This is a genomic window from Streptomyces sp. NPDC005728, assembly GCF_040630895.1.
GTDB lineage: Bacteria > Actinomycetota > Actinomycetes > Streptomycetales > Streptomycetaceae > Streptomyces.
In genome coordinates this window covers 1-57,671 of record NZ_JBEXYL010000027.1, presented here as the reverse complement: position 1 = coordinate 57,671, position 57,671 = coordinate 1, and the positions used below count along the sequence as shown (strand labels likewise).

48 protein-coding genes and 1 pseudogene (1 of these 49 running past the window's edge) are annotated in these 57,671 nt (G+C 72.3%); 20 read left to right on the top strand and 29 right to left on the bottom strand.

Annotated features, from left to right (window positions below; all coding sequences use genetic code 11):
- On the top strand, positions 1-62 hold the 3' end of the coding sequence (locus tag ABZ471_RS19985) for an MFS transporter (protein WP_359068101.1). The gene continues 1,432 nt to the left of window position 1, outside the view; 62 of the gene's 1,494 nt are visible here — the last part of the coding sequence; the start codon falls outside the window, past its left edge; the stop codon is at positions 60-62.
- Positions 59-664: a TetR family transcriptional regulator gene (locus ABZ471_RS19980; protein WP_359068100.1), complete on the top strand. Its 606-nt coding sequence runs from the start codon at positions 59-61 to the stop codon at positions 662-664. Before ABZ471_RS19985 ends, ABZ471_RS19980 begins: the two co-directional genes overlap by 4 nt.
- 1 nt (position 665) lies before the next feature.
- On the opposite strand, the gene ABZ471_RS19975 is transcribed toward ABZ471_RS19980, so the two are convergent.
- The gene (locus ABZ471_RS19975; protein ID WP_359068099.1) at positions 666-1,565 is read right to left on the bottom strand and encodes a LysR family transcriptional regulator; all 900 of its coding nucleotides are present in this window, start codon (positions 1,563-1,565) and stop codon (positions 666-668) included.
- Positions 1,566-1,733: 168 nt separating this feature from the next.
- Here ABZ471_RS19975 and ABZ471_RS19970 point away from each other — a divergent pair, with 168 nt between their 5' ends.
- Entirely contained in the window at positions 1,734-2,621 is an 888-nt protein-coding gene (locus ABZ471_RS19970; protein WP_359068098.1) for an SDR family oxidoreductase, read from the top strand.
- Here the strand turns inward: ABZ471_RS19970 and ABZ471_RS19965 are convergent, their stop codons facing one another.
- Complete coding sequence (locus tag ABZ471_RS19965; RefSeq protein ID WP_359068097.1) at positions 2,622-4,355, bottom strand: cholesterol oxidase substrate-binding domain-containing protein; 1,734 nt, start codon at positions 4,353-4,355, stop codon at positions 2,622-2,624. It lies immediately after the preceding gene.
- Between the two features lie 134 nt (positions 4,356-4,489).
- Here ABZ471_RS19965 and ABZ471_RS19960 point away from each other — a divergent pair, with 134 nt between their 5' ends.
- Both ABZ471_RS19960 and ABZ471_RS19955 read left to right on the top strand, forming a co-directional pair.
- A complete protein-coding gene (locus ABZ471_RS19960; protein WP_359068096.1) occupies positions 4,490-5,473 on the top strand; it encodes an aldo/keto reductase in 984 nt (327 codons plus the stop codon).
- Between the two features lie 49 nt (positions 5,474-5,522).
- Positions 5,523-6,017 carry a DUF6328 family protein gene (locus ABZ471_RS19955; protein ID WP_359068095.1) on the top strand — a complete coding sequence of 165 codons (495 nt, stop codon included), beginning with the start codon at positions 5,523-5,525 and terminating at the stop codon, positions 6,015-6,017.
- Here the strand turns inward: ABZ471_RS19955 and ABZ471_RS19950 are convergent.
- From ABZ471_RS19950 to ABZ471_RS19910, 9 genes are all read right to left on the bottom strand, one after another.
- Entirely contained in the window at positions 6,014-6,667 is a 654-nt protein-coding gene (locus ABZ471_RS19950; RefSeq protein WP_359068094.1) for a DUF2238 domain-containing protein, read from the bottom strand. The genes ABZ471_RS19955 and ABZ471_RS19950 overlap by 4 nt on opposite strands.
- Positions 6,668-6,765: 98 nt before the next feature.
- The gene (locus ABZ471_RS19945; RefSeq protein ID WP_359068093.1) at positions 6,766-7,806 is read right to left on the bottom strand and encodes a hypothetical protein; all 1,041 of its coding nucleotides are present in this window, start codon (positions 7,804-7,806) and stop codon (positions 6,766-6,768) included.
- Positions 7,807-7,939: 133 nt separating this feature from the next.
- Complete coding sequence (locus ABZ471_RS19940) at positions 7,940-9,517, bottom strand: protein kinase (RefSeq protein ID WP_359068092.1); 1,578 nt, start codon at positions 9,515-9,517, stop codon at positions 7,940-7,942.
- Between the two features lie 198 nt (positions 9,518-9,715).
- Positions 9,716-10,675, bottom strand: coding sequence for a threonine/serine dehydratase (locus ABZ471_RS19935; protein WP_359068091.1), 960 nt, complete (start codon positions 10,673-10,675; stop codon positions 9,716-9,718).
- Between the two features lie 82 nt (positions 10,676-10,757).
- A complete protein-coding gene (locus ABZ471_RS19930; protein WP_359068090.1) occupies positions 10,758-11,789 on the bottom strand; it encodes a polyprenyl synthetase family protein in 1,032 nt (343 codons plus the stop codon).
- Positions 11,786-12,826 (bottom strand): tetratricopeptide repeat protein, encoded by a 1,041-nt coding sequence (locus ABZ471_RS19925; protein WP_359068089.1) that lies wholly within the window; start codon positions 12,824-12,826, stop codon positions 11,786-11,788. Before ABZ471_RS19925 ends, ABZ471_RS19930 begins: the two co-directional genes overlap by 4 nt.
- 153 nt (positions 12,827-12,979) lie before the next feature.
- Positions 12,980-13,657: an AIM24 family protein gene (locus tag ABZ471_RS19920; RefSeq protein WP_359068088.1), complete on the bottom strand. Its 678-nt coding sequence runs from the start codon at positions 13,655-13,657 to the stop codon at positions 12,980-12,982.
- 56 nt (positions 13,658-13,713) lie between these two features.
- A complete protein-coding gene (locus ABZ471_RS19915) occupies positions 13,714-14,985 on the bottom strand; it encodes a CAP domain-containing protein (protein ID WP_359068087.1) in 1,272 nt (423 codons plus the stop codon).
- A 64-nt stretch (positions 14,986-15,049) separates the two neighbouring features.
- The gene (locus ABZ471_RS19910; RefSeq protein ID WP_359068086.1) at positions 15,050-16,243 is read right to left on the bottom strand and encodes a serine hydrolase domain-containing protein; all 1,194 of its coding nucleotides are present in this window, start codon (positions 16,241-16,243) and stop codon (positions 15,050-15,052) included.
- Between the two features lie 332 nt (positions 16,244-16,575).
- Here ABZ471_RS19910 and ABZ471_RS19905 point away from each other — a divergent pair, with 332 nt between their 5' ends.
- The 5 genes from ABZ471_RS19905 (at position 16,576) to ABZ471_RS19885 (ending at position 25,150) form a co-directional block, all read left to right on the top strand.
- Positions 16,576-18,354: a M4 family metallopeptidase gene (locus tag ABZ471_RS19905; protein WP_359068085.1), complete on the top strand. Its 1,779-nt coding sequence runs from the start codon at positions 16,576-16,578 to the stop codon at positions 18,352-18,354.
- A 189-nt stretch (positions 18,355-18,543) separates the two neighbouring features.
- Positions 18,544-19,731, top strand: a complete 1,188-nt coding sequence (locus tag ABZ471_RS19900) for an ROK family transcriptional regulator (protein ID WP_359068084.1) — start codon at positions 18,544-18,546, stop codon at positions 19,729-19,731.
- A 36-nt stretch (positions 19,732-19,767) separates the two neighbouring features.
- A complete protein-coding gene (locus ABZ471_RS19895) occupies positions 19,768-21,570 on the top strand; it encodes a carbohydrate-binding protein (protein WP_359068083.1) in 1,803 nt (600 codons plus the stop codon).
- Between the two features lie 11 nt (positions 21,571-21,581).
- On the top strand, positions 21,582-23,933 hold the full coding sequence (locus ABZ471_RS19890) for a glycoside hydrolase N-terminal domain-containing protein (protein ID WP_359068082.1): 2,352 nt from the start codon (positions 21,582-21,584) through the stop codon (positions 23,931-23,933).
- Positions 23,930-25,150, top strand: a complete 1,221-nt coding sequence (locus tag ABZ471_RS19885; protein WP_359068081.1) for an SGNH/GDSL hydrolase family protein — start codon at positions 23,930-23,932, stop codon at positions 25,148-25,150. Before ABZ471_RS19890 ends, ABZ471_RS19885 begins: the two co-directional genes overlap by 4 nt.
- A gap of 48 nt (positions 25,151-25,198) precedes the next feature.
- On the opposite strand, the gene ABZ471_RS19880 is transcribed toward ABZ471_RS19885, so the two are convergent.
- From ABZ471_RS19880 to ABZ471_RS19870, 3 genes are read right to left on the bottom strand one after another with little or no spacing between them, the layout of a single operon-like run.
- Positions 25,199-25,549 carry a UBP-type zinc finger domain-containing protein gene (locus tag ABZ471_RS19880; protein WP_359068080.1) on the bottom strand — a complete coding sequence of 117 codons (351 nt, stop codon included), beginning with the start codon at positions 25,547-25,549 and terminating at the stop codon, positions 25,199-25,201.
- The gene (locus tag ABZ471_RS19875; RefSeq protein ID WP_359068079.1) at positions 25,546-27,021 is read right to left on the bottom strand and encodes an ATP-binding protein; all 1,476 of its coding nucleotides are present in this window, start codon (positions 27,019-27,021) and stop codon (positions 25,546-25,548) included. The genes ABZ471_RS19880 and ABZ471_RS19875 overlap by 4 nt, the downstream gene beginning before the upstream one ends.
- Positions 27,018-28,694, bottom strand: a complete 1,677-nt coding sequence (locus ABZ471_RS19870) for an FAD-dependent oxidoreductase (RefSeq protein WP_359068078.1) — start codon at positions 28,692-28,694, stop codon at positions 27,018-27,020. The genes ABZ471_RS19875 and ABZ471_RS19870 overlap by 4 nt, the downstream gene beginning before the upstream one ends.
- 189 nt (positions 28,695-28,883) lie before the next feature.
- Between ABZ471_RS19870 and ABZ471_RS19865 the strand changes: the two genes are divergently transcribed.
- On the top strand, positions 28,884-29,750 hold the full coding sequence (locus ABZ471_RS19865; protein ID WP_359068077.1) for a universal stress protein: 867 nt from the start codon (positions 28,884-28,886) through the stop codon (positions 29,748-29,750).
- On the opposite strand, the gene ABZ471_RS19860 is transcribed toward ABZ471_RS19865, so the two are convergent.
- Positions 29,751-30,986 (bottom strand): DUF4032 domain-containing protein, encoded by a 1,236-nt coding sequence (locus ABZ471_RS19860; protein ID WP_359068076.1) that lies wholly within the window; start codon positions 30,984-30,986, stop codon positions 29,751-29,753.
- Positions 30,987-31,055: 69 nt separating this feature from the next.
- Complete coding sequence (locus tag ABZ471_RS19855) at positions 31,056-31,685, bottom strand: alpha-ketoglutarate-dependent dioxygenase AlkB (protein WP_359068075.1); 630 nt, start codon at positions 31,683-31,685, stop codon at positions 31,056-31,058.
- A 125-nt stretch (positions 31,686-31,810) separates the two neighbouring features.
- Here ABZ471_RS19855 and ABZ471_RS19850 point away from each other — a divergent pair, with 125 nt between their 5' ends.
- Positions 31,811-32,440: a helix-turn-helix domain-containing protein gene (locus tag ABZ471_RS19850; protein WP_359068074.1), complete on the top strand. Its 630-nt coding sequence runs from the start codon at positions 31,811-31,813 to the stop codon at positions 32,438-32,440.
- 19 nt (positions 32,441-32,459) lie between these two features.
- Entirely contained in the window at positions 32,460-34,133 is a 1,674-nt protein-coding gene (locus ABZ471_RS19845; protein ID WP_359068073.1) for an FAD-binding dehydrogenase, read from the top strand.
- 78 nt (positions 34,134-34,211) lie between these two features.
- On the opposite strand, the gene ABZ471_RS19840 is transcribed toward ABZ471_RS19845, so the two are convergent.
- Positions 34,212-34,562, bottom strand: coding sequence for a DUF488 family protein (locus ABZ471_RS19840; RefSeq protein ID WP_359068072.1), 351 nt, complete (start codon positions 34,560-34,562; stop codon positions 34,212-34,214).
- A 167-nt stretch (positions 34,563-34,729) separates the two neighbouring features.
- Between ABZ471_RS19840 and ABZ471_RS19835 the strand changes: the two genes are divergently transcribed.
- Genes ABZ471_RS19835 through ABZ471_RS19820 form a run of 4 tightly spaced genes read left to right on the top strand, consistent with a single transcriptional unit; the run spans position 34,730 to position 39,502 of the window.
- A complete protein-coding gene (locus ABZ471_RS19835; RefSeq protein ID WP_359068071.1) occupies positions 34,730-36,157 on the top strand; it encodes a M1 family metallopeptidase in 1,428 nt (475 codons plus the stop codon).
- A gap of 41 nt (positions 36,158-36,198) precedes the next feature.
- Positions 36,199-36,960 (top strand): L,D-transpeptidase family protein, encoded by a 762-nt coding sequence (locus ABZ471_RS19830; protein WP_359068070.1) that lies wholly within the window; start codon positions 36,199-36,201, stop codon positions 36,958-36,960.
- A gap of 11 nt (positions 36,961-36,971) precedes the next feature.
- On the top strand, positions 36,972-37,679 hold the full coding sequence (locus ABZ471_RS19825) for a response regulator transcription factor (protein WP_359068069.1): 708 nt from the start codon (positions 36,972-36,974) through the stop codon (positions 37,677-37,679).
- Entirely contained in the window at positions 37,676-39,502 is a 1,827-nt protein-coding gene (locus tag ABZ471_RS19820) for a HAMP domain-containing sensor histidine kinase (RefSeq protein WP_359068068.1), read from the top strand. The genes ABZ471_RS19825 and ABZ471_RS19820 overlap by 4 nt, the downstream gene beginning before the upstream one ends.
- Positions 39,503-39,524: 22 nt before the next feature.
- Here ABZ471_RS19820 and ABZ471_RS19815 read toward each other — a convergent pair whose 3' ends face one another.
- Positions 39,525-39,776, bottom strand: a complete 252-nt coding sequence (locus ABZ471_RS19815) for a WhiB family transcriptional regulator (RefSeq protein WP_359068067.1) — start codon at positions 39,774-39,776, stop codon at positions 39,525-39,527.
- A gap of 125 nt (positions 39,777-39,901) precedes the next feature.
- Positions 39,902-41,122: a saccharopine dehydrogenase C-terminal domain-containing protein gene (locus ABZ471_RS19810; protein WP_359068066.1), complete on the bottom strand. Its 1,221-nt coding sequence runs from the start codon at positions 41,120-41,122 to the stop codon at positions 39,902-39,904.
- Between the two features lie 125 nt (positions 41,123-41,247).
- Between ABZ471_RS19810 and ABZ471_RS19805 the strand changes: the two genes are divergently transcribed.
- The gene (locus ABZ471_RS19805; protein WP_359068065.1) at positions 41,248-41,955 is read left to right on the top strand and encodes a TetR/AcrR family transcriptional regulator C-terminal domain-containing protein; all 708 of its coding nucleotides are present in this window, start codon (positions 41,248-41,250) and stop codon (positions 41,953-41,955) included.
- A gap of 3 nt (positions 41,956-41,958) precedes the next feature.
- Here the strand turns inward: ABZ471_RS19805 and ABZ471_RS19800 are convergent, their stop codons facing one another.
- Positions 41,959-42,843, bottom strand: a complete 885-nt coding sequence (locus ABZ471_RS19800; protein ID WP_359068064.1) for a LysR family transcriptional regulator ArgP — start codon at positions 42,841-42,843, stop codon at positions 41,959-41,961.
- A gap of 66 nt (positions 42,844-42,909) precedes the next feature.
- On the opposite strand from ABZ471_RS19800, the gene ABZ471_RS19795 reads away from it, so the two are divergent.
- The gene (locus ABZ471_RS19795; protein ID WP_359068063.1) at positions 42,910-43,524 is read left to right on the top strand and encodes a LysE/ArgO family amino acid transporter; all 615 of its coding nucleotides are present in this window, start codon (positions 42,910-42,912) and stop codon (positions 43,522-43,524) included.
- 95 nt (positions 43,525-43,619) lie between these two features.
- Positions 43,620-44,918, top strand: a complete 1,299-nt coding sequence (locus ABZ471_RS19790) for an MFS transporter (RefSeq protein ID WP_359068062.1) — start codon at positions 43,620-43,622, stop codon at positions 44,916-44,918.
- Positions 44,919-44,999: 81 nt separating this feature from the next.
- Here ABZ471_RS19790 and ABZ471_RS19785 read toward each other — a convergent pair whose 3' ends face one another.
- The 9 genes and pseudogenes from ABZ471_RS19785 to ABZ471_RS19745 all read right to left on the bottom strand — a co-directional run.
- Positions 45,000-45,455 carry a cyclic nucleotide-binding domain-containing protein gene (locus ABZ471_RS19785; RefSeq protein WP_359068061.1) on the bottom strand — a complete coding sequence of 152 codons (456 nt, stop codon included), beginning with the start codon at positions 45,453-45,455 and terminating at the stop codon, positions 45,000-45,002.
- 258 nt (positions 45,456-45,713) lie between these two features.
- Positions 45,714-47,994: pseudogene (locus ABZ471_RS19780) on the bottom strand (FUSC family protein).
- 115 nt (positions 47,995-48,109) lie between these two features.
- Complete coding sequence (locus ABZ471_RS19775; RefSeq protein ID WP_359068060.1) at positions 48,110-49,486, bottom strand: NAD(P)/FAD-dependent oxidoreductase; 1,377 nt, start codon at positions 49,484-49,486, stop codon at positions 48,110-48,112.
- A 217-nt stretch (positions 49,487-49,703) separates the two neighbouring features.
- Entirely contained in the window at positions 49,704-50,138 is a 435-nt protein-coding gene (locus ABZ471_RS19770; RefSeq protein ID WP_359068059.1) for an ATP-binding protein, read from the bottom strand.
- 144 nt (positions 50,139-50,282) lie between these two features.
- Positions 50,283-52,187, bottom strand: coding sequence for an AMP-dependent synthetase/ligase (locus tag ABZ471_RS19765; protein WP_359068058.1), 1,905 nt, complete (start codon positions 52,185-52,187; stop codon positions 50,283-50,285).
- A gap of 191 nt (positions 52,188-52,378) precedes the next feature.
- Positions 52,379-53,467, bottom strand: coding sequence for a glutamate--cysteine ligase (locus tag ABZ471_RS19760; protein ID WP_359068057.1), 1,089 nt, complete (start codon positions 53,465-53,467; stop codon positions 52,379-52,381).
- A gap of 92 nt (positions 53,468-53,559) precedes the next feature.
- The gene (glgB, locus tag ABZ471_RS19755; RefSeq protein ID WP_359068056.1) at positions 53,560-55,929 is read right to left on the bottom strand and encodes a 1,4-alpha-glucan branching enzyme; all 2,370 of its coding nucleotides are present in this window, start codon (positions 55,927-55,929) and stop codon (positions 53,560-53,562) included.
- Positions 55,926-57,341, bottom strand: coding sequence for a maltokinase (locus ABZ471_RS19750; RefSeq protein WP_359068055.1), 1,416 nt, complete (start codon positions 57,339-57,341; stop codon positions 55,926-55,928). The genes glgB and ABZ471_RS19750 overlap by 4 nt, the downstream gene beginning before the upstream one ends.
- Positions 57,342-57,434: 93 nt before the next feature.
- The coding region (locus ABZ471_RS19745) for an alpha-glucosidase C-terminal domain-containing protein (RefSeq protein WP_359068054.1) at positions 57,435-57,671 on the bottom strand (237 nt) is incomplete at its 5' end.

Below are 57,671 nucleotides of genomic sequence, written 5' to 3'. Positions count from 1 at the left end.
GCACCCGGCGCGCCCGCGGGGCCACCCGGGGCGCCCGCGACGGGGCGATGGAGGGAGCATGAGTGCCGTGAGCACTCCATCCCACCCGCGGGCAGCCGCCCCCGACGCCCCTGCACGCCGCGACGCCGAGGCCACCAAGGCGGCCATCCTCAAGGCCGCCCGCTCGCTGCTGGCCCGGCACGCGCACGCCGACATCACCCTCAAGGCCGTCGCCGAGCGGGCCGGCGTCAGCCCGCCGTTGATCCTGAAGTACTTCGGCAACAAGGACACCCTCTTCGCCCGGGTGATGTCCTTCGACACCGACGCGGACGACCTGCTCGACGCGCCCCTGGCGGACCTGGGCCGCCACATGGTCCGCCATGTACTGGCCAGCCAGCGCGAGCGCGGCGCCGACCCGCTGCTGCGCATCGCCTTCGCACCCCTGCACGGCGACCACGGCGAGACCCTGCGCGCCAACTTCCGGGCCCAGGTGACCGACCGCCTCGCCGGCCGGCTCACCGGCCCCGACGCGGGCCTGCGTGCCGAACTGGCCGTCGCCGGTCTCCTCGGACTCGGCGTCATGTACGGCATCGCGCGCGGCCCGCACCTGCGCGAGACCGACATCGACGCCATCGCCGACCGCTACGGGCCCGTCGTACAGGAACAGCTGACGCCCGGCACCTGAGTCACTCGACGGCCTGCGGGCCGGTCAGCAGCGCCTCCGCGCACCTGCGGAACGCCGCGAGCAGGCGGCCGTTGTCGCCCGCGCGGGTCGCCAGCGCGACATGGCTCGGTTCGACGCCGTGCAGCGCGATCGAGGTGAGACCGGGGCGGATGCGAATGCCGGGGATGCCCGCCGCGATCGCCACCGCCTGTCCGGAGGCGACGAGTTCGAACTTGTCCTCGATGTCGTCGATGTACGGACCGTCGGGGGCCGGGCTGCCGTCGGGCCGGGGGTCGATGCGCCAGAACGCGTCCCAGAGCCGGTCGGGGACCCGGGGGAGCGGCTCGTCGGCGATGTCGTCGACGGTGACCGACTCCTTGCCCGCCAGCCGGTGGTCGAGCGGGACGACCAGGACGCGCGGTTCGTCGTAGAGGACTGTCACCCGCAGGCCCTCGGTGACGAACGGCAGCCGGGCCACGAGCGCGTCCACGCGGTGGTCGAGCAGCGCGTCCCGCGCCTCGTTCCAGCGCAGATGTGCGGTCCGCACGTCGGCGTCCGGGAACCTGCGCCGCAGGTCGCGCACGGCCGGGGTGACGAAGACGCCGGTGGTGTAGCCGACGGTGATCCGGGTGGGCTCGGCGGCGGCCCGGGCGACGGCCGCAGCCTGGGCGGCGGCACGCAACAGCGCCTTGGCACGCGGCAGGAAGGCCTCCCCGGCCTCGGTGAGCCGGGTGCCCTGCGGGGTGCGGTCGAACAGCCGCGCCCCCAACTGCTGCTCCAGACGCCGCACTTGGCGGCTCAGGGACGGCTGGGCGATGTGCAGGGCGGTCGCGGCACGGCCGAAGTGCCGGTGCTCGGCCACGACCGTGAAGTACCGCACCAGCCGAAGGTCGAGGTCCACGGGGGCGGCCGAGTCGGTCATGCCCCAAGAGTACTGCCGCACGAGGTCCGATTGGACGCTCATAGCGGCGCTGAACTGCGGTGATGCCTGATGTGCATTGCTCCATGCGAAACAGGCTTTGGACCTGGACCCGGCCCCGGGCCAACGATGAAGTCATTCCCACCCAGCATCCGAGGAGCTAGATCAACCATGCGTGTTTTCGTCACCGGTGCCACGGGGTTCGTCGGATCCGCCGTGGTTCCCGAACTCGTCGCCGCCGGACACGACGTCGTCGGCCTCGCCCGCTCCGACGAGGCCGAGGCCTCGCTGAAGTCGGCCGGAGCCGAGGCGCACCGCGGCAGTCTGGACGACCCCGGGGGCCTGGCCCGCGCCGCGGCCGCGGCCGACGGCGTGATCCACCTGGCCTTCGTCCACGACTTCACCGACATCTACGCCGCGGGCGCCACCGACCTGCGCGCCATCGAGGCGATCGGCGCCGCCCTGGCCGGCTCCGGCAAGCCCTTCCTGGTCACCTCCGGCACCGGGATCGCCCGGGCGGACGGTGTGGTCACCGAGGAGGACGGGCCCGCCCCGGGCGGACACCGGACCGCGTCCGAGGAGGCCACGCTCGCGCTGGCCGAGCGCGGGGTGCGGGCCTGCCTGGTCCGGCTCGCACCCTCCGTGCACGGCCGGGGCGACCACGCCTTCGTGCCGCGCCTGATCGAGATCGCCCGGGCGAAGGGTGTGTCGGCCTACGTCGGCGACGGCGCCAACCGCTGGACGGGCGTGCACCGTTCGGACGCGGCCCGCCTGTACCGGCTGGCCCTGGAGTCCGCGCCGGCCGGCACCCGGCTGCACGCGACCGACGAGGAAGGGGTGCCCTTCCGGGACATCGCCGCGGTCATCGGCCGGCATCTGGACCTGCCCGTCGTCGGCGTGGCCGCCGAACAGGCCGAGGACCACTTCGGCTGGCTCGGCCGGTTCGCCGCCGCCGACTGTCCGTCGTCGAGCGCGCTGACCCGCAGGCTCCTCGGCTGGGAGCCGCAGGGGCCCGGCCTCCTCGCGGACCTCGACGAGGGCCACTACTTCCAGGCGTAGTCAGCGCAGGAGACGGTCGAGGAAGCCGTTCGAGAACACCCGGTGCGGGTCCAGGCGGTCGAGGATCCCGACCGCCTGCTTCCACACACCCGCCTCGAACGAGCCCGGCACCGTGGTGCCCAGCACCTCCGCGTCGCTCCAGACGGCGTCCTCGGTGTACGCCCAGCCCTTGGACCACTCCGCGCGCGCGAGGGCGTACCCGCCGTCGTAGGTGCCGAGCAGGAACTGTTCCAGCTCGCGCAGGAAGGCCTCCGCGTCCGGTGTGCCCGGCAGGGTCAGCACGTCCAGCCAGACCGCCGTGTCCCAGTCGGGCCGGGCCCCGCTCGGCCGCAGGGCGGACAGCAGCGGGGCGCGGGCGCCGTCCACGCCGGTGTCGGCGGGGTCGTCGAGGCCGGTGACCCGGATCTCCACCGAGCCGTTGACCGGGAAGCGGCCCTGCGCCGCGTACGCGTCGAGCCGCTCGCGGTAGTGGCGGGTGAACTCGTGCACCACCCGCTGTACGCCGGCCCGCGAGGTGAGGACCGCGTACCCGTTCGCGGTCACTCGCAGCGTGGTCGGCCTGAGATACAGAAGGGTGTTCTTCGACGGCCCCCACAGGTCGGCGGAGAGCGTGGCCACCAGCCCCAGGTCGGCCACGTCGAGCTGCGCGTTGCCCAGCACCGGCGCCAGGTACCAGGCCGCGTCCGCGACGATCCGCCCCACCAGGTCGGCGACGACGGTCGGCACGCTGTCGGAGAAGGGGTAGTTGTACGGCGAGGTGACGTGCCGTGAGGTCAGCGGCTTGACCGGCGCGACGCTCCACTCCTTCAGCCACGGGAATTCGGTGAAGGCGAACCAGATCGCCTCCACCCGGCCCGAGCGCCGCAGGAAGGTCTCCAGGGTGCGCCCGCCGGAGCCCGGGGCAGCGAACAGCTCAGGCGCCGGGATGTCGGTACGGCTGACACAGCGCAGACTGCGCTCCGGCCCGACCCGCAGCACCACCTCCGTCACGAAGGACCGCCCGAGATGGGCGAGCAGCGCGGCACAGTCCGCCTCCGTACGGCGGAACGTCCGGAGGACATAGTCTCCTTCGCCCTCGTCCCACACCACCGCGGTCAGCTCCAGCACCCGGTTGCTCAGCGAGCCGTACGTCGTGCCGGCCGGCGGGCGTTCGCCGACGGCCGGCACGGCCGTGCCGTGCGCGTCGATCGCCAGGGCGCCGCCGAGCGACAGATCGCCGGGCGCGGGCGTCGCGGTGAGGCCGAGACCGTGCTCCTCCAGGAAGGTGAGCAGGGTTTCGAGGGTCACCCCCGTGCCGGCGCGCACCGCCGACGCAGACTCCAGCGCCAGACCGGTCAGATGGGTCACGGTGTCGACCAGCAGCACCTTGGTGTCCGCCGTGGTCCCCTCCGAGACCGTCAGCGGCGACCAGCCGTGCGAGCAGCCCCGTGCCCGGACCCGCCACCCGCTGCGCCACGCCCAGTTGACGACGGCGAGCACCTGCTCCGGGCCGGTCGGGGCACAGGCCCACAGCCCGTCCACGGAGATCTCGCCCACCCAGTTGCGATACGCCGAGCGGTGCAGTGCCACCTCGGCCGGAAACCCGGGCAGTTCGGCCGCGGCGAGGGCGGGATCGGCCGCCACCAGCACCGGTACGGCGGCAAGCGCGGCGGCGGCGCGCAGGAGCCCGCGACGGCTGATGGGCGCCGAACCATCGCTCCTCGAAAGGAAGTTGTCAACTGAGCGATCAAACACGGATTCACGCTAAGGGGCTGCTTGACGGCAACCGCCCCTCTGTCGAGACCTGTCACCCGGGCGGGTGAAAAAGCGCGACCGGCCGCGGAGCCACCCGTTCCGCGGGATGCGGGACCGGATGACACACTGACGCCATGGACGAACGCGTGATCGGCAGGTCGGGTCAGTGGGCATCGGTCGTCGGACTCGGCACATGGCAGCTGGGCGCCGACTGGGGCGACGTGGACGACAAGGAGGCCCTGTCCGTGCTGGAGGCGGCCGCCGAGTCGGGGGTCACCTTCTTCGACACGGCCGACGTGTACGGGGACGGGCGCAGCGAGTCGACCATCGCAGCCTTCCTGAGCGGCCGGCCCGACCTGCACGTGCTGGTGGCGACCAAGATGGGCCGCCGGGTCGAGCAGATCCCCGAGAACTACGTCCTGGACAACTTCCGCGCCTGGAACGACCGGTCCCGCCGCAACCTCGGCGTCGACCGCCTCGACCTGGTGCAGCTGCACTGCCCGCCCACCCCCGTCTACTCCTCGGACGAGGTGTTCGACGCACTCGACACCCTGGTGGCCGAGGAACGGATCGCCGCGTACGGCGTGAGCGTGGAGACCTGTGCCGAGGCGCTGACCGCGATCGCCCGGCCGAACGTGGCGAGCGTGCAGATCATCCTCAACCCGTTCCGTATGAAGCCCCTGTACGAGGTGCTCCCGGCGGCACGGGAGGCGGGTGTCGGCATCATCGCGCGCGTGCCGCTCGCCTCCGGCCTGCTGTCGGGGAAGTACACCGAGGACACGGTCTTCGCCGCCAACGACCACCGCACCTACAACCGGCACGGCGAGGCTTTCGACCAGGGCGAGACCTTCTCCGGTGTCGACTACGCGACCGGAGTCGAGGCGGCTGCCGCGTTCGCCGCGCTCGCTCCCGAGGGGTACACCCCGGCCCAGCTGGCCCTGCGCTGGATCACCGAGCAGCCCGGCGTGACCACCGTCATTCCCGGCGCCCGCAACCCGGAGCAGGCCCGCGCCAACGCGGCCGCCGCCAAGCTGCCGCCGCTGCCCGAGGAGACGTCCGCCGCGACCCGCGACCTGTACGAGCGCCGGATCAAGGAGCAGGTCGAGAACCGCTGGTAGCACCCGGGCGGCCCGTTTCAACGAACGTCCGGGCGGTTACCCGCACGGCATGACGCAGGCGGTACCGAGAAGGGGGCGAAACGAGACCGAGGAGGAGCGGGCCGACCGGATGTGGGGCGACCTGATCCAGGAGGTCCGGGTGGCCCAGACGGGCGTGCAGATCCTGTTCGGCTTCCTGCTGACCGTCGTCTTCCAGCCGAAGTTCGCGCGACTGTCCGACACCGACCAGCACATCTACATCGTGACCGTCGTCCTGGGCGCCTGCGCGACCGGCGCCCTCATCGGGCCGGTCTCCCTGCACCGTCTGGTCGCCGGCCGCCGGGTCAAGCCCCGGGCGGTTCGGCTGGCCTCCCGGATGACGAACGTCGGCCTGGTCCTGCTGCTCGCCACCATGACCTCGTCCCTGCTGCTGATCCTTCGGGTGGCCACGCAGGACGGCTATGTGCCCTGGCTGGTCGCGGTCGTCGTCGCCTGGTACCTGGTGTGCTGGTACGGACTGCCGCTGTGGGCACGCAGCCGGCACACCAGCCGGCCGGACGACTAGGCGGCCGTTCGGGCCTCCAGGGCGGCCAGCTGGCGGTCGTGGGCCCTGCTGAGCAGCAGCAGCGACAGCACGGCGCCGATCAGGGCGCAGAACATGTCCCACTGGGTGTCCCACACATCGCCCTGGGTGGCGAGGAAGGCGTCCGCGCTGTGCCCGCCGATCTCGGCGGCCGCCCACTCCAGCAGTTCGAAGCAGGCGCTGAACGCGAGGCAGGCGCACACGGTCAGCGGGGCCAGCCAGCGGCTGCCGCGCAGCGGCGAGGTGCGGCCGAGCAGTTCGCGTACGAGAACGGCCGGTACGAAGCCCTGCATCAGGTGCCCGAACCGGTCGTACGGGTTGCGGGACAGACCGAAGGTGTCCCGCACCCGGTCGCCCAGCGGCACCTGCGCGTACGTGTAGTGGCCGCCCACCGCGAGGACCAGGGCGTGCACGGCCAGCAGCCCGCACAGCAGCCCGGTCAGCGGGAACCGCCGCCAGACCAGCACCACCAAGGGCAGCCCGACCAGCGCCCAGACCGTCTCCAGAAGCCACGTCGTGCGGTCCCGCACGTCCCACGCCGACACGCCGAGGCCCACGGCCACGACGCCCGCGAACAGGACGGGCGGCACGCGGCGCGGCACGGTACGCGGGACGGGGTGCACTGCGGTCATGGCGGGGCTCCTTGCCGTGGGAGTCGAAGGAGCCCCATCGTGGCGCCGGCCGGCGGGCGCGGGCATGAGTACCGCTACTCACCCCGTGGTGGGGATGCTCACCCCTGCGACGGATTCCCGTGGGCTCCGCGCAGCGCGGACAGGCAGGTGCCGATGGCCTGCTGGAGTTCCTCCAGGCGCTGGACCATGTCGTCCTCGTAGAAGTCCTGGGCGTCGTCGAAGGTCAGCTCCTCGAACGCCCGGGTCGCCTTCTGCAGGCTGCTGTAGAACTTCGTCCGCTGCTCCTGGACGCGCAGGTCGGGGTCGGCCTCGACCGTCTCGGCGACGAGGGTCTTCATGGTGTCGTAGGCCTCGGTGGCCCACTCGCCGGTGTCCTCGCCGTCCTCCAGCTCGTCGATCAGCGACAGGTGCCGCTCGGCCTCCTCGCGCAGCCCGGCGGGCGCGTCCACGGTCTGTCCGGCCGGAGTCCGGATCTGGCCGGACTCGGCGATCTGCCGGACGTAGCCGATCCGGTCGGCTGCCCGGCTCTCGCTCGCCACGGCCTTCTTCAGGTCGTCGGTGCGTACCACGTCCCGCGCCAGCTCGGCCTGGAGGTCCGGGTCCTCCTTGAGCCGGTCCAGCAAGGCGGAGCGGGCGGCGCGGGCGGTGGAGGGGTCGGCGAGGATCGCGGCGCGCAGCGCGGTGGGGTTCTCGGCGACCTCCAGGGCCTTGGTGGGGCGGATGCCCTCGGCCTCGGCGGCCTCGGCGATGGCGGTGCCGCGCTCGGAGGTGGCGCTGTTGCGGGAGACGTAGTAGCTCAGCCACACGTCGGCGTCCGGGAGTTCGACGTCCTGGCCCGGCTGAAGGGCCTCGAAGTGCGGGACGAGACCGTCGTCGGCCGCACGGTCCCAGGTCTTGTAGTAGCGCATGACCCGCTCGGGCGAGCAGCCGGCCAGCTCGGCGAACTCCTTCGCGGACACCTTGGGCGTCTCACCGGCCGCCTGCCCGCCCGGCCGTACGCTGCGCGCCACCATCAGCGCGAAGGCCCAGCCGCCGGTGCGTGCGTAGACGCCGAACTCGCGTGCGTCCCGCGCCACGAGGTCGGACAGGGGCGCCGCGGCCGGGGCGGACGTCTCGGACGGGTCGATCGCAAGGGTCACGGATGACTCTCCTGGAGGCAGGTCGGGGCGGGACCGCACTCGGTGCTTGAGTGCAGTCAGGAAGCCTATATGGACCCATTGGCTCTGCTTTGACGGCCCCGGCCCCCGGTCCCGTGGCGCCGAGGGGCGTCGGTCAGCTCTTCGGTTCGCGGAAGGTCTGCAGGAAGGTCTTCAGCGCGAGCCGGTTGACGGAGTCGTCCCACGCCCCGGCCGGTGTGGTGAAGCGCAGGGAGAAGCTGCGCCCGCCGCCGAGCAGGAATCCGCGCCCGAAGGTGTGCCCCCGTGTGTCGCCGGACCCGGACAGCCACTCCAGGTCGGCGGCCTTGTGACCCTGGTAGGTGGTGGCCGCGACGGTGCCGATCCGGTGGTAGCCGGGGAGCCGTTCCAGATCCGGTTCGACGTCGTCGCGCCACACGGCGACCGGGTCCGTGCCGGCGCGCTCGCTGTAGGTGACGGCGAGGGTCGGGGAGGCGCCGTCGATGCCGAAGGTGATGCGGTAGGCGTCGGCCGCGCGTGCGGTGGTCAGCCGCTTCCAGCCGTCCGGCAGGGCCACGGAGAAGCCCTCCGGGGCGGTGTAGCGGTGGTATCCGGCAGGCAGGGACGGGGAGGCGGAGGCGGTCGGGCTCGCGCTGGGGCTGGCGCTCGGACCGGGGGTGTTGTTCTCCGTGCGGCCGGCCGGGGGGGTGGCCGTGGCGGTCGGCCGGGAGGGCGCGGCGGTCGAGGTGCCGGACGACTGGTGCGTCGCGGCCAGGACGGCGGCCGTGACGGTGACCGCGGCCAGCGCGGTCCCGGCCGCCATCATCCGTCTGCTCCGTCCAGGGCCGGCGTGGAGCACGGCCGCATAGGCGCTGCGCAGCCGGGGCACGGGCGCGGGGTACCGGTCCGCTTCGGCGTCCTCGTCGAGGGCCCGGGTCAGGGCCTCGCGGATCACCGGCCGGGTCAGCCGCTCCCGGGAGTTCTTGCGCAGCAGCCCCTGGACGGTCTGGGTGAGCGGGCCGGTGCGCAGCGGGGCGCGCAGGGGCAGGCGGTCCACGGCCTTCAGGGTGGCGTCGGGACGACCCCGGTCGCGGAACGGCGGGCGTCCCTCGGCCATCGTGTAGAGGATCGCGCCCAGTGCCCACAGGTCGGCGGCCGGTCCGATGCGCTCGTCGCGAGCCTGTTCCGGCGAGGCGTACGACGGTGCCGTGAGCCTCGGGGCCAGGGTCGCGCCCGCCAGCCCGAAGCCGGCCACCACGACCGGGCCCGCCTCGCGGACGAAGACCTGGCCGGGGCTCAGCTCGCCGTGGGTGATGCCCTCGTCGTGGGCGGCCTCGAGCACCGCGAGGAGTTCGAGGCCGATCCGTGCCGCCCGCACCGGGTGGAACGGGCCTTCGCGGTCGAGGAGTTCCCCGAGGGGGGTGCCCTCGATCCAGTCCGTGACCGTCCACAGGGTGCCCGCCTCCACGACGGCGTCGACGACGGTGGCGACCTGGCCCGGACAGAGAAGCCGCATGATCTCGGACGTCCGGACGACCCGGGCCGTGGCGCGGCGCACGGTGTCCGGGTCGGAGGTCTCCGGCAGGGCGGTCTGTGCCACCAGGCGGGGCTGGTTCGCCGTCACGTCCTCGGCGTACCACCACAGGCGGTTCGTCTCGCGGGAGAAGACCTCAAGGAGCCGGTACCGGCCGGCGACCAACTGGTGTGCGGAGACGTGCGCCTTGACCATTGTCATCCCTCGCTGAAACCCCTGCCTCGTCTTGCCCAGAGGTACGCGGGAGGCTCGGGGGTGCGTTCAAAGAATCCAAAACTCCTCCCCCTTCCTGCCTTTTATTCAACTCTTCGAAAGGGCTTGCTAGTTTGGGAAAACATCGCGTGGCCGGGCATCGACCTGCGGGTAACCGACGGTAAATGCCCGGCCGCGCCGCTGCGTTCAGAGCAGTCCGAAGCGGTCCGCCCATCCGATGAGATCCCCCGGAGTCGCATTCCCCCCGCACACCACGAGCCCCAGGCGGGCGCCGTCACCGACGCGGGCCAGCACCTGCCGGGCCGCCGGCAGCAGACAGCCCGCGGCCGGCTCGGTCCACACCTTGGCGCGGTCGGCGAGGTCCAGGCAGCCCTGCACGGCCTCCCGGTCCGGGACCACCAGGACCTCCTCGACCAGCGCGGACACATGGTCGTACGTCAACTGCGACACGGACGGCGCGCTGAGCGTGGTGACGATCGAGGACACCGGTACCGGCAGCGGGCCGCCCGCCTTGAGCGCGGCGGACATGGCCTCGGCGCCCTCCGTCTCCACGCCCCACACCCGCACGTCCGGACGCAGGGCGCGCAGCGCGGCCGCCACCCCCGCGATCAGGCCTCCGCCGCCGATGCTGACGATCACGTCCGTCAGCTCCGCGCCGTCCTCGGCGAACTCCAGTCCCACGGTGCCCTGTCCGGCGATCACGACCGGATCGTCGAACGGGTGGACCAGGGTCAGCCCCTCGTCCCGCAGCCGGAGCACCAGCTCGAAGGCGCTGTCCATGCCGTCGGTCAGCCGCACCGACGCCCCGGCCTTCCCGGCCAGCTCGATGGAGCGCGCCGGCGCGGTGCGCGGCATGACCACGGTCGCCTTCACGTCCAGGGCCGCCGCCATCACCGCGAGGGCGATCCCGTGGTTGCCGCCGCTGACCGCGACCACACCGGCCGCCCGCTCGGCCTCGCTCAGCGACAGCAGCTTGGCCGTCGCCCCGCGTGCCTTGAACGAACCGGTGCGCTGGAGCAGTTCGAGCTTGGCCGTGACCGGGGCGCCGAGCAGCTCCGTGAGGCCGGGGCTCGGCACGGTCGGCGTCCGTACGACGTGTCCGGCGATCCGTTGTGCGGCGGCTTCGATGTCCGAGATGCCGATCAAGGTGGTTCACCTTCCCGGCGCGGGGCTGGAGACCGCGCCGCTGGCACCCTGACCCGCGCGGCCGCACAGGGTCAACACGGTTTCAGAGCTCGCGGCCCACCAGGAAGTCCAGCAGGCGGCGCAGCTCGTCGGCGGCACCGGCGGCCGGTGGCAGCTGGGCGAGCAGCTCCCGTGCTGCCGCTGTCTGCGCGCGGGCCTCGGCCAGCGCCGCCGTACGGCCGCCCGCCTCCTCGACCAGCGCGGCCGCCTCCGCGGTCCGGCCGGGGGAGTCCAGGAGTGCGGGCAGGTGACGGCCCGCGGGAGAGCCGAGCGCGGCCAGGACCGGGAAGGTCTTCTTCCGCTCCCGCAGATCGCCGCCCGCCGGCTTGCCGGTGACCGCCGGGTCGCCCCAGATGCCCAGCACGTCGTCCACCAGCTGGAAGGCGATGCCCAGATGCCGTCCGGCACGGTCCAGCGCGGCCACGGCCGGCTCGGGCGCCCCGCCGAGCCGCGCCCCCAGCGCTGCGGCGCAGCCCAGCAGCGCACCCGTCTTGTGCTCCGCCATCGCCCGGTACTCCTCGGGCGTCACCCGCTGCGGCCCGCTGAACGGGCGCGTGGCGAACAGCAGGTCGTCGGCCTGCCCGCGCACCAGATCGGCCAGGGCGGCGGAGAGCATCCGCACGGCACCGGTACCGCCCGGCGCGGCGGCCAGGGTCTCCACGGCCAGCGCGAACAGGGCGTCCCCGGCGAGGACCGCGGGACCCGTGCCGTACGCCTTCCACACCGCGGGGCGGCGGCGCCGGGTCGCATCGCCGTCCATGATGTCGTCGTGCAGCAGGGAGAAGGCGTGCACCAGCTCCACCGCGACCGCCGCCGGGACCCCGGCCCGCCCGTCGGCACCCGCCGTCTCCGCACCGAGCACCGCCAGCGCCTGCCGTACGCCCTTGCCGCCCGGCGCGGCGGCGGGCGCGCCGCCGACCTCGCACCAGCCGAAGGAGTACGCGGCCATCTCGGCCACCCACGGATGCAGCCGTCCCACCGCCTCCGCCAGCGCGGGGCGCACCAACTGCCGGCAGCGGTCGAGGACGTCGGGGGCCGAGGGCGGCGCCTGCACCGCCGAGGAGAGCGCGGTCACCGTACGACCTCCGCGGTCAGGCCGAACTCGCGCTGCGCCCGGGACACCATCTCCCGCGCGTGCCTGAGCCCGCTCCGCTCCAGCACCCGGGCCAGGTCGGTGAGTTCGGCCGCCGTCTCGGCACGGTCATGGCCGAGGCGGGCCAGCGACTTGGCGAGGCCCAGCCGGGCCAGCGCCTCGCCGCGCGGCTCGCTCATCGCGCGGAACTCCGCGAGCGCCTGCTGGTACAGGTCCCGGGCCTCGGAGTAGCGCCCGGCGCGGTAGAAGACGTTGCCGCGCATCTTGTGGTTGTAGGCGAGCGCGCTGGACAGGTTCATCGCCCGGCAGGTGGCCTCCGCCCGCGACAGCAGCTCCAGCGCCCGCTCCGTGTTCCCGTCGCGGACCGAGAGGACGTCGGCGAGTCCGCGCAGCGCCCAGGCGTGGCCGCGGTGGTCCTCGGCCCGCTCGGCTATCTCCGCCGCCTCTTCGAAGAGCGTGTACGCCCGGTCGTGGTCCCCGGTGTTGCGGTGGATCTGCGCGATGCCCTCCAGCGCCCACACCGTGTGCCGGGCCTCGCCGCGCCTGCGAGCCTCGGCCAGCAGCTGCTCGTGCAGCCTTCCGACCGCCTCGTAGTCGCCCTGGATGCGGCCGGTCTCCGCGAGGCCTGCCAGTGAGTAGCCGCGGACAACGATGTCGCCGCCCTGCTCGCCGAGTTCGGCCGCGAGTCCCAGCAGCCGCCATGCCAGCGGGAACGCGCCGCGCTGCCGGGCGAGGGTGCCGCCGCTCCACAGCGCCCACGCCATCGCGGCCGTGTCCCCGGCCGCCCGGGCGGCCCGGTAGCTCGCCTTCCAGGCCCGGTCGGCATCCCGCACCTGGCCGAGCCTCCGGTGCGCCTCGGCGACGGCGAGCCCGCAGCGGGCCACCTCGTCCAGGTGGCCGGACCGCTCGGCCTCACGCAGCCGCTCGGTGCCCTCGGTCAGGACGTCGACCAGCGAGGAGTTCACGGACAGGGTGGTCAGGGCGCCCTGGTACTCCGGGGCGAAAGCCTTGCCGTACATGCATGCCTTTCTATGCACGACGTGTATACATGATGTGTATAGTGCGCCGAAAACATGCCCTGACCCAGGGGGCCAGGGCTTGGTCTGTTGTCGGTCAAGACGCCGGTACGGCGCAGGGGGTTGCCTGTGAGGCGTAGATCACCTCACCGGGCGTCAGTGCTGCTGTGCCTTCTGCGGAGTCGCCTCGCTCGGCCGCACCACCACGAACCCCTCGCCCTGGAGCATCAGCTGCACGGCCTCTCCGGAACCGCCGCGCAGCATCGAGCCGATGGACTGGGAGCGGTGCAGGGAGGTCTGCAGATGCGCGGTCCAGCCGACCACCGCGTCCGTGTCCACGTACACCGGCTGCTGGGCCGAGACCGGTATGACCAGCGGGTTGCCCTCGCAGACCAGGCCGAGCCGGCCCTGTCCGGTGAACACGCTGTTGAACAGGCCGCCGCCCGCGATGCCCGAGCCCTTCACGGTCTTGATCTCGTACGACAGTGAGGCGTCGAAGCACAGCACGTTGCGGCCGTTGACGGTGAACTGGTCGCCCGGCTCCACCTCGACGATGAAACAGTTCTGCGCCTCGTGCGCGAACCACACCTCGCCCTGCCCGCGCACCGCCATCAGTGGCAGTCCCTCGCCCGTGACCGCACGCTTGAGCATGCCGCCCACGCCCTGGCCCTTGCGCTCGAACTGGAGGCCGCCGCGGTAGGCGATCATCGCGCCCTGGCGGGCGTACATCTCGCCGCTCACCGCGTACTTGATGCACTTGGCGTTCTCGACGGACATGCCCGGCTCTACGGCCGGCTGCACCACGTGCTGACTGGAAAAGAGGTCACCCTTCATGCGGGGCATGGTGTCCCGGAAGGTGTCGTTCCGCCAAGATCGCGGAACGTAGCCGTTCAGCCACCGAACAGCTGGGCCCAGTAGGTGCCCGCCCGGCCGCCGCCCGTGAAGCCGACGCCGATGTGGGTGAACTCCGGTTTGAGGATGTTGGCGCGGTGCCCCGGGCTGTTCATCCAGCCGTCCACCACCTCGGCGGGGGAGCGCTGTCCGCAGGCGATGTTCTCGCCGATGGTGCGCCGGCGTGAGCCCGCGGCGGCGGCCCGGTCCCAGGGCCGGCTGCCGTCCGGTGAGGTGTGTGCGTAGAAGTCGCGGGCCACCATGTCCGCGCAGTGCGCCTGTGCGGCCCGGGTGAGCGGCGGGTCGGCCGCCAGGGGCGGCAGTCCGGCCCGCGCCCGCTCGGCGTTGGTCAGCGCGACGACCTCGGCAGCCGTCCCGGACAGGTCGCCCGGTGAGAGAGGCCTGGCCCACAGCGCGGTCCAGTACCGGTCGCCCGCGTCGGTGCGGGCCAGGCCGACATGGGTGAAGGCCGGGCCGAGGAGCGTGTGCCTGGCCTCGCCGGTGCGCAGGCAGTAGGCGACGAACTCGGCCGGGGTACGCGGTCCGGAGACGAGGTGCTCGCCGACGGTGACGTACGCGTATCCGGCGGTACTGATGCGCTGATGGACCGACACGCCGTCCAGCCCCTCCGCCGCGAGCCGCCCCATGGCCGCCATCGCCGAGACGTGGGCGCGGGCGGCGGAGGCGAGGCGAGCGTCGAGTGACACCGGAGGCGAACCGGCCTGCGTGCGGGCGGAGTTGACCAGTCCGAGGAATCCGTCGGAATCCGGGGCAGGGGCCGGCTGCGGAGCGTCGTCGACGAGGTTCACCCCGAAGTCCCGGGCGAGCCCCGCCAGCCCGTCGGCGTACCCCTGCCCGATCGCCCGCAGCTTCCAGCCGGAACCCCGCTGATACAGCTCCGCGAGCAGCAGGACGGTCTCCTGCTCGGGGCGCGGCGGGGCGAATCGGGCCACCGGGCGGCCGGAGCGGTCGGTGACGTCCAGCCGGGGCGCGGGCAGTCGGCCGAGCGGCGTCCCCGGCTCGGCCGCGCTGACCACCACCGTGACCCGGGTGGCGCCGGGCCGCAGCCGTACCGGATCGACGGCGAGGGTGTCCTCGCGCAGTCGCACACCGGGCGCCTCCGGCTGGTTGTAGAACACGAAGTCGCCGTCGCCCCCGACCTTTCCGCCCCCGTCGGTGACGAGGGCGGACACATCGAAGGGCCCGGAGACCCGCAGCCGCAGCGCGCCGCCCGGCAGGGCCAGATTGCCCCCGGGAACCAGCTCGCTCATCACAGACCGGGAAACGCGCGACGGGGGCGGGGGAGTTCCCGGTCCGGAGCGGAGGAACCTCTCCCTACTCCTCCGTGTCCCGCACCACGACCGCCGGGCCGCGCAGTGCCTCCTTCTTGCCGCAGAACGCGGACTCCAGCGCACCGGCGAGCGTGCCGAGCACCTTCCCGTTGTTGGACGTGTTGGCGACAGCCGTGAGACTGCGCTTGCCGTCCTTCGTGGCGAAGGCATAGGTGTAGTACCCCTGCACCGTCCCCGTGTGGCCGTACACGGAGATCCCGCAGGACAGGTCACGGCGCCGGAGCCCGAGCCCGTACCACGTCGTGCTGTCGACCCGCGTGAACCGCTGCATCTCGGCGAGCTGTGCCTGGGACAGCAGCTTCCCGCCGAGCAGCGCCGAGTAGAAGGTGTTCAGGTCCCCGGCGCTGGAGATGACGGCGCCCGCGCTCTGCGCCCACGACACCGTCTGGGCCGTCGCGTCGACCAGCCCGGCACCGGGCGCGTCCGGGGTGAGGTAGCCGCGGGCGAACCGGCCCGGGATCGCGGTGTCGGGGTGGACGTAGAAGGTGTCCCTCAGCTTCAGCGGTTCGACGATGCGGTTCTCGTACGCGGTCTTCACGGAGTGCCCGGTGAGCTTCTCGATGAGCAGGCCCGCGACGACGAAGTTCGTGTTGGAGTAGGAGTAGGCGGCGCCGGGCACGTTGGTGCGGGGCTTGTCCAGGGAGAGCTTCACCAACTGCCGGTAGGTGAAGACCTTGTTCCGCACCGCCTCGAAGCCGGACACGGTGTCGGCGAACATGTCGTCGGTGTAGTCGTACAGGCCGCTGCGGTGGCTCAGCACGTGCCGTACCGTGATGCGGTCGTCGGGCAGCAGCCCGGGCAGATAGCGGTTGACCGGCGCGTCCAGGTCCAGCCGGTGCTCGTCGGCCAGTTGCAGCAGGACGACGGTCGAGAAGGATTTGGTGACGCTGCCGACGCGGAAGCGGTCGTCGGTGCTGATGCCCTGCCGCGTGGTGCGGTCGGCGACGCCCCGGGTCACCCGGTACGTCCTGCCGTTGTCGTCGACGCGGGCCAGCGCGCCGGGCGCGCCCTGTGCCACCGCGGAGCGAAGCACCGCGTCCAGGCCCGTCGTGTCGGGCGCCGGCAGTGCCGCCGGCGCGGGATCCGCCGCTCCCGTCGCTGCCTGCGCCGGTACCGCGATCAGCGACAGCACGATCGCCCCGAGGACCGCACCCCTGCTCACCGTTGCTGAGACCATCCGGCTCTCACTCCCGTCCCTGCCGTTTGATGCGACATCGATCACATTCCGGCCTGGAACCTAGGGGATTGAGGCAACGTCTCCACAGTCGACACACAGTTGGTCATTCAGTGATCACTCTGTGGCGCACATTCGTAAAGGATTGTCATAGAAAACCGCGAAATGGATCATTCCGTCTTTACGTGCGCATGACTCGTCCGCGAAGGTTGGCCCTCGGGGCCCGACCAGCCCCCATGGCGCCCAACGGGGCCATGTATCAAGGCGGTTGGTGATCCCGGCCGCCTTCGAACGAAGGAACCCTGATCAGATTGCGTAGACCGCACATACGCAGCGTGGCGGTCGCCGTCGCGGTGACGACGGCTGCCACGGGCCTGGCCGGTACGGCCTTCGCGGGTCCCTCCACGGGGGTGGAGCGGTCCGCCGCTTCCACCGCCTCGACGGCCACGGTGGTGGTGGAGGCGGCGCGCACCGCGGCCTTCGCCCACACCGCGGCGACGGGCGTCTCGCAGGGCGACGAACTCCACGCCCAAGACGTGATGATCGACCCCGAGGGTGCGCGTCACGTCCGATTCGTCCGCACCCACAACGGAATGCCGGTGCTCGGTGGCGACCTCATCGTCCACCTGAACCGGCAGCTGGCCTACGCGGGTGTGACCCGTGCGGCCGACCACTCCGTCAAGCCCGCCGCCACCGAGGCCAAGCTGACTGCCGACCAGGCCGCGGCGAAGGCCGCCCAGGCCGCCAAGGGCGACGCGGGTGACGCCGAGCTGGTGGTGGACGCCCGCGGCGGTGCCTCCGCCCTCGCCTACCAGGTGTCGGTGACCGACAGCAGCTCCGCCGACGGCGGTTCCCGCACGGTCGTCATCGACGCCGTCACCGGCAAGGTGCGCAGCAACACGCCCGACGCGGACCAGTTCCTGTCGCCGAAGCTGCGCGACACGCTGGAGAAGCGCGGCGAGACCGCCGCCCCGGCCACCGGCATCGGCTCCGGCTCCGACGCCTCCGCCGGCCTGCTCGGCTCGGGCGTCTCCGGCGTGACGCGCTACCCGGCGCCCGCGAAGGGCACCGGCAAGACCCTCTTCGTGGGCAACGTCGGCCTCAGCACCACGGCGACCTCGCGCGGCCACTACCAGCTCAAAGACCCGTACCGGTACGGCACCGAGACGCGGGACGCCAAGGGCTCGGACACGGAGAAGTTCAGCGCGGGCGCGAAGTTCACCAACACCACCAACGTGTGGGGCAACGGCAAGACCACCAGCCGTGCCAGTGCCGCCGCGGACGCCCAGTACGGCATCACCAAGACGCTGGACTTCTACAAGAGCGCCTTCGGCCGCAAGGGCATAGCCAACAACAGCAAGGCCGCCCAGGCCATGGTCCACTGGGGCAAGAAGGTCGGCAACGCCTTCTGGGACCCGACCTGCAACTGCATGCTGTACGGCGACGGCGACGGCCAGGTCTTCAAGAAGCCGCTCGTCGTCCTCGACGTCACCGGTCACGAACTGACCCACGGCGTGGTGGAGGCGACCGCGAAGCTGGAGCCGACCTTCGTCGACACCCGCGGCAACCAGTACGGCGAGCCCGGCTCGCTGAACGAGTCGCTCGCGGACATCTTCGGCTCCAACGTGGAGTTCTACGCCAAGAACACCAAGGACACCGCGGACTACCTGATCGGCGAGAAGCTGGGCCTGGACCAGAAGTTCCTGCGCCGCCTCGACCACCCCTCGCTCGACAAGCTCGAGGGCACGATCGACTACTGGTCGCCGGACACGTACTACACCGAGGTGCACGCCGGGTCCGGTGTCTCCTCGCACGCCTACTACCTCCTCGCGGAGGGCAGCGGCAAGAAGAAGATCGGCACGGTCACCTACGACTCGCCGACCTACAACGGTGCCACGGTCAAGGGCATCGGCCGCACCAAGGCCACGGCCATCTTCTACCGTGCGCTGACCCGCTACATGGTCTCCACCACCGACTTCCACGACGCGCGCGTCGCGACGCTGAAGGCGGCCAAGGACCTGTACGGCGCGAACAGCACCGAGTACAAGACGGTGGACAAGGCGTGGGCCGCGGTCAATGTGACCGCCGCCAACACGCCGGCCGCCCGTCACTGACGGTCGGCAGCGCACACCAGCACCACCGGATGCCCCGCCTCGCGCGGGGCATCCGCATGTCCGGCTCCGGCCCCCGGGGCCGGAACGGCAGATCGCCTCCGGGCGGGAACCGCAGGTCGGCAACTGCCCCCGCAGCAACCGCTGTTTCTTTTATTGACAGCGGAAAATAATGGCCATAGGTTCCCGGCCATGCGCTCGACCCCCGCCGCCGAGACGTTCCCGGCCCACACGCCGGCCGCCTCGCAGGTCTTCACGACGGTCCTCTCCCACGGCCCGCTCACCCGCCTCGACGCGGGCCGCCGGGCCGGACTGTCCCCGGCCGCCGTCACCAAGGCCGTCCGCCCCCTGCTGGAGGCCGGCTACCTGGTGGAGGGCGCCGACGAGGAGGCCCGCCCCGCCCTCGGCCGGCCCGCCAACCTGGTCCGGGTCAACGGTGAACGGGCGCTGTTCATCGGCGTGAAGGCGACCGGCGGCGAGCTGATCGCCGTCCTGACCGACCTGTGCTGCCGCATCCGCCTCGCCCGGCGCGTCCCCCTGCCGGACCGGTCGCCCCACAAGGTGCTGGCCTCGACCGCCGTGCTCGTGCAGGAACTCCTCGGCCACGCCGCAGAGTCGGGCGCCCCCGTCCTCGGCCTCGGCATCGCCGTCTCCGGCGACGTCGACCGCGCCGAGGGCGTGGTGCGCTACTCGCCCTTCCTGGAGTGGCGGGACGTACCGCTCGCCGAACTCGCCGCATCGGCCTGCGGGTTGCCGGCGATCGTCGACAATGACGTGCGCGCGCTGACCGTCGCCGAGCAGTGGTTCGGCGCCGGAGCCGGCCTCAACGACTTCGCCGTGGTGACCGTGGGCGCCGGCATCGGCTGCGGACTCGTGGTCCACGGGCAGGTGGTCGCCGGCGCACACGGCGTGGCGGGCGAGATCGGCCATGTCGTCGTCGACCCGGCAGGACCGCCCTGCCACTGCGGCAACCGCGGCTGTGTCGAGGCGATCGCCGGGGACGCCGCGATCGTCGCCCGCCTCCGCGAGGTGACCGGCCGTCACATCACCGGCAGCGTCGAGGCGGTGGACCTCGCCCACCGGGGCGTCCCCGGGGCCCGCGAGGTCTACGCACGGGCGGGGGAGGCCATCGGCCGGGGCATCGCCACCGTGGCCAACCTGCTCGGACCCGAGCGCGTGATCATCTCCGGCGAGGGCCTGGCCGCCTACGACCTCTTCGCCGAACACATCCGCGACGCCTTCACCGCGGCCGCCTTCGGCTCCGCCGCGCAGTGCGACGTACAGACCCGCCCGCTCCCCTTCGAGGAGTGGGCCCGCGGCGCAGCCGCCACCGCGATCCAGTCCTTCATCACCTCGACTCCCCCCAGTGGAAAAGGCTGAGCCGCCCCGACCCGAACCCACCAGGAGGTACGACCCATGTGGTCACCCTCGTACTCCGTCCTGCCCGCACACGGGCTCAGAGCCGCCGTCGTCCTGGCCCTCACCGCGGGCATGACCACCCTCGCTCCGGCCGCCGCACACGCCGACGCCCCGTCGGCCCCGGCCGCCAAGCCGTACATGGGCTGGTCGAGCTGGAGCATGCAGTCGTCCAAGTACCCGGGCCTCAACCCCGACGGCGACTACAGCTACCTCACCGAGGCCAACGTCCTGAAGCAGACCGACGCCCTGGCCGCCAAGCTGAAGAAGTACGGCTACACCTACGTCAACATCGACGCGGGCTGGTGGCGGGACAACACCTGGAAGCCCGAGTTCGACGCGTACGCCCGCCAGAAGCCCGACCCGGCCCGCTTCCCGCACGGGATGAAGTCGGTCGCCGACCACATCCACGCCAAGGGCCTCAAGGCCGGTATCTACCTGCCCGTCGGCCTGGAGAAGGAGGCCTACGGCGACGGCAGGGTGCCGATCTGGCACGCCGACGGATGCACCACCGCCGACATCGTCTACGGCGACCTGCGCACCACCAACGGCTGGGACAGCGCCTACAAGCTCGACTTCTCCGAGCCGTGCACCCAGAAGTACGTCGACTCCCAGGCCCGGTCGCTCGCCGACTGGGGCTATGACTTCCTCAAGCTCGACGGCGTCGGCCCCGGCTCCTTCAAGAGCGGCGACAACTACGACAACGTTGCCGACGTGGCCGCCTGGCAGAAGGCGATCGCCGCCACCGGCCGGCCCATCCACCTGGAGATCTCCTGGTCCCTGGACATCGGGCACGCCGCCGACTGGAAGAAGTACTCCAACGGCTGGCGCGTCGACACCGATGTCGAGTGCTACTGCAACACCCTCGTCAGCTGGGAGAACTCCGTCGACGACCGTTTCGACGACACGCCCGGCTGGACGAAGCACGCCGGACCCGGCGGCTGGAACGACCTCGACTCCCTCGACGTCGGCCACGGCGCCATGGACGGCCTCACCAAGGCCGAACGGCAGACCTACGCCACACTGTGGGCCATCGCCAAGTCCCCGCTGTACACCGGCGACGACCTGACCAAGCTCGACGGCTACGGCCTCTCCCTGCTGACGAACAAGGAGGTCATCGCCGTCGACCAGGGCGACACGCCGCCCGCCCGCCCGGTCACCCCGTCCGACCCGCAGCAGGTGTGGGCCGCGAAGAACCCCGACGGCAGCTACACCGTCGCCCTGTTCAACCTCGCCGACGCCCCCTCCGCCGTCACCGCCGACTTCTCCACCCTCGGCTTCACCGGCAAGGCGGCCGTCCGCGACCTGTGGAACCACGAGAACCTCGGCTCCGCCACCAACAGGATCACCGAAGCGCTGCCCGCACACGGCTCCCGCCTGTTCACCGTCACCCCGCGCGGCAGCGCCCTGCGCACCACCGGCTACGAGGCCGAGTCCGCGGGCAACACCCTCAGCGGCAACGCCTCCGTCGCCGACTGCTCCGCCTGCTCCGGCGGCAAGAAGGTCGGCAACCTCTACCTGGGCGGCGAGCTCCGCATCGACGACGTCGTCGTCGCCGAGGCCGGCACCTACCTGGTGAGGGTCGCCTACGTCAGCGGTGACGCCCGCTCGGTCGACGTCTCCGCCAACTCGGGCGGCAGCACGAGCCACAAGTTCCCCTCCACCGGGGACTGGGGAAGCGTGGAGACCGTCAGCGTCCCCGTGACGCTGCGGGCCGGCACCAACTCGATCACCTTCGACAGCGGTTCGGGCTACGCACCGGACATAGACCGCATCGACGTCCCCACCGCCCCCCGCCGGTGATCGGAGCCGACATGGAGACCCCACCCAGCAGACGCGGCTTTCTCACCGTTGCCGCCGCCACCGGAGCCCTCGCCGCACTGCCCGCCTTCACCGCCACCGCCGCACCCCGGCGGCCCACCGAAGCTCCCGCGCCCGACCCCCGCCACCAGCTGTGGTGGCGGGCCCCGGCCGACGAGCACTCGATGATCGAGCGGGGCCTGCCCGTCGGCAACGGCCGGCTCGGCGCCCTCGCAAGCAACGACCCGGGCCGTGAACTCCTCCTGGTCACCGACGCCACGATGTGGACCGGCGGCCCGAACGACACCCTCGACTCCGACGGACAGTTCCCCTACGGCCGCGCCGACTTCGGCTCCCTCACCCTCCTCGCCCGCCTCACCGTGGACCTCCCCGACCACGACCTGGGCGCCGTCACCGGCTACCGCCGCACCCTCGATCTCGCCCAGGGCGTGGTGACGACGTCGTACGTCCGCTCCGGAGTGACGTACCAGAGGCAGCTGTTCGCGAGCCGCCCCGACGACGCGATCGTCCTGCACTTCACGCAGCAGGGCGGCGGACGCCACACCGGAACCGTCACCCTCGAAGGCACACACGGCGAGAAGAACACGAGCGCCACCTCCTTCGCCGGCACCTTCGCCAACGGGGTGAGGTACGGAGCCGCGATCACGGCGTACGGCAGCGGTGGCACCGTGCGGGTCACCGGCACACATGTCAGCTTCTCGAACTGCAGGGAGCTGACCGTGGTGGTCAGCGGCGGCACCGACTACGCGCCCGACGCCGCTGCCCACTACCGCGACCCCTCCCTCGACCCCGAGGCACTCGCCCGCGCCAAGGTCCGTGCTGCCGCCGGCCACGCGGCGGACACCCTCCTGCGCACCCACGTGGCCGACCACCAGGCGCTGTACGAACGGTTCGACATCCGCCTCGGCACCTCGACCGCCCAGCAGCGCGCCCTGGACACCTGGGAACGGATCAGCGCCCGTGCCCTGGACGACGCACCGGACCCCGAACTCGAAGCCGCCTACCTCCAGTTCGGCCGCTACCTGATGATCTCCGGCTCCCGCGGCAGCCTCCCGATGGGCCTCCAGGGACTGTGGCTCGACGGAAACGACCCGGACTGGATGGGCGACTACCACACCGACATCAACATCCAGATGAACTACTGGTTGGCCGACCGGGTCGGCCTGCCGTCCTGCTTCGACGCGTTCACCGACTACTGCGTGGCCCAGCTTCCCTCCTGGACCGACCTCACCAGGAGACTCTTCGACGACCCCCGCAACCGCTACCGCAACTCCAGCGGGAAGAACGCCGGCTGGACCGTCGCCATCTCCACCAACCCCTTCGGCGGAGGCGGCTGGTGGTGGCACCCGGCGGGCAATGCCTGGCTGTGCAACTCCCTCTGGGAGCACTACGAGTTCACGGCGTCGCGTGCCCACCTGAAGAAGATCTACCCGCTCCTCAAGGGCGCCTGCGAGTTCTGGGAGGCGCGGCTGCTCACCCACACCCTGCCGGACAGCGGCCGGGAGGTCCTCATAGCCGACAGCGACTGGTCACCGGAACAGGGCCCGCTCGACGCCAAGGGCATCACCTACGCCCAGGAACTCATCTGGGCGCTCTTCGGCAACTACCGCACCGCGGCCGCCGAGCTGGGCCGGGACGCCGACCACGCCCGCACCATCGGCACCCTTCGCGACCGCCTCTACCTCCCGGCCGTGAGCCCGAAGACGGGCCGGCTGGAGGAGTGGATGTCCCCCGACGACCTCGGCGAGACCACCCACCGGCATCTGTCCCCGCTCATCGGGCTCTTCCCGGGCGACCGCATCCGGCCCGACGGCTCGACCCCCGCCGCCCTCGTCGACGGAGCCACCGCGCTGCTCACCGCCCGCGGCATGAACAGCTTCGGCTGGGCCAACGCCTGGCGCGCCCTGTGCTGGGCCCGGCTGAAGGACGCCGGCAAGGCCTACCAGCTGATCGTCAACAACCTCCGCCCGTCGAGCGGTGGCAGCAACGGCACCGCCCCCAACCTCTTCGACATCTACGAGGTCGACAAGGGCCGGGGCATCTTCCAGATCGACGCCAACTTCGGCACCCCGGCCGCGGTGGCGGAGATGCTGCTGTACTCCCGCCCCGGCCACCTGGAACTGCTGCCCGCGCTGCCGGACGCCTGGGCCGACTCCGGTTCGCTCACCGGCGCCGGGGCCCGTGGCGGCTTCGTCGTCGACCTGCGCTGGCAGGACGGGAAACCCACCGAGGTGCGGATCCGCAGCGTCGGCGGCACCATGACCTCCGTGGGGTACGCAGGCACGTCCCGGACGGTCCGCCTCAAGCCGGGCGAGTCCGTCACGCTCAAGGACCTCGCCCGGTGACCGGCCGGCTCGGGCGCGTCTGCCGGACCGCCGCCGTCCTGCTGGCGGCCGTCGCCTGCCCGTCCGTACCCGCCCATGCCGCCGCCCGCCCACCCGCGGCCACCGGCCCGGCCTCCGGAGTCGTCACCTGGGCGGCCAGTGCCGACCGCCTGGGCGAGGGCAGCGCCGACCGCGGCTACCGGCTCGTCGTGCACACCAGCGTCGGCGGCAGTGACCTGCGGGTCCGCCTGTCCAACGCCTTCGGTGACCGCCCGCTGACCCTGGACGGCGTGTACGCCGGCCTGCAGAGCCAGGGGGCTGCACTGAAACCCGGCACCAACCGACGGCTGACCTTCGGCGGATCCCGCACGGTCACCGTTCCGGCAGGCGCCGTCGTGTGGAGCGACCCGCTGCCCGGAACGCTCCCCGCCGCGGTCAACCTGCTCGTCAGCCTCCACACCCCGGACGCGGCGGGCCCGGCCACCGGTCACGGGATGGCGATGCAGACGTCCTACCTCGCCCAGGGCGATCACACCGCCGAGGACTCGGCGGCCGACTGGACGCAGCCGACCGGCTCCTGGTGGTACCTCGACGCCGTCTCCGTACGCCCGCCCGGCACCGCCACCGGTGCCGTGGTGGCCCTCGGCGACTCCATCACCGACGGCTGGCAGTCCACCACCGACCTCAACCGTCGCTGGCCCGACTACCTGGCCCGGCGCCTGAGCACGGCCGCCACGACCGTCAAGGGCGTCGCCAACGAGGGGATCTCCGGCAACCAGGTGCTCGCCGACGGCGCCGGGCAGAGCGCCCTCAACCGGCTGGACCGGGACGTCCTCGCCCAGCCCGGCGTGCGCACCGTCCTCCTCTTCGAGGGGGTGAACGACCTCAAGGCACATACCGGGGTCACCGTGACGGACCTGATCGCCGGATACCGGGACATCGTCCGGCGGGCACACGAGGCCGGGACCTGCGTGGTCGCCGCGACCGTCGGACCGTTCAAGGGCTGGTCCGAGTGGGACCCGGCCGCCGAGGCCGTACGCCAGGGTGTCAACCGGTTCATCCGCACCAGCGGGGAGTTCGACGCGGTCACCGACTTCGACCGCACCTTGCGCAATCCCTACGACCCCGAACGGATCCTGCCCTTCTTCGACAACGGCGACCATCTGCACCCCAACGACAAGGGAATGCAGGCCATGGCCGACGGCGTCGACCTGGGCGGCCTCTCCTGCACCCGCTGACGCGCCGGAGCCGGCCGGGTCACCCCGACCCGGCCGGCTCCGTCGTGATCAGCGCAGCGTCTCGGCCCAGTTGGCCGGTACCCGCCCCGCCGGGCCCGGTGTCGGCTGGTCGGCGGGATGGCTGACCGGGGGCGCGAGTTCGGGCCCGGATTCGTACAGCTCGTTCGCGTCGTAGTTCCAGAACCAGACCTCACCCGGCTCGAAGCTGCACATCACCGGATGACCCGTGTCCCGGTAGTGCGCGGTCGCGTGCTTGGCGGGGGAGTCGTCGCAGCAGCCGATGTGCCCGCAGGCCGCACACCGGCGCAGGTGGAACCACCAGCCGCCGGCCTCGTCGCACTCCACGCACCCGGTACCGCTCGGCACAACGCTCGGGTCGATCGCGGTCTCGCCGCTCATGCTGCCTCCTCAGGCGTCGTCAGGGCGGATGCCTCGTCCGGTGTCTCTGCGGTCAGCGGCAGCAATACCTGGAAACGGGTGTCGCCGGGCACCGACTCGACCTGCAGGGTGCCGTGGTGCTTGTTCACGACGATCCGCCAGGAGATGTCCAGACCGAGACCGGTGCCCTCGCCGACCGGCTTGGTGGTGAAGAACGGATCGAAGATACGGCTCCTGATCTCCGGCGGGATCCCGGGTCCGGTGTCCCGGAACTCCACCAGCAACCGCTCGTGGTCCAGCGCGGTCCGCACGGTCAGCGTGCCTTCCCCGCTCGCGCTGTTGATCGCGGACACCGCGTTGTCGATGAGGTTGGTCCACACCTGGTTCAGCTCCGCCGGGTAGCCGGGGATCTGGGGCAGCGTGCGGTCGTACTCCTTGACGACCTTGATGCGCGGGCCGGTCTTGGCGGAGAGCATCAGCAGCGTGCTGTCGAGGAGTTCGTGCACGTCCACCACCCGGTAGGGAGCCCGGTCCAGCTGCGAGTACTGCTTGGCCGCGTCGACGAGGTGCGAGATACGGGTGGTGGAGTCCTCGATCTCGTTCATCAACAGCTCGGTCTCGATCGTGTAGTTGAGCCAGCCGACCGCCCCCGGCAGGATCTCCTCGCCCACGGCCGCCGCGACCTGCTCCAGCCAGTCGGTGTCGAGCCCGGCCTGCACGAATGTGGGCGCCAGCTGCCAGCCGTAGTCGATGCCGTGGTCCTCCAGCCAGTCCGTCAGCGTGTCCTCCCGGTCGGAGGCCTCCAGCGGGCTGAGCACCGGCGCCTTGGCGACCCGCTCGGCGGTGCGCTCCTGGATCTCGATCAGGCTCGCCAACTGCTCCCGGGAGAACGGGCCCTCCGCGATCACGGCGAGCTTGTGGCGCATCTTCGCGATCCGCTCCCGCAGGGTCGAGGTGGCCCGCACGGCGGCCGCCGCCGGGTTGTTCAGCTCATGCGTGAGTCCGGCGGACAGCGAGCCGAGCGCCAACAGCCGCTCCCGCTGCCCGACGGCGGCCTGGGTGCTCTTCGCGCCGAAGAAGAGGCCCTCCAGCAGGTGCACGGCCATCGGGAACCACTCGCGCATGACGGCCGCGAACGTGTCCGCCGGCAGCACGAAGAACCGCGTCGGCTCCGTCACCCGCATCGAGTTGTTGTACACCTGCTGCAGCCGGTCCCCGAGGTACGACTGCATGGCGCCCGCGTACGCCCCGCGCTGCGAGGTCCGGATGACCTCCACGTCGTCGCCGCCGACCCGCCGCGAGAGCACGACCGTCCCCTCGATCATCGAGTAGAAGCAGGTGGCGGGGTCACCCTCGGCGTACACCGGGCCGGGCTCGAACAGCTCGACCCGCCCCTCGCTGCACAGCCGCCCCAGCTGCTCGGGCGTCAGCTTCTCGAAGAGGAACAGGGAGCTGATCTCCCTGGGACTGCACGGCATCAACTGCCCGCTCATGACTGCTCCAGATATCGGTGGACGAGCATGACGGCCATGGCTCCCTCTCCGACGGCGGACGCGACACGCTTGGCGGACTCGGCGCGCGCGTCGCCCGCCACGAACACGCCGGGAATGCTGGTCTCCAGGTGGTACGGCGGCCGGTCCAGCTCCCAGCCCGCAGGAGGCCGCCCGTCGGGGGTCAGATCGGGTCCGGCCAGGATGAAACCGCGCTCGTCGCGCAGCACCGTCCGGCCCAGCCAGTCGGTCAGCGGAGCCGCGCCGATGAACACGAACATCCACTGGGCGTCGACCTGTTCGCTCTCGCCGGTCGCCACATGACGCAGCGTCAGCTGCTCCAGGCGCTCGGTGCCGTGCGCGGCGTCGACCACCGTGCGGCTGCGCACCGAGATGTTCGCGGCGTCGTTGATCTGCTGGATCAGGTAGTACGACATCGACGCCGACAGGTCGGCGCCGCGCACCAGCAGCGTCACCGACTTGGCGAACCTGGACAGGTACATCGCCGCCTGGCCCGCCGAGTTGGCACCGCCGACGATGTACACGTCGTGTCCCTGGCAGGAGGTCGCCTCGGTCAGCGCCGAACCGTAGAACACCCCGCAACCGGTCAGGTCGGTGCAGCCCTGGGCCTCCAGCTGCCGGTACTGCACGCCCGTCGCCAGGATGATGCTGTGCGCCCCGATCGCCGAGCCGTCCGCGAACCGTACGATGCGCGCCGCGCCGTTGATCTCCAGCCCCGTCACCTCGCGTGCGGTCAGGATCTCCGCACCGAACTTGGCGGCCTGCCGCCGCGCCCGGTCGGTGAGCTGGGCACCGGAGACGCCGTCCGGGAAGCCGAGGTAGTTCTCGATCCGGGAGCTCTGCCCGGCCTGCCCACCGGTCGCCGACCGCTCCACCAGCACGGTCCTGAGCCCCTCCGAGGCTCCGTACACGGCCGCGCCGAGCCCCGCCGGACCGCCGCCGATCACGATGAGGTCGTAGAAGTCGGCCGTCGGCATGGTCGCCAGACCCACCCGTGCGGCCAGCTCGGGTGCCTCGGGCTCGACCAGGGCCGTGCCGTCCGGGGTGATCACCAGCGGCAGCCGCTGCCCGTCCTGCCCGGCCGCGGCCAGCAGCCGCTGTCCCTCCGGCTCCTCCACCGAGTACCAGCGGTAGGGCACCTGGTTGCGGGCCAGGAACTCCCGCACGTCGGACGACCGCGACGACCACCGGTGGCCCACCACCTTGGTGGTTGCCACGCACTTGTAGGCACTGCCGCGCCATGCCTCCAGGAGGTCGTCCAGCACCGGATAGAGCTTCTCCTCCGGCGGGTCCCACGGCTTGAGCAGATAGTGATCGAGATCGACGACGTTGATCGCGTCGATGGCCGCGCTGGTGTCCGCGTACGCCGTGAGCAGCACGCGCCGCGCCCCCGGATACACGTCCAGGGCCTGTTCCAGGAACTCGATGCCGTTCATCTGCGGCATCCGGTAGTCGGCGAGGATCACCGCCACCAGGTCACCGCGCAGTTTCAGCTCCCGCAGCGCCTCCAGCGCGGACTCCCCGGACTCGGCGCGCACGATCCGGTACGACTCGCCGTAGCGCCGCCTGAGGTCACGGGCCACGGCACGGGAGACCCCCGGATCGTCGTCCACCGTCAGGATGACGGTCCGCGCTGCGTCGGCGGCCTGTGCCATGCCTCTCCCACCCCGAGCGATCGAATCCACGGGACGGTGGACCATCTGGAGTGCAGTCCACCGCACCGGTTCCCGCCCATCGTATGTTCGATCGTCCGGCTTCGCCCCGGGATACGTCCCGTTCCAGAGCTGTGACCGCCGCGTGGTGAAGACTGGCCCCGCGGACGCGGACGACGAGGAGGCCCACACATGGCACGCCCGATCACGGCAGGGGTGGACGGTACCCAGGCGAGCCTGGCCGCGCTGGACTGGGCGGGTCGGGAGGCCGTACGCCGGGGACTGCCGCTGCGTGTGGTGCACGTGTGGCGCTTCCACGAGGCCCTGGAGTCGGCCGACCGGGACACGCAGCACGGCTGGGTGTCGGCCGGGGCGGCGGAGGCCGTGCGTGCCGTCTCCGCCCGGCACCCGGAGCTTCGGGTGAGCGTGGACGTGGTCGAGGCCGGGGCCGTCGAGGCGCTGGTCACCGCGGCTGCGGAGGCCGAGATGCTGGTGCTCGGCTCGCGCGGGCACGGCGCCGTGGTCGGGTTCCTGGTGGGTTCCGTCGGCCAGCAGGTGATCGCGGAGACGACCCGGCCCGTGGTGCTGGTGCGGGCCGGGGACCGGCCGGCAGCGGAAGCGGCGGGCCGGGACGTCGTCGTCGGCCAGCAGGGCGGTCCGCAGGACAGCGCGGCCGCCCTGCGGTTCGCGTTCGAGACGGCGGCCGCCCGCGGCGCCGCCGTCCGGGCCGTGCGGGCCTGGACGCTGCCGCCGGTCTTCGCCTACAGCCCGGGCTCGCTGAAGCTCCTGGACGACGCCGGCGGGCTGGAGCCGTTCGAGAAGAAGGCCCTCGCCGAGGCGCTGCAGCCGTGGCGGGAACGCTTCCCGCAGGTGCCCGTGGCCGAGCACGTGGAGCTGGGCAGCGCGGGGCAGGTGCTGCTCGAGACGGCCGTGCGGGCGCAGCTGATGGTCGTCGGGCGGCGCGCCCACCGCACAGCCGTGGGCGCCCGCATCGGGTCGGTCGCGCACGGCGTACTGCACCACGCCGAGTGCCCGGTGGCGGTCGTCCCGCACGAGTGACTACTCGGGCGCGGTCGGCTCCAGGGTCGCGCGGGCCCTGGGCAGGACGTTGCTGAGGTAGTCCTCGACCGCGGTGCCCAGACCTATGTCGTGCTGGGCCCGCTCGGACAGGTACCAGCGGTGTTCGAGCAGTTCGTGGTAGATCTCGGCCGGATCCATGGTGCCGCGCAGCTCCAGCGGGACCGCGCGGACGGTGGGCCGGAACACGTCCCGCACCCAGCGGTGGGCGAGCACCTCGGGGCGGGCGGCGAGGGGGTCGCCGGGCGCGTAGTCGTCCTGGGTGGCCATCCAGCTCTCCAGGTCGTTGAGCAGCCGGCGGGCCTGGTTCTCCTCGGTGTCCAGGCCGGTCAGCCGCAGCAGCTGGCGCTGGTGGTGCCCGGCGTCGACGACCTTGGGCACGAAGGTGACCGTGTCGCCGCCCGCGGAGTGTTCGATCTGCATCTCGGCCACGTCGAAGCCGAGGTCGTTGAGCCGGCGTATCCGGCGTTCTATGTAGTGGTACTTGCCCGCCGGATACACCGAGGTGCGGGTCAGCTCCTGCCACAGGCCGTCGTAGCGGGTGCAGATCTCGTGGCCGAACGCCACGGGGTCGACGGCCGGGTGGAGCGCGCCGGACGCCTCCAGGTCCAGCAGTTCGCCGCTGATGTTCACACGGGCCAGGTCGAGGTCGTACTCCCGCTGCCCGGGGCTGAGCCGCGGATGCAGCTCGCCGGTCTCGGCGTCGACCAGGTACGCGGCGTAGGCGCCCGCGTCCCGCCGGAACAGCGTGTTGGACAGCGAGCAGTCGCCCCAGGCGAACCCGGCCAGGTGCAGCCGCACCAGCAGCACCGCGAGGGCGTCCATCAGCCGGTGCATGGTCGCCGGGCGCATGGTCGTCTCGAACATCGAGCGGTACGGCATCGAGCCGCGCAGATGCCGGGTGACCAGCACCGGCTCCAGCGGGGCACCGGTGGTGTCGGTGCGGCCGGTGAGCACCGCGAGGGGATCGACGGCGGGGATGCCCAGCCGGTCCAGGTCGCGCAGCAGCTGGTACTCGCGCAGCGCAGGCCGTTCGGCCAGCTCCTTGACGGCGATCACCTCGTCGCCGGCCTGCGCGTAGCGCACGACGTGCCGGGAGATGCCCCGGGGGAGCGGCACCAGGTACTCCTCGGGCCACTCCTCCAGGGGTACGTCCCAGGGCAGTTCGAGCAGGAGCGCGGGGTGCTCCGGGTTCGTGGCGCTGATCTGCAAGGCCATGGGGCGAACCCTAAGGCCAGGGCGGGCGTTGCCGGTATCCCGTCCACGAGCGCATCCGGAACGGGCCGTTCACTGCACGCCCTGCGGCCGGAACTGGATGCTGATGCGCGGTCCCGTCGCGCGAGCGGTCTTGGGGACGCAGTGCTCCCAGGTGCGCTGGCAGGAGCCGCCCATGACGATGAGGTCGCCGTGCCCGAGCGGTCGCCGGACCGTCGTGCCGCCGCCTCCCGCCGGCCGCAGCAACAGGTCCCGGGGCGCGCCGACGGAGAGGATCGCGACCATCGTGTCCTCGCGGGCGCCCCGCCCGATCCGGTCGCCGTGCCAGGCGACGCTGTCCCGGCCGTCGCGGTAGAAGCACAGGCCGGCGGTGGTGAACGGCTCGCCCAGCTCCTCGGCGTAGTGCGCGGACAGGGTCGCTCTGGCCTCGTCCAGCACGGGGTGCGGCAGCGGGTCGTGCGCCGCGTAGAAGGCGAGCAGGCGCGGTACGGCCACCACGTTGTCGTACATCTTGCGGCGCTCGGCCCGCCACGGGATCTCGGCCGCCAGCCGTTCGAACAGGGTGTCGGCGCCGCTCAGCCAGCCCGGCAGCACGTCGATCCAGGCGCCGCGGCCCAGTCCGGTCCGGCGCAGTCCGTGGAGGGAACCGAGGCGCAGCTCGTCGGTCTGGTCGAACAGGGAGCCCTGGAGGTGCGTGGACATGGAGCCAGCGTACCCCTTAATCGAATATGTGTTCCCTTTTTGTGTGTGGGAGAGGCTGAGGAGAGGCGGCCCTTTCGATACAGCGGTGTATCGGATACATTCCCGTATCGAACGGAGGTCTGACGATGGCGGAGGAGACGGCCCGGCGCGTCACCCGGCGGCGGGCCCGGACGCGGGCCAACCTGCTCGACGCCGCCTTCGCGGTGTTCGCCGCCAAGGGCTTCGGCCGCGTGTCCATCGAGGAGGTCTGCGAGGCCGCCGGCTACAGCCGCGGCGCCTTCTACTCCAACTTCGCCACCCTGGACGAGCTGTTCTTCGCCCTGTACCAGGAGCGCGCCGACCTCATCGCCTCCCAGGTGGCCGACGCCCTCGCCCAGGACGGGCCGGACCTCGACGTGCCCGCCTCCGTGGACCGGGTCACCGAGGTCCTGCTGCTCGACGTGGACTGGCTGCTGGTGAAGACCGACTTCCTGGTGCACGCGGCCCGCGAGCCGGCCGTCGCACAGGCCCTTCTCGACCACCGCACCCGGCTCCGGGAGGCCATCGCCGACCGGCTCTTCCGGGTCCGGGGCCACACCGAACTGCCCCTCGTGCTCGGCGACGTCGACGGCGCCGCCCGCGCGGTGGTCGCGGCCTACGACGGCGTCACCACCCAGCTGCTGCTGGACCGGGACGTCGACGCCGCCCGCACCTGGCTCAAGCAACTGCTCACCGCCCTGCTGACCGACGGCAGCGGCACCCCCGTAGAGACGTAGAGGGAAGGAAAGGGACGCCATGGACGCGGACGTCATCGTCGTCGGAGCGGGCCTCGCCGGCCTGGTCGCGGCGCACGAACTCACCAGCCGGGGCCGGCGGGTCGCCCTGGTCGACCAGGAGAACGCGGCCAACCTCGGCGGCCAGGCGTTCTGGTCCTTCGGCGGGCTCTTCCTCGTCGACTCGCCCGAGCAGCGGCGCCTCGGCATCAAGGACTCCTTCGACCTCGCCTGGAACGACTGGCGGGGCAGTGCGCAGTTCGACCGCCTGGAGGACGAGGACTCCTGGGCGGTGCGCTGGGCCCGCGCCTACGTCGAGTTCGCGGCCGGCGAGAAGCGGTCCTGGCTGGAGGGCCACGGCATCACGCTGCTGCCGACCGTCGGCTGGGCCGAGCGCGGCGACCTGCGCGCCGACGGGCACGGCAACTCCGTACCCCGCTTCCACATCGCCTGGGGCACCGGCACCGGCGTGGTCGAGCCCTTCGTCGGGTACGCCCGGCAGGCCGCCCGGGACGGACTGCTCACTTTCTACCACCGTCACCGGGTGGACGAGCTGGTCATCCAGGAGGGCGCGGCGCGCGGGGTGCGCGGCACCGTCCTCGCCGACGACGACTCGCCGCGCGGCGTGGCCTCCAGCCGTGAGCGCGTCGGCGACTTCGCACTCACCGCCCAGGCCGTGATCGTCACCTCAGGCGGCATCGGCGCCGACCACGACATCGTCCGCCGCTACTGGCCCGAGCGGCTGGGCACGCCCCCCGCCGAGATGGTCACCGGCGTCCCCGCCTACGTCGACGGCCGCATGCTCGACATCAGCGCCGAGGCGGGCGTGCGCCTGGTCAACCGCGATCGGATGTGGCACTACACCGAGGGCCTGCAGAACTGGAACCCCGTCTGGCCGGGCCACGGCATCCGCATCCTGCCCGGCCCGTCCTCCGTCTGGCTCGACGCCCTCGGCCGCCGGCTGCCCGACCCCTGCCTGCCCGGCTACGACACCCTGAACACCCTCAAGTACCTGCGCACGACCGAGGACATCGCCGGGTACGACCACTCGTGGTTCGTCCTCACCCGGAAGATCATCGAGAAGGAGTTCGCGCTCTCCGGCTCCGAGCAGAACCCCGACATCACCGCCAAGGACCGCAAGGCCGTCCTGCGCGACCGGCTGCTCGGCAAGGGCGCCCCCGCCCCCGTCCGGGCCTTCCTCGACAAGGGCGCGGACTTCGTCACCGCGAACACCCTGGAGCAGCTGGTCGAGAAGATGAACGGCCTCACCGACAAGCCCCTGCTGGACGCGGCCGAGGTGCGCCGCCAGATCGAGGCCCGTGATCTCCAGATCGCCAACTCGTACAGCAAGGACTCCCAGGTCCAGGGCATCCGCAACGCCCGCCGCTACATCGGCGACCGCCTCGGCCGGGTCGCCGCGCCGCACCGCATCCTGGACCCGGCCGCGGGCCCGCTGATCGGTGTCCGGATGCACGTCCTGACCCGCAAGACCCTCGGCGGCATCCAGACCGACCTCGACTCCCGCGCGCTCGGCGCCGACGGCAAGCCCCTCGACGGGCTGTACGCCGCGGGCGAGGTGGCCGGCTTCGGCGGCGGCGGCGTCCACGGCTACAACGCCCTGGAGGGCACCTTCCTCGGCGGCTGCCTGTTCTCGGGCCGCGCCGCGGGCCGGGCGGCGGCGCGGCAGACGGCCTGAATCGGCGGGGTGAAGGGCAGAGGCCGATCCGGCACGAGCTGCACCGGCGCGAGCGGCGGTGCGGCGGAAGCCCCGGCCTCAGTCCTTCAACAGCTCCGCCAGCACCGCCGCATGGCTCTCCTCGGGCGTCTTGGACGCCGTGAGCAGGGTCACCGGGCCGCCGCGCGCCGACTCCCTGAGGCCGTCGAGCAGTTCGGCGGCCTCGGGAGCGGCCAGTTCCGCCTCGTAGCGGCGGCGGAACTCCGCGTAGCCGCCCTCGCCCGCGTGGTACCAGCGACGCAGCTCCGTCGACGGCGTGAGTGCCTTGGGCCACTCGTCGACCTGCGCCACGTCCTTGGCGACGCCGCGCGGCCACAACCGGTCCACCAGCACGCGCAGGCCGTCGCCGGGCTCCGGCGATGCGTAGATCCGGCGTACTCGGACGCTCACGGTCGGTCCCCTTCGGCGCGCGGACGGTTGCGTGAGCCTACTGCGGCAGCCCCGCGCCACGGGGCGGCGACGCGGCGTGACTTGACCTGATCGAGGGGGAAACCGTGGTCCGTGCGGGCCTACGCTGTGGGCGAATCGATCATCGCCACCCCCCTGAAGGAGCGCCCGTGACGGCACCCCACAGACAGGCCCCGGGACGACGTACCGCAGTCCTCCGCCGCGAGGCGGTCCTCGCCACCGTCCCCGTGGCCGTGGCGGCACTGCTCGGGGCCGCCGGACCCGCGGCGGCCGGCACCCACGGCGCGGCCGGCGCCGGCGACCCGTACTTCCCGCTCAGCGGCAACGGCGGCTACCACGTCGAGCACTACGACCTGACGCTCCGTTACGACACCGGCTCCCGGCACCTCGACGGCAAGGCGGTCCTCACCGCCCGCGCCACCCAGAAGCTCACCCGCTTCGACCTCGACCTCAAGGGCCTGAAGGTCACCGGCGTCACCGTCGACCGCAGCGCCGCCGGCTTCCGGCACAGCGGCCAGGAACTCGTCGTCACCCCGCGCCACGCCCTGCACAAGGGCCAGGAGTTCCGCGTCACCGTCACCTACAACGGCACCCCCAAGCCCGTCACCGACCCGGACGGCTCCCAGGACGGCTGGATCCCCACCGACGACGGCGCCTTCGTCGCGAGCGAGCCGCAGGGCGCGATGTCCTGGTTCCCGGCGAACAGCCACCCCAAGGACAAGTCGACGTACGACTTCACGATCACGGTCCCCAAGGGGCGTACCGCCGTCGCCAACGGCGTCCTGCGCGGGCAGCACACCGCGAACGGCCGTACCACCTTCCGCTGGCACCAGGCCGAGCCCATGGCCGCCTACCTGGCCACCGCCACCGTCGGCAAGTTCAAGGTCGAGCACTACACCACCCGCGACGGCATCGAGGTCTACAACGCCGTCGACGCCCGTGAGGCCCGCGCGGCCGCGCCCGTGCTGAAGAAGCTGCCCTCCGTCCTGGAATGGGAGAGCAAGCTGTTCGGGCCGTACCCGTTCCGCGCCGCCGGCTCGATCGTCGACCACGCCCCGGACGTCGGCTTCGCGCTGGAGACCGAGAGCCGGCCCGTCTACGACTCGGCGCCCGGCGTGAGCACCCTCGTCCACGAGAACGCCCACCAGTGGTTCGGGGACTCCGTCTCGGTCACCGCCTGGAAGGACATCTGGCTCAACGAGGGCTTCGCGACCTACGCCGAGTGGCTCTACAGCGAGCAGCACGGCGGCGACAGCGCCCAGAAGACCTTCGACGCCCTCTATGGCCGCCCGGCGAGCGACGAGCTGTGGTCCTTCCCGCCCGGCGATCCGGGCAGCGGCAAGAACATCTTCGGCACGCCCGTCTACGCCCGTGGCGCGATGGCCCTGCACGAGCTGCGCAAGGCCGTCGGCGACCGGGACTTCTTCCGGATCCTGCGCTGCTGGGCGGCCGAGCACCGGGCCGGGCACGGTACGACGGCCCAGTTCGTGAGGGTCGCCGAGCACCTGTCCGGAAAGGACTTGGACGGGCTCCTCCACACCTGGATCTACACGCAGGGCAAGCCGAACAAGTCCTAGAACCTGACGAGTTCCACACATGGATCGGCCATGGTCGATCCATGATCCAGCGCAGAACCGCCGTCGCTCTCCTCGCCTCCCCGCTGCTGCTCACCGGCTGCGGCGGCGGAGCCGAGGCGACCGAGCGCCGCATCCCGGCCACCCGCCCGGCGCCGACGGCCACCCCCACACCCGGAACCACACCCGGGACCGCCGTGGAAGCGGCACCCCAGCGGATACCCGGCCTCGGTCCCAAGATCCACGCCGCGATACCGGACCGCTCCCGGCAGGCCGTCGTCGTCACCGGACGTGGCAGGAACTCCCCGCTGTCCACGGTCGTGCTGTACGAGCGCACCGACACCGGCTGGCAGGCGGGCGCCGCCTGGCCCGCCCACAACGCCCTGCACGGCTGGAGCGACCACCACACGGTCGGCGACCTGCGGTCCCCGCTCGGCGTCTTCACCCTGAGCGACGCGGGCGGCCTGCTGCCCGACCCGGGCAGCAGACTGCCGTACCACCACTCCCGGGGGTTCGTCTCGCCCGGCACCGGCTTCGAGGGCGAACCCCTCGCCGGGTCCTTCGACTACGTCGCCGCCATCGACTACAACCGCAAGCCGGGCACCTCTCCCCTGGACTGGACCCGCCCCCTCGGCCCGAAGCGGGGCGGCGGGGTCTGGCTGCACGTCGACCACGGCGGCCCCACCCACGCCTGCGTCAGCGTCGCCAAGGCGCACATGAAGGAACTCCTGCGCACCCTCGACCCGCACCGGCATCCGGTCGTCGTCATGGGGTACGCCGACTGGCTCGCCGACCCGGCCGCCTAGGATCCGAACTCGTGTGCGCACATGTACTGGTCGCCGAGGACGACGAGAAGCAGGCCGAACTCATCCGCCGCTCCCTGCTGGCCGAGGGGCACACCGCCACGGTGGTGCACGACGGCGCGGCCGCGCTCGACGCGGCCCGCCGCCTGAGACCCGACCTCGTCGTGCTCGACCTGATGCTCCCGGTGATCGACGGCTTCGGGGTGTGCCGGGTGCTGCGCACCGGCGCCGAGGACCCGGACATCCCCGTGGTGATGCTGACCGCGCGCGCCGCCGAGGACGACGTGCTGCTCGGCCTGGAACTGGGCGCCGACGACTACATGACCAAGCCGTACAGCCCCCGCGAACTGATGGCCCGTATCCGTACGGTCCTGCGGCGCAGCGGGCGCGGCGGGAACACCCGGGACGCCGACCCCGTCGTACGGGCCGCCGGGATCAGCGTCGACCCCGTACGCCACGAGGTGCACTGCGACGGCGGGCCGGTGGAGTGCACGCCGGCCGAGTTCCAGATCCTGCTGGCCATGGCGGGGGAGCCGGAGCGGGTGTTCTCCCGGCGGCAGCTGCTCCAGTTCACGCGCGGCCTCGACCGGGCCTCCACCGAGCGGGCCGTCGACGTGCACATCATGAACCTGCGCCGGAAGATCGAGGCCGACCCGCGGCGGCCGGTCCGCCTGGTGACCGTGTTCGGCGTCGGCTACAAACTGAGCGGCGGCCGACCGTGAAGCGCCGGATACCGCTGCGCAAACGGCTGCTCGTCAGGCTCCTGTTCGTCTCGGCCCTCATCGCCGTCTGCTCGGTGGCGGCCACCGCCTGGCTCGCGGTGACGACCACCACCAGCGCCCTGAAGGAGGAGCAGGGCCAGGACCTCGCCGCCGACAACAGCATCCTCGCCCAGCTCAGCGGGTACGCCGCCGAACACCCGGACTGGGCGGGCGTCCAGCGCACCGTGCGTGACCTGGCCGCCAGGACCGGCCGGCGCATCGCGCTCACCACCGCCGAACGCACCTTCGTCGCCGACTCCGCGCCGCGGGGCACCCCGCTGCCGCCCCGTCCCGCCGCCACCGTCGACCCCCTGCACACCGACACCTACACCGAGAGCGGGGCCCAGCTGAGCGGCATCGATCCCCGGGTGGTCGGCCCCTACCGGGTCACGTCCAAGGAGCGGGACCGGCTGGACGCGCTGGCCGCCAAGCGCAGGCAGTGCTACGAGCGCTTCGGCGTCGACGCCACGGTCGTGCGGACCCCGAGCGGACGACCCGTGCTCAGCAGCCCCGAGGGCACCGACACCTCCTACGCCGTGGAGCAGTGCGGGGACGGACAGCTGAACACCCCGGTGCCGACGGAGGAGAGGGCCCTGGCCGGGCTTTCGGAGCTGGCCCGCCCGTGCTTGAAACGGGCCGGACTGGACCTGGGCGGGCCGCTGTTCCTCACCTTCGACCCCGGCGGGAAGGACCCCTTTTCCGGCGGCTATCCGATGTCCAAGTTCGCGCGGCCGGCCAAGGTGGGACAGGCGGCGCAGCAGTGTGTGCTGAGCGCCCGCCGCACCCAGCTGGAGCCCTATGTCGCCCCGGTCGCCGAGCTGTTCCTCGGTATCGGCGACCAGAACCCCTCCCGCTTCGACATGTCCACGGGTAACAAGGCCAAGGTGATCGGCGCGGCCGGCCTGGTCCTCGCCGTCACCGTCGCCGTCACCGCCGTGGTCGCCGTCCGGCTGGTACGGCCCCTGCGCGCGTTGACCGCGGCCGCACAGCAGCCGCCCGAGCTGCATGTGCGGGTCCCGGTCACCACCCGGGACGAGACCGGCATCCTCGCGGAGGCGTTCAACGACCTGACCGAGCGCCGCGAGCGCCTGGAGGCCCAGCGCAAGGCGATGGTCAGCGACATCGCCCATGAACTGCGCAGCCCGCTCACCAACATCCGCGGCTGGCTGGAGGTGGTCCGCGACGGCGTCGTCGACCCCGATCCGGCCCTGCTGGCCTCCCTGCACGAGGAGTCACTGGTGCTCCAGCGGATCATCGACGACCTCCAGGACCTCGCGGCCGCAGACGCGGGCACCCTGCGCCTGCACCGTGAGCCGCTGCACGCCGGTGACCTGCTCGACCAGGTTGCCGCCGCTCACCGGGTGGCCGCCGACGCCGCCGGGGTCGCCCTGCGTGCCGAGGCCGACGACTCCGCCTGGCTGGAGGCGGATCCCGTGCGGATGCGGCAGGCGCTCGGAAACCTGGTCTCCAACGCGCTGCGCCACACCCCCGCCGACGGCACGGTCACGCTGGCCGCCCGCCGGGAGGGCGAGGACGTCGTCCTCACCGTCACCGACACCGGCCCGGGCATCGCCCCCGAGGACCTGCCGCATGTGTTCGACCGGTTCTGGCGCGCCGAGAAGTCCCGCAGCCGCCGCACCGGCGGCAGCGGCCTCGGCCTGCCCATCGTCCGCCACCTGGTCGCCGCCCACGGCGGCACGGCCGAGGCCGCGAGCGAGCCCGGCCGGGGCGCGGTGTTCACCCTGCGGCTGCCGGCGGCCGCGCCGCCGGGCGACGAACCGTGAGGCCTCCGGCACGGGCGCCCGGTCAGCGCAGGCGCGGCCGGTAGCGCGCCCGGCGCCGCAGCGCGCGCCGCTCCAGCTCGGTCGTACCGCCCCAGATGCCGATGCACTGGTCCGTCCCCAGCGCCCAGTCCAGGCACCGCTCCTGGACGGGGCAGCGCCCGCACACCGCCTTCGCCTGCCGGGTCTGCACCTGCGCGGGTCCGGTGGTGCCGATGGGGAAGAACAGGTCGGGGTCTTCGTGACGGCACGCGGCATGGTCGCGCCAGTTGTCCATCGAGGTCTCCTGCGATCGAAGTCGTCCGTGCCCTGTCGCATGCGTTCCTCGGATGCGGGTGACCGGTCGAGGCGGCATGAAACAGCGGAACCGACAGGGGACCGGACGGCGACGGCCGCGGCCGGTCACTGCTCGCGCAGACCCCACGGGGAGTCGTACGCGGTCAACAGGTCGAGGAACGCACGAGCGGGAAAGGCCTCGGGACCGAGGACGCCCGTGCCCGACCAGGCGCCGGTGGCGAGGAGTTCGAGGGCGACGACCGGATTGACCGCCGTCTGCCACACCACCGCCTGACAACCGTACTCCGCCATGGACCACTGGTTGTCGACCACGTGATACAGATACACCTCGCGCGGCGCCCCGTCCTTCGTGCCGCGCACCCAGGTGCCCGCGCACGTCTTGCCGTGCATCCGCTCGCCCAGCGTCGCCGGATCGGGCAGACACGCGGCGACCACGTCCCGCGGGGAGACCACGGCCGGTCCGTCCGCGCCGGGCACGGTCACCGGATCGGTGCGGTCAAGTCCCAGCCGGTGCAGCGTCTTGAGCGTCTCGATGAACTCCCCGCCCAGGCCGTACTTGAAGGTGACGCGCCGCGCGCCGACCCAGCGCGGCACCAGCAGCACCTCCTCGTGCTCGACGTTCACGCACTCCACCGGCCCGATGCCCTCGGGGAAGTCGAACACCTCGGGCTCGCTGAACGGGGGCGTGGTGAACCAGCCGCGCCCGGCCTCGTACACGACCGGCGGGTTCAGGCACTCCTCGATGGTGGTCCAGATGCTGAAGGAAGGGGCGAAGTCGTAGCCGTCGACGGTGAGGTTCGCGCCGTCGCGGATGCCGATCTCCTCGATCGTGTCGAAGAGTTCGTCGGCCGCGTACCGGGCGAACACGTCCGACAGACCGGGCTCCACGCCCATCCCGACCAGGGCGAGCGCGCCCGCCTTCTCCCACTCCTCGGCCAGCGCGAACTGTTCGTCGCCCAGCTTCACCCCGCACTCCTCGTTGGGCCGCTCGGGGTGCGGCCGCGACAGGGACATCGCCATGTCGACATAGCCGGCACCGGCCGCGCGCGCCGCGCGGAACAGGGGCATGACGAACCGCGGGTCGGTGGCGTTGAGCAGGACGTCGCAGCCGTGGCGGGCGAGCAGGCCGGCCACCGCGGCCTCGTCGCCCGCGTCCACGCGCTCGGCACGGAACCGGTCCCCGGCGGCACCGAGGGCCGCGACCGCCGCCTCGGCCCGGGCGGGGTCGTAGTCGGCGACCACCATCAGGTCGAGGAACGGGCGCCGGGCCGCGATCCGGGTGATGGCGGTGCCCACGCCGCCGGCTCCCACGAGCAGTACACGCATGACGAAACTCCCTGCCTGACACGAACGGTGATGAGAACGGGCAGGCGCGCCTTGTCCGGAATCCAACGCCCGGGCATGGCGTAAGGTCAATGGCGTTGGCATAAGAACGCGAGAGAGGTTCCGCCGTGCCCAAGCCCGTGGTGCCCGAGGAGAAGCGCCGCCGGCGCCGGCCGACCCGCAGCGGCACCGTGCTGACCGAGCCGCTGATCGTCGAGACCGCGCTGCGCCTGCTGCGCGAGCACGGCAGCACCGGGCTGACGGCGCGCCGTCTGGGCCTCGCCCTCGACTGCGATCCCAGCACCCTGTACCGGTACTTCCACGGCATGGACGACCTGACCCTGGCCATCGGGGACGCGCTCATGGGCCAGGCGCTGGCGGGCTGGCGGCCGACGGGACAGTGGCGGGCGGACCTGCGGGCGATCGGACTGCGCATCCACGCCGCGTACGTGGCGCACCCGCAGGCGGCACTGCTGACCGCGAACCGGGTCACCGGGCGCGCCCAGGAACTGGCCGCCGACGAGGCGGTCCTGGACGTCCTGCGCACGGCCGGGTTCTCGGTGGCCGAGACGGTCGGTGTCTACCACGCCTTCATCGACCAGACGCTGGCCTTCGCCGCCCTGGACTCCGCCTCCCTGGCCCTGCCGAGCGCCTCCCAGCGGGCCGACGAGGACAAGTGGCACTCGACCTACGCCCGCCTGCCCCGCGCCACGCACCCGCGCATCGCCGAGGCGGCCCCGCTGCTCGCCCGGCGCATGGTCACCAGCGCCTACCCGGCGGCCCTGGAGATGCTGCTGGACAGCGCGGCCGGCCGGCTGGGCGCGCAGACGCCCTGACCGTCACCGGCGCAGGGCCCGGGCCGCCGTCGCCGTCACCGCCTCGGCCAGGGCCTCCAGCGCGGGGGAGTCGAGTTTCCACTGCTGCCAGTACAGCCTGACGTCCATCCACTGCCGCGGGGCGAGCAGGACGAGACGTCCCTCGCGCAGCAGCGGGCCGGCCTGGGCCTCGGGGAGCATGCCCCAGCCGAGGCCCGCGACGACCGCGTCCAGGAAGCCCTCCGAGGTCGGCACGTAGTGCCGCAGCGGTCCGGCCGCCGGGCCGCCCAGCTTCCGTACGAAGCCGTCCTGGAAGTCGTCCTTGCGGTCGAAGACCACGACGGGCGCCTCCGGCAGGAGGTCCCGCAGGGGCCCGTCCAGGTGGCGCGCGGCGAACTCCGGTGCGGCCGCCGGCAGGTAGCGCATCCGGCCCAGCGGGCGGACCGAGCAGCCGGGCACCGGGTCCGCAGAGGAGGTCACGGCCGCCATCACCAGGCCCTCGCGCAGCAGCGCGGCCGTGTGGTCCTCGTCCTCGCGGTGCAGCTCGAAGCAGAGCCCGTCCACCTGGGTCAGTGCCGCGAGGAACCAGGTCGCCAGCGTGTCCGCGTTCACCGCGACCGACACCCGTGTCGGCTCCCCGGCGCCGCTCAGCCCCAGCTCGGCGCGCGCATCCCCCTCCAGCCGGGCGAGCTGCCGGGCGAACCGGACCAGCACCGCACCCGAGTCCGTCGGGATCACGGGCTTGGTGCGCTGGAGCAGTACCCGGCCGGTCCGCTGCTCCAGCGCCTTGACCCGCTGGCTGACCGCCGACGGCGTCACATGCAGGGCCGCGGCCGCCGCGTCGAACGTGCCCTCGTCGACCACGGCGAGCAGCGTGCGCACCTGCTCCAGGGGAAGCTCCGTCATCACGAGCGCTAAGGATACGTAAGAATCTTTAGCTGTACCTACAGTGATCGCTTGCCTAACGTCGAGGGCATGAACCACGCACTGACCGCCGCGGCCGCCGGATTCGGCACCGGCCTCTCCCTGATCGTCGCCATCGGCGCCCAGAACGCCTTCGTGCTGCGCCAGGGGGTGCGCCGTGAAGCCGTTCTCGCGGTGGTCGGCATCTGCGCCCTGTCCGACGCGCTGCTGATCACGCTCGGCGTCGCCGGGGTCGGAGCGGTCGTGGTGGCCTGGCCGGGCGCGGTACGGGCCGTCGGGTTCGTCGGCGGCGCGTTCCTGCTCTGCTACGGCGCCCTCGCCGCCCGCCGGGTCCTACGGCCCGGTACCGGCCTGCGTGCGGAGGGGGAGGCGGTGGGCTCACGGCGGCGGGCGGTGCTGACCTGTCTGGCGATGACCTGGCTCAACCCGCACGTCTACCTGGACACGGTGTTCCTGGTCGGTTCCCTCGCGGCCGACCGCGGCCCGCTGCGCTGGACCTTCGGGCTCGGCGCGGCGCTCGCGAGCCTGTGCTGGTTCGCCGCGCTCGGCTTCGGCGCCCGGCTGCTCGGCCGCTTCCTCGCCCGTCCCACGGCCTGGCGGGCGCTGGACGGCCTGGTCGCCGTCACCATGCTCGGGCTGGGTGCCCTGCTCGTCGCCGGATCCTGAGACAACCGGTTCGGCGGGCACAGCAGTTGCTGCCATAGTGAGGCTCGAATTCGAAAGATGTATCGAGCAATCTCTGTCGAGCGACCAGGAAACCCGTGGACACGAGCGAGAGCAGCACCGAACCCGATACCGCCGGCCCCGCCGCGCCGGCCCTGCCCCGGCGCGGCTGGCGCCGCTGGGCGATGGACACCCGGCCCCTGCGCATCCCGGCCTACCGGCGGCTCTGGTCGTCGACCATCGTCACCGCCGTCGGCAGCCAGCTGACCGCCGTCGCCGTACCCAAGCAGATCTACGACATCACCCACTCCTCCGCCTGGGTCGGCTACGCCAGCCTCGCCGGACTGGTGCCCATGGTGGTGTTCGCGCTGTGGGGCGGGGCGATCGCCGACACGGTGGACCGGCGCAAGCTGATGCTGGTCACGAACACCGGTATCGCTGTGACCTCGCTGCTGTTCTGGGTGCAGGCCGTCACCGGGCTGGACTCCGTCGTCGCCCTCGTGCTGCTGCTCGCCGTGCAGCAGGCGTTCTTCGGTCTCAACTCGCCGGCCCGTACCGCTTCCATCGCCCGTCTCGTCCCGGCCGAGGAACTGCCCGCGGCCAATGCTCTCGGCTCGACCGTGTGGCAGACCGGCCTGGTCGCCGGCCCGCTGCTGGCCGGTGTGCTGATCCCGGTCATCGGACTGCCCGAGCTGTACCTGATCGACGCGCTGGCCCTCTGCATCACCGTGTGGGCGGTGTTCCGGCTGCCCGCGCTGCCGCCGCTCGGCGAGAGACCGGCCCGCCGGGCCGGGGTGCGCGAGATCGCGGACGGGTTCCGCTACATATCCGGGCACAAGGTGCTGCTGCTCTCCTTCCTCGCCGACATCGTGGCCATGGTCCTCGGCATGCCCCGTGCCCTGTTCCCGCAGCTGGCCTCACAGACGTACGGCTCCTACGGCGAAGGGCTGGCGCTCGGCGTGCTCTTCGCCGGAATCCCGGTCGGCGCGGTGCTCGGCGGCCTGTTCTCGGGCGTCTTCTCGCGGGCGCGGCGGCACGGGTGGATGGTCATCGGCGCGGTCGTCGGCTGGGGCGTGGCCATCGCCGGGTTCGGGCTGAGCGGCAACCTCTGGCCGGCCGTGGTCTTCCTCGCCGCCGCCGGGGTCGCCGACATGGTCTCCATGGTGTTCCGCGGGGCGATCCTGCTCTCCGCCGCGACCGACGAGATGCGCGGCCGGATGCAGGGGGTGTTCACCGTGGTCGTCGCGGGCGGTCCGCGCCTGGCCGACGTGCTGCACGGCACGGCCGGCTCGGCGTTCGGCGCCCGGGCCGCCGTGGCGGGCGGCGGCGCGCTGGTCGTCGCGGTGATGCTGACCCTGGCCGCCACGTGCCCGGCCCTACGCCGCTACCGGGTCTGAGGGGCGCCATCGGTCCTGTGCTGCTGCCGGGTCTGAGGGCCGCGGCCGGTCCTGCGCCACGACCGGCCCTCTCGCTCCCGGCTACAGCGGTCCGCGGCGGCGTGTCGTGTACTGGTCCATCAGCTTGCCGCGGGTCGTCTCCAGGCGGTGCGCGAGGATCTCGGCGACCGTGCGCACCAGCGACAGCCCGAGCAGCGGGTCCTCCACGCACAGGGCGAGCACCGAGGGCCCGTCGAACTCGTAGGCCCGCACATTGCTGAAGGCCACCGCGCCGAAGTCCCACGCGTACGGCGGGAACAGCCAGGACCAGCCGAGCATGTCGCCCGCGCCCAGCGTGGCCACCGCGACCCGCTGCCGCGAGGTGACCTCCTGGTCCAGGTGGACCGCGCCCGAGCGGATCACCCAGAAGCGGTCGGCTGTGCCGCCCGCCTCGAAGATCCGGGTGTCCTCCGGGAAGGAGACCTCCTTGGCCAGTTCCATCAGCCGCTCGCGCTGGGCCTGCGGCAGGGCGGTCAGCAGTTTTATCGCTTTGGTCATGGCCCGGGACTCCTCGCCGGCGGCGGTTCGGGTGTTTTCCCCAAGCCCATTTCAGCCGCTGCCGCCGTCCCGGGCACCTCGAAGGAGGCGGCTTTCTGCCGGTGAAGTGCCCAGAAGACAGTAAAAAGCCCTGGCTGGACGGGGGAGACCAGCCAGGGCCGTATGCGGTGGAGAGGGAGGACCCTGGCGGTCGACTCCGTCACCACTTATGGATGAATGCTAAACCATCTGGCGCGAATTCGCCTCATCGAGTGCGGTTCACGTGACCTGCTTCACTTCGGCCGAAGCCGCGGTCGACTCGTCCGGACGGGGTACGCCGAGCGGCCGGGCCAGGCCCGACACCGCCTCGTCGAGCCGCTGCAGATGCCGGAGCACCCGATCGGTCACCCGGCCGTAGCGCGGGGTGCGCAGCGTGCCCGGCGCCAGCATCGACGCGATGCTGGGGCCGGTTTCGATCCGGTCCCTCCGAGCGGGGGTCCGCCACGTGCGCGGCGATCGCCGCGATGTTGTGCACGATCCGCCGGCCCGCGGTACGCAGCCGGGGATCCGCCGCTATCGACGGGTGCGTCGGCAGCAGCTCGGCGGTGGCCGCGAGCGAACGCGCGTGATACGCGCACGTCTCCAGCAGTGCCACCACGTAGCGGGCGATGTCCCGGCGGGCCCGCAGCGGGGTGATCGGATGCATCAGCGGCTGGGTGGCGGCGCGCAGGTCGGCCAGTGCCTGGTCCAGGTCGCGCGCCTTGTCCACCAGGTCGGTCGCCGCCTCGCCGCTCAGCTGATCCATGGCGGCGCGGGTGACGTCGGCCAGCTCGTCGAGGACGGCGACCAGGAGGTCGTTGGTACGCCGGTCGGTGTGGATCGGCAGCACCACCGCCGCCGCGATCACCCCGCAGGCCGCGCCCAGCGCCGTCTCCTCCACGCGCAGCAGCAGCACCGACGCGCTGTAGCTGTTCAGCAGCGTGTACAGCAGCCCCAGCATCGCCGTCACGAAGAACGACATCAGCGTGTAGGACAGGGGGGCGGTGTAGAACATCGCGAAGACGAACAGCAGCACCAGCCCGAACGCCGTCCAGGTGTGCTGCCCGACCAGCCCGGCGAGTGCGATGCCGGCCACCACGCCGAGGACCGTGCCGACCAGCCGCCGGTAGCCCTTCACCAGGATCTCGCCGGTGGACGCGGTGTTGATGAACACGATCCAGCAGGTCAGCACCGCCCAGTACCAGCGCTGGCTGGACAGCAGCTCACCGCCCGCGATCGCGAGGGAGGAACCGACGGCCACCTGCACGGCCGCCCGGGTGGTGGGCCGCCCGAGCCCGGTCGGCTCCGGCTCCTCGGGCTTCTCCTCCTCGCTGATCTCGATGGCGACGTCCTCGGCGTCCAGCTCCTCGCGCGAGCGGGCCGTCGCCGGTGTGTCGTCGGACTCGTCCTGCGGCCCGTCCAGGGCGATCCGCAGCCCGAGCACGGCCCGTGCCGCCTCGCCGAGGCCCCGGAAGACGTCCTGCACGGCCGGGGAGGCCCGGGGCAGGTTCTCCTCCTCGCGGTAGCCGAGCAGCCGGTTGCGCACCTGCGCCGGCGCCGCCCCCGGGGCCTCGCCGACCGGCCGCAGCACGAGCAGGCGCAGCGCCTCCAGGTCCCGGCACAGCACGGCCGTCGCCTCGTCCCGTACCGGCAGCTCGCCGCCGGAGGGCAGGGGCGCTCCGGGCAGGTGCAGGGTCAGGGTGTCCGTCCGCTCGGCGCTGCGTGCGGTGAGCAGCAGCAGACCGAGCCGCTCGGCGGCGATCTCGGCGTCGGCGATGCGGCGCTGGAGCAGCCTCGCCGTCGCCTCGTCGGTGCTGCCGTCCTCCAGCCGGCCCTGGATCATCAGCGCTGCCTCGTGCAGCCGGGCGGTGCCGGTGCGCAGGTCCTCCACGACCTTCTCGACCTCGTGGGGGCCGGCGTCCAGCAGCTCGATCTGGGCGGCGATCAGCTGCCCGAGCCGGGCGCGGAAGGCCCGGCGCAGCCGGTCCAGGGTGCCCGCCGGGGTCTCGGGCAGCAGGACGAAGCGGGCGGCTGCGCTGCACGCGAACGCCACGGTGATCACGCCGTACAGGGCGGGCAGCGCGGACGTGGTCGCCTGCACGAACAGGGAGAGGAAGTAGATCTGGAAGCCGATCAGGCCCAGTGCAGTGCCGCGGTCGCCGAACCTGCGGCTGTAGACGGCACCGAAGATGAGGACGACGAAGAACGCGTCGCCCACGACGACCCGTTGGTTCAGCAGCGTGCCCAGCGTCACCGAGGCGAGCGCCACGGGCAGGCCGAGGGCGAGGGTGAGGGCCTGCTGGGAGCGCTGCTTCTCCCGGATGGCGAAAGTCGCGGCCATTGCCGCGATGGCGCCCGCGACCAGCTGCGGGACCGGAACCAGCAGCAGGGCCAGCACGGCGAGGGTGAGGGCGATCGCGGTCACCGTGCGCAGGCCCGCGGTGAGTCTGATCAGCCCGGGATCGGACGCCGCGATCCGGTCCCGCAGCCGTACCCGCCCCGACCGAACCGCTGCCCTCACGCCGCCGCGCTCTCTCCCGTGCCAGAACTTGATCTCCGCCCCAGCATGGCACGAACGCCCGGACCACCTGCCTTCGGCCCCGCACCCGGGCGACGAGCGCGTCGGCGTGCAGGCGTCAGGGACGCTCGGTGGCCCCGCTCTCCACCTGGGCGCGGACCTGTTCCGGGGTCAGGTAGGAGTCCGTGTACTCGAAGTCCTTCAGCCGCGCGGCCTTGCGGGCCTGGAATCCGGTGCGTACGAAGTCGTCGCCGGCGACCGCGTTCAGCAGCCAGTTGGTCATGACACGGGTCTTGGCGACGTTGGTGCGCAGCGCCGACCAGTGATAGCCGCGGGCCACCGCCTGCGCGGGGACGCCCCGCAGCTCGATGCCCAGCGGCTTGGACACGGCGTCCTTGCCGCCGAGGTCGACGACGAGCCCCAAGTCCTTGTGCACGTACGGCTGGAGGGGCTCGTTGCGCAGGGTCGCGATGACGTTGTCGGCGACCTTCCGGCCCTGGCGCATGGCGTGCTGCGCGGTGGGCGGGCAGACCGCGTTCTCCTCGTCCTTGGCCATGTCGGGCACGGCGGCGGCGTCACCGAGCGCGAACACGCCGTCCTGGCCGGGCAGGGTCATCTCGGCGGTGACCGCGAGCCGGCCGCGGACCGTGTCCGCGCCGAGCGTGCCGATCAGCGGGCTGGCGACCACGCCGGCCGTCCAGATCAGGGTGCGGGTCGGCACCACCCGGCCGTCGGTGAAGGTGACTTCCTCGGGGCCCGCCTTGTCGATCGACACGCCCAGCGAGACGTCGACGCCGCGCCGCTTGAGGATCTCCTGCGCGCTGCGGCCGAGCTTGTCGCCCAGCTCCGGCATGAGCCTGGGCGCGATGTCGATGAGGTGCCACTTGATCAGGTTCGGGTCGAGGCGCGGATAGCGCTGGACGGCCGCGTGCGTGAGCCGCTGCAGACAGGCCGCGGTCTCGGTGCCCGCGTAACCGCCGCCGACGACCACGAACTGGAGCCGCGAGGCCTGCTCGGCCGGGTCGTCGCTGGCGTCCGCGAGGTCCAGCTGCGTGATGACGTGGTCGCGGATGTAGGCGGCCTCGGCGAGGGACTTCATCCCGAAGGCGTGGTCGGTGAGCCCCGGGATGTCGAAGGTGCGGGTCACGCTGCCCGGCGCCAGCACGATGTAGTCGTACCGCTCGTTGACGACGTGGTCGGTGATGGTGCGCACGACGCAGACCTTGGACTTCAGGTCCACGCCGATCGCGCCGCCCGGGAGGATCCGGGTGCGGTACTTCTTGCTGCGGCGCAGCGAGACGGCGATCGACTGCGGCGTCAGCACGCCGGAGGCGACCTGGGGCAGCAGGGGGAGGTAGAGCTGGTAGGCGAACGGCGTCACCAGGGTGACGTCGGCCTCGTCGGGGGCGAGTCTGCGCTCCAGACGGCGGACGCACTCGACTCCGGCGAAGCCTGCGCCGACCACCAGGATCCTGGGTCGTGTCACGGTGTTCATCCCTCTCTGCGGCTCCGGGCGGTCCGACTCGACGTCGTTCGCATGCCGTGGATCGCTGCGGCCACATCGATCCCACCGTGCCCCGAGCCGTCCCGCCAGCTGGGTGCGGCAGGCAGACGAACGCGTGGCCACCAGCATGCCCCCGTCGAGGCCGGAGTATCCGGAACTCGCACAGATACACGTCGCACAACCGGACGGCAGGTCCTCGGCGCGATGCTCACCAGGGCAGGAACACGTGGATGTCCTTGCCCTGATCGTGGACCACGACGCTCACCTGGCTGCCCAGCGTGTGCACGAGGTGCCAGCCGATGCCGCCGCCGCCCGCAGTGGGCCGGAAGGGCCGCGGCGCGGGCCGGGTCGTGCTGGTGTCGTGCATCATCACGTGCACCCCGTCGAAGGTGCGGCGCATCCGCAGGCCGAAGGGTCCGGGGGCGTACTGGACGGCATTGGCCGCCAGTTCCGTGACGACCAGCAGGATGTCGTCCCAGTACTCGGGCGTGCCGGGCGGCGCGTCCTGCGCGAGGCAGGACAGAAACTCTTCCGCGGCGAGCCTCGCCCCCGTGACGTTGGGCAGCTCGCCCGGGAAGGAGAAGGCGCGCTCGTATCTCTCCTCCGAGGGAGGTGTGCCGTCCCCACGCCGCTCTGTCGCCATCTCGCATTCCCGGCCCCGTACGGCCGGGGTCGCGGCCCCTTCCGGCCAGGGCGGTCGTCGTTGCTGATCACTCCACCTCTGCGGGTTCCCCGACCGGGCCGGGTTACCCGTCCACGCGGCCGCCGCTGTCCGTACGGGCGCCTCCTAGCGGAAGACGTTGTCCGACTCGTCCCAGTCGGCCGGTTCCTCGAAACCCGGCCGCCGCACCGCGCGGGAACGGGCCTCGTACATCGCGTCGATCTCCGCGGCGTAGTGCCGCGCTATGGCGTCCCGGCGCAGCTTCATGGACGGCGTCAGCAGCCCGTTGCCCGGGGCGAACGGTTCTTGGAGGACACGGTAGACCCTGATGGACTCCGCGCGGGACACCGCGCTGTTGGCCGTGGCGACGGCCCGCGCGATCTCCTCCCTGAGCGCGTTCTCCTCGCGGGCCTCCCGGCCCGGTGAGTCGCCCTGCAGGGCCAGGCCGCCCCGCCAGTGCGTGAGGAAGTCCGGGTCCAGGGTGATCAGGGCGCCCACGCACGGCCGGTCGTCGCCGACGACCACCGCCTGGTGCACCAGCGGATGCAGGCGCAGCCGCTGCTCCAGCGGGGCGGGCGCCACATGCCCCCCGCTGCTGGTGACGATCACGTCCTTCTTGCGGCCGGTGATCGTCAGATACCCCTCGGAGTCCAGCTGCCCGATGTCCCCGGTGGCGAGCCAGCCGCCGCGCAGTGCGGCCCGGGTGCCTGCCTCGTCGCTGACGTACCCCTGGAACACCGACGGGCCGCTCACCAGGATCTCCCCGTCGTCGGCGACCTGGACCTCGGTGCCCGGCAGCGGCCGTCCCACGGTCCCGGACTTCTGTCTCCCCAGCGGCTGCATCGTGATTCCGCCGGAAGTCTCCGTCAGCCCGTAACCGTCGTGGATGTACAGACCGATGCCCTCGTAGAACAGGGACAGCTCCCGGCTGAGCGACGAGCCGCCCGAGGTGCCCCGCAGGACGCGCCCGCCGAGCGCTGCCCGCAGTCTGCGGTACACCGTCCGTTCGTACAGGGCGTGCTGCAGCCGTAGGTCGAGCCCGGGCCCCGGCCCCAGGCCCAGTCGCCGGCGCTCCTCGGCCTCGGCGAAGTCCCGCGCGGTCTGCGCCGCCCGCTCGAACAGCGCGCCCCGGCCCGCCTGCTGGGCAGTCCGCAGGAAGGTCTTGTACAGCTTCTCGAACACCGACGGCACGCCGTACAGGTACGTCGGCCGGAACGTGCGCAGCGCCGAGGCGAGGGCCGCCTCGGTCATCTCCGGCTCGTGCGCCAGCAGGACCCCGCCGCGCAGGCAGATCACCTGGATCATGAGCCCGTACACATGGGAGAAGGGCAGGAAGGCCAGCACGGACGGCTGTTCGCCCGGGAGCGCCGCGGTGTGCCCCCAGCCGGCGAGCAGGACGTCGCACGGGTAGGCCAGGCCACGGTGGCTCAGCGCGCAACCCAGCGGACGGCCGGAGGTGCCCGAGGTGTAGGCGACGGCCGCCGTCGAGTCCGGCAGCACGATCCGGCGCAGCGACTCCACCGTGGTCAGCGGGACGACCGCACCCTGCTCGGCCAGCCGGGACACCGCGCCGGCGTCCAGTTGCCAGACGTGCTGGAGCCGGGGCAGCCCCGCGCACACGGTGCCGACGGTCATGACCCCCTGCTCGTCCTCCACCGCGACGGCCACGCAGCCGGCGTCCCGCAGGATCCACTCCACCTGGTCCCGCGAGGACGTCGGGTGGATCGGAACGACCTCCGCGCCCACGGTCCACAGCGCGTGTGCGAAGACCGTCCACTCGTAACGGGTCCTGGCCATCAGAGCCACCCGGTGGCCCGGGGAGATCCCCGCGGCGATCAGACCCTTGGCCAGGTCGACCACTTCGTCCCGCAGCTCGACCGCCGTCACCTCCTCCCACACGCCGGGCGCCGCGTCGGTGCGCCGGGCGAGGACGGGCAGGGTCGGTGTCCGGTCCGCGGTCTCGAAGACGCTGTCGGCAAGCCCGCCCGTCATCGGCGGTACGGCTGCTGGAGCGAGGGCGACGTCGCGCATGCGCTGCTCCCGGGGTGTACGGAGGGTGACTCCGCCGATCGGCTCTGCTGTCGGCGGTGCTCGAATGTAGCTCAGGGAAGCGCGATCGGTGCCGGGAACGGAGAAGTCGTGATCGGCTGATGATCTGAGCGTGGCGGAGGGCCCGGGGGAGGGGACGACGCGAGCCCCGGGCCGCCCCGCCGGGCCGCCCCTCAGTCCTGGGTGCGGCGCACACACTCGGTGACGACGTCCCGCAGGCTGCCCGTGCGCTCCATGAGCGAACGCTGCTCGTGGGCGCCGTTGCCCCGGCGCAGCAACGTGGCCACGGCCTCCTCGACGAAGGCCGCGTCACCGCTGTCCGTGACCGCGTCCCCGGTGTGCTCCAGCAGGGAGCGCAGCACCTGCCCGGCGGGCCGGGGCCGCATGGTCGCGGGGTCGAGCAGGTCCTCGTCCAGACCGGAGCGGGCGGCCTGCCAGGAGGCCAGCCTGAGCATGCTCACGCTGTGGTCGAGCGGCGGCCGGTCGGCCCGCCAGTCGCGTGCCGCCGTCTCCACCAGGGCGCGGGCCAACGTGGCGACGAGGACGGCGGTGTCCGCGCGCAGGCACACGTCCGCCGCCCGGATCTCCACCGTCGGGTAGGTGGCGGACAGGCGTGCGTCGAAGTACGCCATCGCCTCGTCGAGGATGACCTCGGTTGCCACCATGTCCTTGACCCGGTGGCGGTAGCGCTCGGCCGAGCCGAACAGCTCGGTCGGCCCCGCCGACGGCCAGCGGGTCCACACCCGGCTGCGGAAACTCACGTATCCGGTGTCCCGGCCCTGCCAGAACGGCGAGTTGGCGCTGAGCGCGCAGAGCACCGGAAGCCACGGCCGGAGCCGGTCGAGGACGGCCACCCCCTCCTCGTCGGACTCCACGGACACATGCACGTGGCAGCCGCACACGAGCTGGTCCTGGGTGGCGGTCCCGTAGCGCCCGGCTATCCACTCGTACCGCTCGTGCGCACTGAGCGCGGGGGTGACCGGCAGTGGGCAGGTGGCCAGCGAGGCGACCGCGCAGCCGATCTCGCCGGCGAGCCGGGCCGCCTCCTTGCGGCAGCGCACGATCTCGGCGCCGAGCTCCGCCATGTCCCCTTGCGGATGCGTGGCGAACTCCAGCATCTGCCCGAACAGTTCCTTCTGGAACACGTCCTGTCCGGGATCGTCCTGGGCGGCACGGTCGAGGACGGCGGCGGCCCGGGCCATCGGCTCCCCGCTGTCCGGGTCGACCAGAAGGAGTTCCTCCTCCACTCCGACAGTGCGCACGCGGGCCGCCCTTCTGTTCGTGTGACGAGGAGCAGTCGTAGGTCTGTACGACCCTGACTGCCCCTCGGGGAGGGCGGCCGACACCTGCGAGTTCAGGGCACGGGCGTCAACCAGACAGTGGCGAGCGGCGGCAGCGTGAGCCGGAGGAACCCGTCCTCGGGCTTGAGCGCTCCCGGAGCGCCGACGCCGACACCGCTGCCGCCGTAGCGCGCATCGTCCGTGTTCAGCGCCTCCTGCCAGGCGGGAACGTCGTCGGGAACCCAGAGGCGGTAGTCGGCACGGACGGCGGGCGAGAAGTTCGACACCGCCAGTACGGGGGATCCCCCGGTGCCGAACCGTAGGAACGCGAGGACATTGTCGTCCGCCGCGTCACACAGCACCCACCGGAAACCGCCCGGATCCGTGTCCCGCTGCCACAGCGCCGGAGTGGCCCGGTACCGCGTGTTCAGGTCCCGGACGAGATCCTGCACGCCCCGATGATCGCCGGCGGAGCAGTAGTCCGCGTCCAGCAGCCACCACTCGGGACCGTGCGTCTCGGACCATTCGGCGCCCTGCGCGAACTCCTGCCCCATGAAGAGGAGTTGCTTGCCCGGGTGGGCCCACATGAAGCCGAGGTAGGCCCGGTGGTTCGCCCGCTGCTGCCACCAGTCGCCGGGCATCTTCGAGACGAGCGACCGCTTGCCGTGCACGACCTCGTCGTGCGAGATGGGCAGCACGTAGTTCTCGCTGTAGGCGTACACCATCGAGAAGGTCATCTCGTTGTGGTGGTACTTGCGGTGGACGGGGTCGTGGCTCATGTACTGGAGCGAGTCGTGCATCCAGCCCATGTTCCACTTCAGTCCGAAGCCGAGCCCGCCGAAGCCGCTCGGGCCCTTGTGGTGGGTGGGCCGGGTGACGCCGTCCCAGGCGGTGGACTCCTCGGCGATGGTCACCACGCCCGGGCAGCGCCGGTAGACGGTGGCGTTCATCTCCTGCAGGAAGGCGACCGCGTCCAGGTTCTCCCGGCCGCCGGACTCGTTCGGCGTCCACTGCCCGGATTCGCGCGAGTAGTCGAGGTAGAGCATGGAGGCCACGGCGTCCACGCGGAGCCCGTCGATGTGGAACTCCTCGCACCAGTACACGGCGTTCGCCACCAGGAAGTTGCGCACCTCCCGGCGGCCGAAGTCGAACTCCAGGGTGCCCCAGTCGGGGTGGGCGGCCCGCAGCGGGTCGTGGTGCTCGTACAGCGGGCGCCCGTCGAACTCGGCCAGCGCCCACTCGTCCCGCGGGAAGTGGGCCGGCACCCAGTCCATCAGGACGCCGATGCCGGCCTGATGCAGCCGGTCGACCAGGTACCTGAAGTCGTCCGGGGTGCCGAGGCGCGCCGTCGGCGCGTAGAAGCCGGTGACCTGGTAGCCCCAGGAGCCGCCGAAGGGGTGCTCGGCGACCGGCATCAACTCCACATGGGTGAAGCCCATCTCCTTGACGTACGCGGGGAGTTGTTCGGCCAGCTGCCGGTACGTCAGACCGGGGCGCCAGGAGGCCAGGTGGACCTCGTACACCGAGAGGGGGGCCTCGTGGACGGGGGTGTCGCCCCGGTGGGCCATCCACTCCGCGTCGCCCCACTCGTGGTGCGAGGCGTGCACGATCGAGGACGTGGCGGGCGGGACCTCGGTGCGGCGGGCCAGCGGGTCGGCGCGCAGGGTGCGCGAGCCGTCCGGGCGGGTGATCTCGAACTTGTACAGCTCGCCCTCACCGATGCCCGGCACGAACAGCTCCCACACCCCGGAGGAGCCGAGCGAGCGCATCGGAGACCCGGTCGCGTCCCAGAAGTTGAAGCTCCCCGCGACCCGCACCCCCCGGGCGTTCGGCGCCCACACCGCGAACCGGGTGCCGGTCACGCCCTGGTGGGACGTCACGTGCGCGCCCAGCACCCGCCAGAGCTGCTCGTGCCGGCCCTCGCCGATCAGGTGCAGGTCCAGCTCGCCGAGCGTGGGCAGGAAACGGTAGGCGTCCTCGGTCTCGTACACGGTGCCGTCGTACGTCACGAGCAGGCGGTGGGCGGGTACGCCGGTCAGCGGGAGCAGCCCGGAGAAGAAGCCGTCGCCGTCGTCGTGCAGGTCCGCCCGCAGGTCGCCGGAGACCACGGTGACCGTCTGCGCGTGGGGGCGGAAGGCACGGAAGGCGACGCCGCCGGGGACCGGGTGGGCACCGAGGACGGCGTGCGGGTCGTGATGGGTGCCGTGCAGCAGCCGCTCGCGGTCGCCGGCGTCGACCGCGGGGGAGACGGCGACCTCCAGGGGACGGTCCTGGGCCGGTGGTTCGGGTGTACGGGCGCCCGGGATCCCAGCGGGACCGGTCTTGGGCACGGCCTTCTGCGCGGCCTTCTGCACGGGCACGGCCTTCTTCTCGGTCTTGCTCTTGTTCTCGGTCTTGCTCTTGCCGGACTTGTTCTTCGGGGTGGCTGACTTCTTGGACGTCACGGACGGGTCTCCCGGGCGAGGGTCGGGTCGGACGTGGCGAGGCGGCGGACCGCCGAGAGGGGTACGGGCAGCCAGTCGGGGCGGTGGCGGGCCTCGTAGACGACTTCGTAGACGGCCTTGTCGGTCTCGTAGGCCCGCAGCAGCACCGGATCGGTGCGCGGGTCGCGGCCGGCCACCTCCGCGTACCCGCGGCAGTACGCGGCCCGGCACCGGTGCGCCCACTGCGGCGCGGGCGGGCTCGCCGAGTGGGCGGCATAGTCGAAGGAGCGCAGCATCCCGGCGATGTCCCGTACCGGAGGCTGCGGCATGCGCCGCTCGGCCAGCGGCCGGGCCGGCTCGCCCTCGAAGTCGATCAGCGACCACGAGCCCGACGGCGAGCGCAGACACTGGCCGAGATGCAGGTCGCCGTGGATGCGCTGGGCGGTCCAGGTGCGCCCCTCGGCGGCCAGGCCGTCCAGTGCCTCGAAGGCGGAGCGCAACCCCCGCTCGTAGGGCCGCAGCGCCGGCACCGCCTGGACGGCCGCCGTCAGCCGCTCGCTCATGCCGTCCACCAGCAGCCGCAGCTGGGCCTGGCCCAGGGTGACGGTCGGCAGGGCGCGGGCGAGGGCGGTGTGCACCTCGGCGGTGGCCCGGCCCAGCGTCCGGGCCTCGGCGACGAAGTCCTCGCCCTTGGCCAGCTCGCGCAGCGCCAGCTCCCAGCCGTCGGCCGCGCCGCTCACGAACGGCTGGAGGACGGCCAGCACATACGCGTCCGCCTCCAGCTCGGCATGGAGCCAGGCCGTCGGCGCGGGCACCCGGGCGCAGCCCTCGCGGGCCAGGGCGAGAGGGATCTCCAGGTCGGGATTGACGCCGGGGACCACCCGGCGCAACAGCTTCAGGATGAACGTATCGCCGTAGACGACGGACGAGTTGGACTGCTCGGCGGTCAGCAGCCGGGCCACGAGTCCCTCCCGGATCTCCTGGCGCTGGTCCCGTTCGAAACGGAGCCCGCCGACGCGGGCCCGGGTGCGCAGGGCCTCCAGGAGCACGCCGGCGGGCCGGGGGTCGTACAGGGCCTCGTACACCGTGCGGCCGGCGAGCGGGCCCTGCTCCACATGTCCGATGAGCGCGGGCGCCAGCCGGGGTGGCAGCGCCTCGCGCACGCCTATCAGCAGCTGGTAGCAGTCGCCGGGGTGCGACGGGGCGCCCGGCACGGGCGGCTGGTGGACGCGCAGGATCAGGTGGTGGAGCCCCACCCGGCCGTCCGCGGGGAGCAGTTCGGTGAACGCCACCGGCGTGAACCCGGTGACCGGGCGGCCCTTGCCCGCGAACCAGCGCTGTCTGGGCAGCCACTCACGCAACAGGGGCGCGAGCGAGGCGAGGAGGTGACCGGAAGTGGGAGTGGTGCCGGAAGGGGTGACTGTATCCGCCATGGGCGTCACGTCCTTTCCCCGGGTCGTCGGGGTGTGACTGATGCGTGCCCCGGGTGGGACGGCGGAAACCGGCCGCCGTCCCACTCGGCCGGACTACGCTGCGTCCCGGCGCAGCCGGAACCAGTAGAAGCCGTGCCCCGCGAGGGTCAGCAGGTACGGTAGCTCGCCGATCGCGGGGAACCGCACCCCGCCGAACAACTCGACCGGATGCCGCCCGCCGAACCGCCTCAGGTCCAGCTCGGTGGGCTGCGCGAACCGTGAGAAGTTGTGCACGCACAGCACCAGGTCGTCCTCGTACTCGCGCAGGAAGGCGATCACCGCGGGGTTGGA

What these genes read in the sequence shown, in the direction of transcription:
- ABZ471_RS19980 (WP_359068100.1), top strand. Translation starts at nt 59, where the DNA reads ATGAGTGCCGTGAGCACTCCATCCCACCCGCGGGCAGCCGCCCCCGAC.
- ABZ471_RS19975 (WP_359068099.1), bottom strand. Translation starts at nt 1,565, where the DNA reads ATGACCGACTCGGCCGCCCCCGTGGACCTCGACCTTCGGCTGGTGCGG.
- ABZ471_RS19970 (WP_359068098.1), top strand. Translation starts at nt 1,734, where the DNA reads ATGCGTGTTTTCGTCACCGGTGCCACGGGGTTCGTCGGATCCGCCGTG.
- ABZ471_RS19960 (WP_359068096.1), top strand. Translation starts at nt 4,490, where the DNA reads ATGGACGAACGCGTGATCGGCAGGTCGGGTCAGTGGGCATCGGTCGTC.
- ABZ471_RS19955 (WP_359068095.1), top strand. Translation starts at nt 5,523, where the DNA reads ATGACGCAGGCGGTACCGAGAAGGGGGCGAAACGAGACCGAGGAGGAG.
- ABZ471_RS19950 (WP_359068094.1), bottom strand. Translation starts at nt 6,667, where the DNA reads ATGACCGCAGTGCACCCCGTCCCGCGTACCGTGCCGCGCCGCGTGCCG.
- ABZ471_RS19940 (WP_359068092.1), bottom strand. Translation starts at nt 9,517, where the DNA reads ATGACAATGGTCAAGGCGCACGTCTCCGCACACCAGTTGGTCGCCGGC.
- ABZ471_RS19925 (WP_359068089.1), bottom strand. Translation starts at nt 12,826, where the DNA reads ATGTACGGCAAGGCTTTCGCCCCGGAGTACCAGGGCGCCCTGACCACC.
- ABZ471_RS19920 (WP_359068088.1), bottom strand. Translation starts at nt 13,657, where the DNA reads ATGAAGGGTGACCTCTTTTCCAGTCAGCACGTGGTGCAGCCGGCCGTA.
- ABZ471_RS19915 (WP_359068087.1), bottom strand. Translation starts at nt 14,985, where the DNA reads ATGAGCGAGCTGGTTCCCGGGGGCAATCTGGCCCTGCCGGGCGGCGCG.
- ABZ471_RS19910 (WP_359068086.1), bottom strand. Translation starts at nt 16,243, where the DNA reads ATGGTCTCAGCAACGGTGAGCAGGGGTGCGGTCCTCGGGGCGATCGTG.
- ABZ471_RS19900 (WP_359068084.1), top strand. Translation starts at nt 18,544, where the DNA reads ATGCGCTCGACCCCCGCCGCCGAGACGTTCCCGGCCCACACGCCGGCC.
- ABZ471_RS19895 (WP_359068083.1), top strand. Translation starts at nt 19,768, where the DNA reads ATGTGGTCACCCTCGTACTCCGTCCTGCCCGCACACGGGCTCAGAGCC.
- ABZ471_RS19890 (WP_359068082.1), top strand. Translation starts at nt 21,582, where the DNA reads ATGGAGACCCCACCCAGCAGACGCGGCTTTCTCACCGTTGCCGCCGCC.
- ABZ471_RS19880 (WP_359068080.1), bottom strand. Translation starts at nt 25,549, where the DNA reads ATGAGCGGCGAGACCGCGATCGACCCGAGCGTTGTGCCGAGCGGTACC.
- ABZ471_RS19875 (WP_359068079.1), bottom strand. Translation starts at nt 27,021, where the DNA reads ATGAGCGGGCAGTTGATGCCGTGCAGTCCCAGGGAGATCAGCTCCCTG.
- ABZ471_RS19870 (WP_359068078.1), bottom strand. Translation starts at nt 28,694, where the DNA reads ATGGCACAGGCCGCCGACGCAGCGCGGACCGTCATCCTGACGGTGGAC.
- ABZ471_RS19865 (WP_359068077.1), top strand. Translation starts at nt 28,884, where the DNA reads ATGGCACGCCCGATCACGGCAGGGGTGGACGGTACCCAGGCGAGCCTG.
- ABZ471_RS19860 (WP_359068076.1), bottom strand. Translation starts at nt 30,986, where the DNA reads ATGGCCTTGCAGATCAGCGCCACGAACCCGGAGCACCCCGCGCTCCTG.
- ABZ471_RS19855 (WP_359068075.1), bottom strand. Translation starts at nt 31,685, where the DNA reads ATGTCCACGCACCTCCAGGGCTCCCTGTTCGACCAGACCGACGAGCTG.
- ABZ471_RS19850 (WP_359068074.1), top strand. Translation starts at nt 31,811, where the DNA reads ATGGCGGAGGAGACGGCCCGGCGCGTCACCCGGCGGCGGGCCCGGACG.
- ABZ471_RS19845 (WP_359068073.1), top strand. Translation starts at nt 32,460, where the DNA reads ATGGACGCGGACGTCATCGTCGTCGGAGCGGGCCTCGCCGGCCTGGTC.
- ABZ471_RS19830 (WP_359068070.1), top strand. Translation starts at nt 36,199, where the DNA reads ATGATCCAGCGCAGAACCGCCGTCGCTCTCCTCGCCTCCCCGCTGCTG.
- ABZ471_RS19815 (WP_359068067.1), bottom strand. Translation starts at nt 39,776, where the DNA reads ATGGACAACTGGCGCGACCATGCCGCGTGCCGTCACGAAGACCCCGAC.
- ABZ471_RS19810 (WP_359068066.1), bottom strand. Translation starts at nt 41,122, where the DNA reads ATGCGTGTACTGCTCGTGGGAGCCGGCGGCGTGGGCACCGCCATCACC.
- ABZ471_RS19795 (WP_359068063.1), top strand. Translation starts at nt 42,910, where the DNA reads ATGAACCACGCACTGACCGCCGCGGCCGCCGGATTCGGCACCGGCCTC.
- ABZ471_RS19785 (WP_359068061.1), bottom strand. Translation starts at nt 45,455, where the DNA reads ATGACCAAAGCGATAAAACTGCTGACCGCCCTGCCGCAGGCCCAGCGC.
- ABZ471_RS19775 (WP_359068060.1), bottom strand. Translation starts at nt 49,486, where the DNA reads ATGAACACCGTGACACGACCCAGGATCCTGGTGGTCGGCGCAGGCTTC.
- ABZ471_RS19770 (WP_359068059.1), bottom strand. Translation starts at nt 50,138, where the DNA reads ATGGCGACAGAGCGGCGTGGGGACGGCACACCTCCCTCGGAGGAGAGA.
- ABZ471_RS19765 (WP_359068058.1), bottom strand. Translation starts at nt 52,187, where the DNA reads ATGCGCGACGTCGCCCTCGCTCCAGCAGCCGTACCGCCGATGACGGGC.
- ABZ471_RS19750 (WP_359068055.1), bottom strand. Translation starts at nt 57,341, where the DNA reads ATGGCGGATACAGTCACCCCTTCCGGCACCACTCCCACTTCCGGTCAC.